This is a genomic window from Chitinophaga sp. MM2321 (assembly GCF_964033635.1).
In the GTDB taxonomy this organism is placed as follows: Bacteria; Bacteroidota; Bacteroidia; order Chitinophagales; family Chitinophagaceae; genus Chitinophaga.
In genome coordinates this window covers 2,479,866-2,537,536 of sequence record NZ_OZ035533.1, presented here as the reverse complement: position 1 = coordinate 2,537,536, position 57,671 = coordinate 2,479,866, and the positions used below count along the sequence as shown (strand labels likewise).

The 57,671-nt window shown below is 45.9% G+C and carries 49 protein-coding genes (2 of these 49 cut by a window edge); 19 read left to right on the top strand and 30 right to left on the bottom strand.

Going from position 1 to position 57,671, the window contains the following annotated elements; all coding sequences use genetic code 11:
• Window positions 1-1,351 carry the 3' portion of an ABC transporter transmembrane domain-containing protein gene (locus ABQ275_RS09930; protein ID WP_349318138.1) on the top strand. 425 nt of this gene lie to the left of the window's left edge, so only the last 1,351 of its 1,776 coding nucleotides appear in the window; its start codon lies beyond the left edge, outside the window; it ends in the stop codon at window positions 1,349-1,351.
• Between the two features lie 6 nt (window positions 1,352-1,357).
• On the opposite strand, the gene ABQ275_RS09925 is transcribed toward ABQ275_RS09930, so the two are convergent.
• Together ABQ275_RS09925 and ABQ275_RS09920 are read right to left on the bottom strand one after the other, a co-directional pair.
• The gene (locus ABQ275_RS09925) at window positions 1,358-1,831 is read right to left on the bottom strand and encodes an acyl-CoA thioesterase (protein ID WP_349318137.1); all 474 of its coding nucleotides are present in this window, start codon (window positions 1,829-1,831) and stop codon (window positions 1,358-1,360) included.
• Between the two features lie 125 nt (window positions 1,832-1,956).
• A complete protein-coding gene (locus ABQ275_RS09920; protein WP_349318136.1) occupies window positions 1,957-4,446 on the bottom strand; it encodes a TonB-dependent receptor domain-containing protein in 2,490 nt (829 codons plus the stop codon).
• Between the two features lie 358 nt (window positions 4,447-4,804).
• Between ABQ275_RS09920 and ABQ275_RS09915 the strand changes: the two genes are divergently transcribed.
• Window positions 4,805-5,578 carry a DUF695 domain-containing protein gene (locus tag ABQ275_RS09915; RefSeq protein ID WP_349318135.1) on the top strand — a complete coding sequence of 258 codons (774 nt, stop codon included), beginning with the start codon at window positions 4,805-4,807 and terminating at the stop codon, window positions 5,576-5,578.
• Window positions 5,579-5,685: 107 nt separating this feature from the next.
• Here ABQ275_RS09915 and ABQ275_RS09910 read toward each other — a convergent pair whose 3' ends face one another.
• Window positions 5,686-5,847 (bottom strand): DUF1328 domain-containing protein, encoded by a 162-nt coding sequence (locus ABQ275_RS09910; RefSeq protein ID WP_349318134.1) that lies wholly within the window; start codon window positions 5,845-5,847, stop codon window positions 5,686-5,688.
• 163 nt (window positions 5,848-6,010) lie between these two features.
• Between ABQ275_RS09910 and ABQ275_RS09905 the strand changes: the two genes are divergently transcribed.
• Window positions 6,011-7,924, top strand: a complete 1,914-nt coding sequence (locus ABQ275_RS09905) for a hypothetical protein (protein ID WP_349318133.1) — start codon at window positions 6,011-6,013, stop codon at window positions 7,922-7,924.
• 83 nt (window positions 7,925-8,007) lie between these two features.
• On the opposite strand, the gene ABQ275_RS09900 is transcribed toward ABQ275_RS09905, so the two are convergent.
• The 4 genes from ABQ275_RS09900 to ABQ275_RS09885 are packed head-to-tail and all read right to left on the bottom strand — an operon-like array spanning window position 8,008 to window position 12,738.
• Window positions 8,008-8,556: a putative glycolipid-binding domain-containing protein gene (locus tag ABQ275_RS09900; RefSeq protein WP_349318132.1), complete on the bottom strand. Its 549-nt coding sequence runs from the start codon at window positions 8,554-8,556 to the stop codon at window positions 8,008-8,010.
• A 3-nt stretch (window positions 8,557-8,559) separates the two neighbouring features.
• The gene (locus tag ABQ275_RS09895; RefSeq protein ID WP_349318131.1) at window positions 8,560-10,833 is read right to left on the bottom strand and encodes an FdhF/YdeP family oxidoreductase; all 2,274 of its coding nucleotides are present in this window, start codon (window positions 10,831-10,833) and stop codon (window positions 8,560-8,562) included.
• A gap of 58 nt (window positions 10,834-10,891) precedes the next feature.
• On the bottom strand, window positions 10,892-11,719 hold the full coding sequence (gene fdhD, locus ABQ275_RS09890) for a formate dehydrogenase accessory sulfurtransferase FdhD (protein ID WP_349318130.1): 828 nt from the start codon (window positions 11,717-11,719) through the stop codon (window positions 10,892-10,894).
• 8 nt (window positions 11,720-11,727) lie between these two features.
• Entirely contained in the window at window positions 11,728-12,738 is a 1,011-nt protein-coding gene (locus tag ABQ275_RS09885) for an NADP-dependent oxidoreductase (protein WP_349318129.1), read from the bottom strand.
• Window positions 12,739-12,902: 164 nt separating this feature from the next.
• Between ABQ275_RS09885 and ABQ275_RS09880 the strand changes: the two genes are divergently transcribed.
• On the top strand, window positions 12,903-13,757 hold the full coding sequence (locus tag ABQ275_RS09880) for a neutral zinc metallopeptidase (protein ID WP_349318128.1): 855 nt from the start codon (window positions 12,903-12,905) through the stop codon (window positions 13,755-13,757).
• A gap of 152 nt (window positions 13,758-13,909) precedes the next feature.
• Here the strand turns inward: ABQ275_RS09880 and pncB are convergent, their stop codons facing one another.
• Entirely contained in the window at window positions 13,910-15,079 is a 1,170-nt protein-coding gene (gene pncB / locus ABQ275_RS09875) for a nicotinate phosphoribosyltransferase (protein WP_349318127.1), read from the bottom strand.
• 62 nt (window positions 15,080-15,141) lie between these two features.
• Between pncB and ABQ275_RS09870 the strand changes: the two genes are divergently transcribed.
• A complete protein-coding gene (locus ABQ275_RS09870) occupies window positions 15,142-15,537 on the top strand; it encodes a GRAM domain-containing protein (protein WP_349318126.1) in 396 nt (131 codons plus the stop codon).
• 1 nt (window position 15,538) lies between these two features.
• On the opposite strand, the gene ABQ275_RS09865 is transcribed toward ABQ275_RS09870, so the two are convergent.
• Window positions 15,539-16,369 carry an ion transporter gene (locus ABQ275_RS09865; RefSeq protein ID WP_349318125.1) on the bottom strand — a complete coding sequence of 277 codons (831 nt, stop codon included), beginning with the start codon at window positions 16,367-16,369 and terminating at the stop codon, window positions 15,539-15,541.
• Between the two features lie 97 nt (window positions 16,370-16,466).
• Here ABQ275_RS09865 and ABQ275_RS09860 point away from each other — a divergent pair, with 97 nt between their 5' ends.
• Together ABQ275_RS09860 and ABQ275_RS09855 are read left to right on the top strand one after the other, a co-directional pair.
• Entirely contained in the window at window positions 16,467-16,913 is a 447-nt protein-coding gene (locus ABQ275_RS09860) for a DinB family protein (RefSeq protein WP_349318124.1), read from the top strand.
• 7 nt (window positions 16,914-16,920) lie between these two features.
• On the top strand, window positions 16,921-17,571 hold the full coding sequence (locus tag ABQ275_RS09855; protein WP_349318123.1) for a phosphatase PAP2 family protein: 651 nt from the start codon (window positions 16,921-16,923) through the stop codon (window positions 17,569-17,571).
• Here the strand turns inward: ABQ275_RS09855 and ABQ275_RS09850 are convergent.
• The 5 genes from ABQ275_RS09850 to ABQ275_RS09830 form a co-directional block, all read right to left on the bottom strand.
• Window positions 17,560-18,102 carry a hypothetical protein gene (locus ABQ275_RS09850; protein WP_349318122.1) on the bottom strand — a complete coding sequence of 181 codons (543 nt, stop codon included), beginning with the start codon at window positions 18,100-18,102 and terminating at the stop codon, window positions 17,560-17,562. The two genes, ABQ275_RS09855 and ABQ275_RS09850, sit on opposite strands and share 12 nt — an antisense overlap.
• A gap of 368 nt (window positions 18,103-18,470) precedes the next feature.
• Window positions 18,471-19,277 carry a phosphatase PAP2 family protein gene (locus ABQ275_RS09845; RefSeq protein WP_349318121.1) on the bottom strand — a complete coding sequence of 269 codons (807 nt, stop codon included), beginning with the start codon at window positions 19,275-19,277 and terminating at the stop codon, window positions 18,471-18,473.
• A 53-nt stretch (window positions 19,278-19,330) separates the two neighbouring features.
• Window positions 19,331-19,846: an FUSC family protein gene (locus tag ABQ275_RS09840; RefSeq protein WP_349318120.1), complete on the bottom strand. Its 516-nt coding sequence runs from the start codon at window positions 19,844-19,846 to the stop codon at window positions 19,331-19,333.
• 13 nt (window positions 19,847-19,859) lie between these two features.
• Window positions 19,860-21,395: a S10 family serine carboxypeptidase-like protein gene (locus ABQ275_RS09835; protein WP_349318119.1), complete on the bottom strand. Its 1,536-nt coding sequence runs from the start codon at window positions 21,393-21,395 to the stop codon at window positions 19,860-19,862.
• 93 nt (window positions 21,396-21,488) lie between these two features.
• Entirely contained in the window at window positions 21,489-22,277 is a 789-nt protein-coding gene (locus ABQ275_RS09830) for an AraC family transcriptional regulator (protein WP_349318118.1), read from the bottom strand.
• 86 nt (window positions 22,278-22,363) lie between these two features.
• On the opposite strand from ABQ275_RS09830, the gene ABQ275_RS09825 reads away from it, so the two are divergent.
• From ABQ275_RS09825 to ABQ275_RS09815, 3 genes are read left to right on the top strand one after another with little or no spacing between them, the layout of a single operon-like run.
• On the top strand, window positions 22,364-23,698 hold the full coding sequence (locus tag ABQ275_RS09825) for a TolC family protein (RefSeq protein WP_349318117.1): 1,335 nt from the start codon (window positions 22,364-22,366) through the stop codon (window positions 23,696-23,698).
• 3 nt (window positions 23,699-23,701) lie between these two features.
• Window positions 23,702-24,775: an HlyD family secretion protein gene (locus ABQ275_RS09820; RefSeq protein ID WP_349318116.1), complete on the top strand. Its 1,074-nt coding sequence runs from the start codon at window positions 23,702-23,704 to the stop codon at window positions 24,773-24,775.
• On the top strand, window positions 24,772-26,373 hold the full coding sequence (locus ABQ275_RS09815; protein WP_349318115.1) for an MFS transporter: 1,602 nt from the start codon (window positions 24,772-24,774) through the stop codon (window positions 26,371-26,373). The genes ABQ275_RS09820 and ABQ275_RS09815 overlap by 4 nt, the downstream gene beginning before the upstream one ends.
• Before the next feature lie 19 nt (window positions 26,374-26,392).
• On the opposite strand, the gene ABQ275_RS09810 is transcribed toward ABQ275_RS09815, so the two are convergent.
• From ABQ275_RS09810 to glk, 3 genes are all read right to left on the bottom strand, one after another.
• Complete coding sequence (locus tag ABQ275_RS09810; protein ID WP_349318114.1) at window positions 26,393-27,472, bottom strand: L-dopachrome tautomerase-related protein; 1,080 nt, start codon at window positions 27,470-27,472, stop codon at window positions 26,393-26,395.
• Between the two features lie 404 nt (window positions 27,473-27,876).
• A complete protein-coding gene (locus tag ABQ275_RS09805; protein WP_349318113.1) occupies window positions 27,877-29,172 on the bottom strand; it encodes a voltage-gated chloride channel family protein in 1,296 nt (431 codons plus the stop codon).
• 22 nt (window positions 29,173-29,194) lie between these two features.
• A complete protein-coding gene (glk, locus tag ABQ275_RS09800) occupies window positions 29,195-30,250 on the bottom strand; it encodes a glucokinase (protein WP_349318112.1) in 1,056 nt (351 codons plus the stop codon).
• A gap of 100 nt (window positions 30,251-30,350) precedes the next feature.
• On the opposite strand from glk, the gene ABQ275_RS09795 reads away from it, so the two are divergent.
• Window positions 30,351-32,132, top strand: a complete 1,782-nt coding sequence (locus ABQ275_RS09795) for a glycoside hydrolase family 15 protein (protein WP_349318111.1) — start codon at window positions 30,351-30,353, stop codon at window positions 32,130-32,132.
• A 132-nt stretch (window positions 32,133-32,264) separates the two neighbouring features.
• Here ABQ275_RS09795 and ABQ275_RS09790 read toward each other — a convergent pair whose 3' ends face one another.
• From ABQ275_RS09790 to ABQ275_RS09770, 5 genes are all read right to left on the bottom strand, one after another.
• Window positions 32,265-34,439 (bottom strand): bifunctional alpha,alpha-trehalose-phosphate synthase (UDP-forming)/trehalose-phosphatase, encoded by a 2,175-nt coding sequence (locus ABQ275_RS09790; RefSeq protein WP_349318110.1) that lies wholly within the window; start codon window positions 34,437-34,439, stop codon window positions 32,265-32,267.
• 256 nt (window positions 34,440-34,695) lie between these two features.
• Window positions 34,696-35,655: a Gfo/Idh/MocA family oxidoreductase gene (locus ABQ275_RS09785; RefSeq protein ID WP_349318109.1), complete on the bottom strand. Its 960-nt coding sequence runs from the start codon at window positions 35,653-35,655 to the stop codon at window positions 34,696-34,698.
• A 17-nt stretch (window positions 35,656-35,672) separates the two neighbouring features.
• Window positions 35,673-36,293, bottom strand: a complete 621-nt coding sequence (locus ABQ275_RS09780) for an ABATE domain-containing protein (RefSeq protein ID WP_349318108.1) — start codon at window positions 36,291-36,293, stop codon at window positions 35,673-35,675.
• Between the two features lie 227 nt (window positions 36,294-36,520).
• Window positions 36,521-37,726, bottom strand: a complete 1,206-nt coding sequence (locus ABQ275_RS09775; protein ID WP_349318107.1) for a glycosyltransferase family 87 protein — start codon at window positions 37,724-37,726, stop codon at window positions 36,521-36,523.
• A gap of 91 nt (window positions 37,727-37,817) precedes the next feature.
• A complete protein-coding gene (locus ABQ275_RS09770; RefSeq protein ID WP_349318106.1) occupies window positions 37,818-39,455 on the bottom strand; it encodes a hypothetical protein in 1,638 nt (545 codons plus the stop codon).
• A 105-nt stretch (window positions 39,456-39,560) separates the two neighbouring features.
• On the opposite strand from ABQ275_RS09770, the gene ABQ275_RS09765 reads away from it, so the two are divergent.
• From ABQ275_RS09765 to ABQ275_RS09750, 4 genes are read left to right on the top strand one after another with little or no spacing between them, the layout of a single operon-like run.
• Window positions 39,561-40,448: a decaprenyl-phosphate phosphoribosyltransferase gene (locus tag ABQ275_RS09765; RefSeq protein WP_349318105.1), complete on the top strand. Its 888-nt coding sequence runs from the start codon at window positions 39,561-39,563 to the stop codon at window positions 40,446-40,448.
• On the top strand, window positions 40,448-41,779 hold the full coding sequence (locus ABQ275_RS09760) for an FAD-binding oxidoreductase (RefSeq protein WP_349318104.1): 1,332 nt from the start codon (window positions 40,448-40,450) through the stop codon (window positions 41,777-41,779). Before ABQ275_RS09765 ends, ABQ275_RS09760 begins: the two co-directional genes overlap by 1 nt.
• A 29-nt stretch (window positions 41,780-41,808) precedes the next feature.
• Window positions 41,809-42,540 carry an SDR family oxidoreductase gene (locus tag ABQ275_RS09755; RefSeq protein WP_349318103.1) on the top strand — a complete coding sequence of 244 codons (732 nt, stop codon included), beginning with the start codon at window positions 41,809-41,811 and terminating at the stop codon, window positions 42,538-42,540.
• A complete protein-coding gene (locus ABQ275_RS09750) occupies window positions 42,537-43,127 on the top strand; it encodes an HAD family hydrolase (RefSeq protein ID WP_349318102.1) in 591 nt (196 codons plus the stop codon). Before ABQ275_RS09755 ends, ABQ275_RS09750 begins: the two co-directional genes overlap by 4 nt.
• A gap of 69 nt (window positions 43,128-43,196) precedes the next feature.
• Here the strand turns inward: ABQ275_RS09750 and ABQ275_RS09745 are convergent, their stop codons facing one another.
• Window positions 43,197-43,976, bottom strand: a complete 780-nt coding sequence (locus ABQ275_RS09745) for an acyl-CoA desaturase (protein ID WP_349318101.1) — start codon at window positions 43,974-43,976, stop codon at window positions 43,197-43,199.
• A gap of 111 nt (window positions 43,977-44,087) precedes the next feature.
• Window positions 44,088-45,731 (bottom strand): ABC transporter substrate-binding protein, encoded by a 1,644-nt coding sequence (locus tag ABQ275_RS09740; protein WP_349318100.1) that lies wholly within the window; start codon window positions 45,729-45,731, stop codon window positions 44,088-44,090.
• A 45-nt stretch (window positions 45,732-45,776) separates the two neighbouring features.
• On the opposite strand from ABQ275_RS09740, the gene ABQ275_RS09735 reads away from it, so the two are divergent.
• Window positions 45,777-47,411 carry a M1 family metallopeptidase gene (locus ABQ275_RS09735; RefSeq protein ID WP_349318099.1) on the top strand — a complete coding sequence of 545 codons (1,635 nt, stop codon included), beginning with the start codon at window positions 45,777-45,779 and terminating at the stop codon, window positions 47,409-47,411.
• An 80-nt stretch (window positions 47,412-47,491) separates the two neighbouring features.
• Here ABQ275_RS09735 and ABQ275_RS09730 read toward each other — a convergent pair whose 3' ends face one another.
• Window positions 47,492-48,151 (bottom strand): NAD(P)-binding domain-containing protein, encoded by a 660-nt coding sequence (locus ABQ275_RS09730; RefSeq protein ID WP_349318098.1) that lies wholly within the window; start codon window positions 48,149-48,151, stop codon window positions 47,492-47,494.
• Between the two features lie 101 nt (window positions 48,152-48,252).
• Window positions 48,253-48,999 (bottom strand): menaquinone biosynthesis protein, encoded by a 747-nt coding sequence (locus ABQ275_RS09725; protein WP_349318097.1) that lies wholly within the window; start codon window positions 48,997-48,999, stop codon window positions 48,253-48,255.
• 142 nt (window positions 49,000-49,141) lie between these two features.
• Between ABQ275_RS09725 and purB the strand changes: the two genes are divergently transcribed.
• A complete protein-coding gene (gene purB, locus ABQ275_RS09720) occupies window positions 49,142-50,485 on the top strand; it encodes an adenylosuccinate lyase (RefSeq protein WP_349318096.1) in 1,344 nt (447 codons plus the stop codon).
• Window positions 50,486-50,593: 108 nt separating this feature from the next.
• Here purB and ABQ275_RS09715 read toward each other — a convergent pair whose 3' ends face one another.
• On the bottom strand, window positions 50,594-50,920 hold the full coding sequence (locus ABQ275_RS09715) for a hypothetical protein (protein ID WP_349318095.1): 327 nt from the start codon (window positions 50,918-50,920) through the stop codon (window positions 50,594-50,596).
• Between the two features lie 209 nt (window positions 50,921-51,129).
• Window positions 51,130-51,480: a YraN family protein gene (locus ABQ275_RS09710; RefSeq protein WP_349318094.1), complete on the bottom strand. Its 351-nt coding sequence runs from the start codon at window positions 51,478-51,480 to the stop codon at window positions 51,130-51,132.
• Between the two features lie 156 nt (window positions 51,481-51,636).
• Between ABQ275_RS09710 and manA the strand changes: the two genes are divergently transcribed.
• On the top strand, window positions 51,637-52,842 hold the full coding sequence (gene manA / locus ABQ275_RS09705; RefSeq protein WP_349318093.1) for a mannose-6-phosphate isomerase, class I: 1,206 nt from the start codon (window positions 51,637-51,639) through the stop codon (window positions 52,840-52,842).
• A gap of 80 nt (window positions 52,843-52,922) precedes the next feature.
• On the opposite strand, the gene ABQ275_RS09700 is transcribed toward manA, so the two are convergent.
• The gene (locus ABQ275_RS09700) at window positions 52,923-53,873 is read right to left on the bottom strand and encodes an NADP-dependent oxidoreductase (protein WP_349318092.1); all 951 of its coding nucleotides are present in this window, start codon (window positions 53,871-53,873) and stop codon (window positions 52,923-52,925) included.
• A 227-nt stretch (window positions 53,874-54,100) separates the two neighbouring features.
• On the opposite strand from ABQ275_RS09700, the gene ABQ275_RS09695 reads away from it, so the two are divergent.
• Window positions 54,101-55,402: an O-acetylhomoserine aminocarboxypropyltransferase/cysteine synthase gene (locus tag ABQ275_RS09695; RefSeq protein WP_349318091.1), complete on the top strand. Its 1,302-nt coding sequence runs from the start codon at window positions 54,101-54,103 to the stop codon at window positions 55,400-55,402.
• Window positions 55,403-55,491: 89 nt separating this feature from the next.
• Here the strand turns inward: ABQ275_RS09695 and ABQ275_RS09690 are convergent, their stop codons facing one another.
• Window positions 55,492-57,671: the 3' portion of an AsmA-like C-terminal region-containing protein gene (locus tag ABQ275_RS09690; RefSeq protein WP_349318090.1), read on the bottom strand. It continues 247 nt past the right edge of the window; the window shows 2,180 of its 2,427 coding nt (coding positions 248-2,427); the start codon falls outside the window, past its right edge; the stop codon is at window positions 55,492-55,494.

The following is a 57,671-nucleotide window of genomic DNA, read 5'->3' as shown; positions in this document are numbered from 1 at the left end:
CCTGTTGCAGGAAACATTTACGACCACACTGGCAGAATTTATCCGACAGATGATCATCATTGTAGGGGGAATTGTGATTTTGCTGATCACTTCCTGGAAGCTCACAGCCTTTATGCTGGCCATTCTACCCATCATGATGGTAGCGGCTGTAGTTTTCGGAAAATTTATCCGCCGCTTTTCCAAACAGGTACAGGAACAGGTGGCCGCAGCCAATACAGTTGTGGAAGAAACATTACAGGGTATCATGAATGTAAAGGCTTTTGCCAACGAATATTTTGAGATAGCACGCTACCGTCAACGCACCAACGAAGCGGCGAGGATAGGCATGAAAGGGGGTAAGTACCGCGGTGCATTTTCTTCCTTTATTATCCTGGGTATTTTTGGCGCCCTGGTAGCGGTGATCTGGAGAGGCGTAGCGATGGGACTCAGCACACCGGAATTGTTATCATTTGTACTTTACTCCGTATTTATAGGCGGCTCCATTGCCGGCTTAGCAGAAGTATATACCAACCTGCAGAAAAGTATCGGCGCTACAGAACACCTGCTGGAAATCCTGGATGAACCTGAAGAAGATATTACGCCGGTAAAGATCATCCAGCCGGAAAATCAGCTGGGTGGACAAATCAGCTTCCGCGACATCTCTTTTCATTATCCATCCCGGCCGGATCTGACCATTATGAATGACGTATCCTTTGATGTGTATGCAGATCAGAAGGTAGCCCTGGTAGGTCCCAGCGGCGCCGGAAAGAGCACTATTGTGTCGTTGCTGCTAAGACTCTATGATCCGGTAAGTGGCAGCATTTCTTTCGATGGCAAACCAGGGAACACCATTCCTTTGTCGGAGTTGCGGGCACAGATGGCTGTTGTGCCGCAGGATGTCTTCCTCTTTGGGGGTACTATCCGCGAAAACATTGCCTATGGCAAACCAGACGCCACTGACGCCGAAATGGAAGCTGCCGCAAGACAAGCCAATGCCTGGGAATTTATACAGCGGTTTCCGCTGAAACTTGACACCGTGGTGGGAGAACGTGGCATCCAGTTATCAGGTGGGCAACGCCAGCGTATTGCCATAGCCCGCGCGGCGCTTAAAAACCCCAGGATACTCATCCTCGATGAAGCCACTTCCGCACTTGATTCCGAGTCGGAGAAACTGGTACAGGACGCATTGGACAAGTTGATGGAAGGACGTACGTCTATCGTCATTGCGCATCGTCTTGCCACGGTAAGACAAGCAGATAAAATCATCGTGCTGGACAAAGGCAGCATCGTAGAGGAAGGCACCCACGCAGAACTGATTGGCATGGATGGTGGATTGTACAAAACATTAAGTGAAATGCAGTTCACAGTCTAGTTGCCGTCACATATATGGTTTCATCTCTTCGTCAATATCTTTTCTTAAATCCATCAGCTTCCGGGCATAGCTTTCCATGCTGATTTCATTGGCCGTTTGGGGCGTCCATTTGGGTACCGGTACCGTTTTCCCGTTATCATCTACGGCGGCAAAAACCATGACGCAGTGAGTGGTCTTTTGTTTTTGTTGTTGCCGGGGATTGCCTGCCCATACATCAATAGAGATGTGCATGCTGGTATTTCCGGTATAAATGATAGAGGCATTGATCTCTACCAGGTCGCCAATGGAAATGGGCTTGAAGAAGCGGATCCCGCCCACATATACTGTAACCGCATATTGTCCGCTCCAGTTGGCCGCACAGGTGTAACCGGCAGAGTCAATCCATTTCATAACGGAACCTCCATGTACTTTGCCCCCGAAATTAATATCTGAAGGTTCTGCCAGGAAACGAAGTGTGATAGTATGATAGATAGAATCCATGAAGAGATAATTAGCCGTTACGAATTTATGCGAATTTATTATTAAAATGATGTAGGCTACATTAAAAGTAAAAACCCGTCTGGTATCATACCAAACGGGTTTTTACTTTTATTTTTTATTGGTTATTAATAATTATCTCCTCCTCCCATTTCTCCACCGCTATCATTACCGGATTTGTTGCTCTTGCGTTTGAAGAGGTTGGAGTCCAGTTTACCGAAGCGCCATACAGCGTTGAGGCGCACTTCGCGGGTGAGGCGTTTGCGGTAATTTTCCTGTTCGGAAAAATCGGTCGTCGTATAACTGAGGTTACGGTCTGTATTGAAAATATCATTGATGCCGAGAGAAATAGATAATGTCTTTTTCAGCAGGTCTTTTTTAATGCCTGCATCTACTGCCCATTTAGGCTCTCTTTCTCCCTGTGGCAATATCTGTTTGGATTCGTACTGACCCGATACCTGTAAGGTCAGGTCCCAGGGGAGCCTGGTGTTACTGTTCAGTTTACCGAACCATACAAAGCCCTGGTTAGAGAGGTTATCGCCCTTACTGCTCGCCTTGATCTTTGTTTGCGCCATGTTCACGTTGGTAGTCACGTCCCATATTTTGGTCAGCTGACTTCTTACGGTGAATTCGGCACCGTAGGAATTACGGGTGTCAGCATTGATAGGGTATGAGAGTAACACCCGCTGCGTTTGTCCGTTCAGGTTAAGGGTGGTATCTACATAAAAATCAGTAATGGCATTATTGGTATTACGATAGTACAGGGATACCAGTACATTATGTTTCTGTGCAAAATCCTTCAGGTAAGACAGCTCAAAGGAATTGGTGAATTCCGGCTTCAGGTCCGGGTTACCACGGTTGGCACTCTGTCCGCTGTACTCGATAGTAGGCAGCAGGTCTCTGAACCACGGGCGACGGATACGACGGCTGTAGTTCAATTGCAGCTCATGATCTCCCTTTAATTTCTGTGATAAAAATATACTGGGGAAAAGACTGATGGGATAATTGATCTTATACGAATCTTTTTGTCCCAGTTTTGTTTCTCCGCTATAGTAAGATTGTTCTGCTCTCAACCCAACCTGGTAGCCGAAGTTGTCTTTAGCGCCGGTATAGCTTACATATCCTGCGTTGATCTGCTCCTGGTAATGGTAGTTGTTGGAGAGCGCCGTATCCAGTTTATATTCACCGCTGGCGTAGTCTTGTCCGAAAGTATTGGTATAGTTATCAAACTTGCGGGTATTGCTGCGCAGTCCCATTTCTATTTTAGATTTTTCGGTGAGCGGGTTTACATAATCTATCTGGCCAGTGAGATAGTTCGTTTTCCCTTCACCAGTGCCATAGCGTTTTTCCGGCGTTTTGGGCGCATCAATAGCGTTGCCCTTCAGGTCGAAGTAGTTCAGTGAATACTCGGAACTGTTATCTCCCGTAGCACGGCTATAGGTAAGGTCGGCAGTTAGTTCATGGCCTTCTTTGGCGAAAGTATGTTTGTATCCAACCTGGGTGCTGTAATTCCTGAAACCGTTTCTCGTATTGTCGATACCGGTACCGTAGCGTACTTTCTCCTGGTTGACATCCATTTCGTTCAGTGTCTGATCGTTGTACCTGTTAAAGTTCCCACCGGTAATTGATTGCGAAATGGTGAGGGTGTTACGGTTGTCGAGGAACAGGTCAAAGCCCGCGCGTCCTGTCTGGAACTTGCGGTAAAAGTCGCCACTTTGTAATTGTTCGAGGTAAGTGGTGGTGTCTGCCCCGATGTTTTTCCGGAACAGGCGGTTGTTCATCGGAGAAATACGGTTACGGATATCATAATTGATGAAGAAGTTGAACTTTTCCTGGCGCAGGTTGAAATTCACACCGGCATTGGTACTTCCCTGGGTAGTAACACCGGCGCTGATTAGCCCGTGAATACCTGCCCGCTTGTTCTTCTTCAGTACAATATTGAGGATCCCGCTCATCCCTTCCGCATCATATTTAGCAGATGGGTTGGTAACCACTTCGATGGTGGCAATAGCATCTGCCGGGATCTGATCGAGGGTGAGGGTAGAGGGGCGGCCATCAATAAAGATGGTAGGTGCGCCATTGCGTACCGTAACGTTTCCATCAATGTCCACGTTTACGGAAGGTACCTGTTTCAGTACATCGGTGGCAGTTCCGCCGAGGCTGGCCAGGTTTTTATCTACGTTAAACACACGTTTATCAATAGCCATAGTAAAGGCTGGTTTTTCACCTACCACATCTACGGTTGCCAGTGATTTTACATTTGCTTTGAGCTTGATATTACCAACATCCAATGAGCTTGTTTTGCCTGTTAACGGAGCTGGTTTATAAAAAGTTTCATATCCGATAAAATTTATTTTAAGGAGATATTTACCATGTGCAACACTTTCGAAATTAAAGTCTCCGTTTGGCTTGGATAACATCCCGGTCAGAACGGATGAATCAGCACGTAACAGTGCCACAGAAGCGTATTCTACAGGTTTCCCTGTTTGTGCATCCAGTAATTTTCCGTAAATGGTACCCGTATTGGCAGCAGCGCCTTTTCCTCCCTGCTGTTGTGCCATTGCGGCGAGGTGAAATAATAGCATCCATCCAGTCAATAACAATACAATTTTTCTCATAATTTCATTTACTAGCGTCCAACAATTTATAGCACTGCAAAATTACTTTTAATGCATGAGGAATAACAGTTTTTTGGGATGAAAGGTGTGATGTAACCCTTGATAGTACCATGTTTCATCTACAGAATTGAACAGGATTGTTGCTGATGGCTGTTTTAGAAAAGACTGTTGTTTTAATACCCCAACTGTTAATTAGTGTTAATCACGTTGTGTAACGGCTCGCCTTGCAGTGTTGACAAGAAAATCATACGTTAAATTTTGGGGATAAAAAAACGTGGATAATAAGTTTATGATTTCAATGATAACGTATAGCTACGTATCTTTACAGCCAGCTGTTGCGTTATTTTAATTTTTTTATATGCATAAGGATTACCGACCGGACTGGGATATTTACACGTGTCACATTGAAGAAAGTCCAGCAGTAATAGGCCTTGACCTTGATCTGAGACGATTCGCACCATTAAAGGAAAAGCCGAATGCCATATATATCACAGTATACCTGAATCATCCACGGGAAGACGGGTTTCCGCAAAACGATGAGTTTGCCACTATGGGCGAAATAGAGGACAGCCTCGTAGAACAGCTACAGTCAAGGCTGAACGCGCATTTCGTAGGTCGTACTTTTTCAAACGGTGTACGTGATTTTTATTTTTATACAGGCACTACATTACTGCACGATAAATTCATTGCTGATGCCATGATCAATTTTCCGGATTACCGGTATGATTACGGTGTGAAAGAAGATAATAACTGGGAATTGTATTTCGATTACCTTTTTCCTGATGTATACGAATTTCAACGGATACAAAACAGGAAGGTATTACGCATGCTTCGTCAACATGGCGATCTCCCGGAAAGAGAACGCCCGATTGAACACTGGATACATTTCCGTACGGAAGAAGATAAAACAACTTATTGGGAACACATCAAAGAAAACGGCTTCACTATCGCCCACGATGTGGCAGCGGACAACCCGGAGTTTCCCTATAAATTATGTATCTCCCGGGCTGACAAAGCCACAGAGTCCCTCATAGACAGTGTAGTCATGAGCCTATGGGAACTCGCCCAGCAATTAAATGCGGAGTACGATGGTTGGGAAACAAGCATCGTCAAAAACCAGGACCAGGATTAAACGGAGAATAAGGATTTACAGGATGGGTGCAGGAGAATAATGCGAATATCTTCGCTCACATCTCCAGTACCCATCCTGTAAATCCTTATTCTCCGTTTAATCCTGGTCTATTTTTTCAGTATCCCTGCCAGTAAGGAAATGGCAAACAATACCAGGAAGATAAAGAACAGAATTTTTGCAATAGACGCCGCACCTGCCGCGATTCCACCGAAACCGAATACCGCCGCAATAATGGCTACTATAAAGAATATCAGTGCCCAACGTAACATAGTGTGAGGTTTTAAGATGAATGATAGAGAAGTTACAATTTTTTCAGAATCCCGCCAAAAGGAACGCAATTATCATTCCTGACCCATACACAATAACCGGAATTGAGGCAATCCCGTTTTTTTTCAATATAATTGTTATCAGCGGATAACCTTGAGGAGAGATTTGAAAATATTAACTACTATAACTGTTGTTTGCTGGCTGATTTGCCGGTCGCTTAGTGTGTTTGCCCATACAGCAGGGGAACAGCATGATCCTGTAGCGGATACTATTCCCAAAAAAGGTAGCCGGTTTATGAAAAGAGTCAACGATTACCGGGATTCTTTGCGGAACAGGGACTACCGGGATTCTTTTATAAAACGTATTACCCGGCAGGATGTAAAGGAGCCAACCAATGACAATGATAGCGTAATCATTAAAAGTGAGGCATATTTTACTCCCTTTGTGGGGAAAGTGATCAGGAATATCTACTATAGAAAAGTAAAGGTATTTGGACCCAGTAATATCAACGATACTACTTTTACCACCAGCATGAAACTCATTCATCTGGCTAACCGGATGCACTTCGATTCGAGGCAATGGGTGATCCGGCAATCCCTGTTTTTCCGGGAGAACCAGCGCCTGGACCCCTTTGAAATGGCGGATAATGAACGTTACCTGCGTAACCGTCCCTTCTTGCAGGATGCGCGTTTATACGTGATGAATGCAGATCCGGCCTCCGATTCCATAGATGTGGAAGTGGTGACGAAAGATGTGTTTGAATATGGCGCCGATCTTTCGCAATTCAGTGCCACAGATATTAAAGCCCGGGTATCCAATAACGATCTGCTGGGAGCAGGACAGGGCCTACAGGTGGGCTTTCAGTGGCGTACAGATTATACGCCTACCTGGAATACAGAAGTACGGTATACAAAATACAATCTGCTGGGCTCTTTCGTAGACGTGAGCATGGGATACACAACGCTCAACAACTACGCTCCCCTTGATACCAATGTATACGAAGGAACCGTCTTTATCAACTTCAACCGTCCGTTGTACAGAAATGCCGCCAAGCTCGTAGGCGGCCTCTCCATCGCCAACAGCTGGTCTATTAATATCCGCGGCGCGGAGCCGCAGGAAGAGGATAGCCTTTACCGCGACTACCGCTATTTAGTGGTAGACGGATGGATAGGTTATAACTTTATCAATAACTACAAACATGATGGCACCATTGGCCGCAAGCCCAATTTTGCGGTACTGGCCAGACACTACAACCTGTCGTTTCAGCGAACGCCGGAACAGCTCCGGTTCAAAGAAGACCCGGTATACAATGCCCACCGCTATTACCTGCTGGAATTACAGGCCTACCGGCTGGATTATTTCAAGGCGCATTACTTTTTCGGCTTCGGCAGAACAGAGGATATTCCGCTGGGATACAATATCAGCGCCACTACCGGCTGGGAAAGCTGGAAAGACCGGCGAAGATTGTACTCCGGCATGGAAGTGCAGAAGTTCTGGACTACCCGGAACCAGGGGCTTTTTAATACAACCGTTGGCGTTAGTACGTTCTGGCTCCGGAGAGCAGTAGAAGATGCCGTTATGCATGCCCGCCTCGAATACTACAGCAGGCTCATTACTTTTAAGAAGGCGCGCTTCCGCCAGTTTTTAAATATCGACTATCTCAATAATCCCAACAGCTTTTTCTATAAACCACTAAACATCAACATGGAATATGGGATCTGGGGATTCCGTGATACAAAGCTCAATGGGTATCAGCGGTTAAATATGGGATCAGAAACAGTGTATTACAGCCCCTTGAAAGTACTGGGTTTCAAATTCAATTTCTTTACTTCCCTGCAAGCCTCTATGATCACTGCCAAAAGTGATGATCTTTTGCAAAACCCGCTATACCTCGGTTTGGGCGGTGGTTTCAGGATACGCAATGAAAACCTTGCATTGAATACGATCAAGGTTTCCGGCTACTATTACCCCAATGCACCGGCGCCCATGAAAAAGTTGATGCTGGAAATTACTACCATCGTGGATTTCAGGTTTGATATTTCTGCACTGAGAGCGCCTAGCTTTTTGAGCTTCAGATAAAACGTACCATTTTCGAATTTTTTGATTTTTTTACCCGAAATCAAAAAATTCAAAAATCGAAAATAGTATATGGGTTTTTAAATTTAGCATATCCTGCTAAAGATCTCCGGATAGTCTTTCATAATACCATGTTTATCCATCGGTAGTTCCGCCTGGAAGCCTGTACTTGTATTTTCATAGAGATACAAGCCGCTTGGCAACAGCGTATAGTGTTGTTGTACTTTCTGCAATTCAAATTCAGGTAGCTGGATATACAGCATATCCAGTGCTTTTCGCTCTCCGGTTTCAAATTGTAACCTGCGTATGGGTAAAGTGTTGGTGAAGGGAGTGAGGGAGATGTCGATGTCTATACAGTCATCAAAGGCATCTACATGGTTGCCTTCCTTATCAAACCAGTGGCCGTTCAGATCAGAAGTGAGCTTCAATGCGGCGGGCTGCGGCCCTTCCAGCTGAATTAAAAAGGAGGATACTTTCCACTCGGGTGTGATCTCAATCTCATAGCGGATGCAAAAGGGCTGTTCGCGCAGGTAGCCGTTGATATTACCAGTTGCCAGTTTGTGATGATCTTTATCCTGTAACGTGAAATATTCGGTCGCCGGCCACTTCAGGGCCTGCCATATGATTGGCTCCATGCACTATTTTTTTACGGTGGATGATTTTATTTTGATGATCACCAGTTTTGATGTAGGGGTATTGCTTTTATCGGCCACGCTATTTACAGGTACCAGCACATTGGTTTCAGGAAAATAGGTGGCGGTACATTTTTCCGGTATGGGGAAAGCTACGATAATAAAGCCACGTGCCACGCGCTCCGTTTGTCCGTAATAGTTATACAGGTCTACCAGGTCACCGGGCTGGAAGCCGGCAGCCGTAATGTCTCCGGGGTGCATGAAGATCACGCGGCGCTCATTATATACGCCCCTGTAGCGGTCATCCAATCCGTAAATGGTGGTATTAAACTGGTCGTGACTGCGCACCGTCATCATCATGTATTCATCTGGCTGCAATGGCGTTGTGAGGACATCCGCTACATGGAAATGCGCTTTTCCGCTGTTGGTATCAAACTGTCCTTCGCGGGTACAGTTGGGCAGATAGAAACCACCCGGATGACGGACACGTTTGTTGTAAGCGTCAAAGCCGGGTATCACCTTTTCAATATCGTTGCGGATATGATCATAGTGCTGCGCGTATTGTTCCCATGGCGTGCGGGAGCCACTGCCGAGCAACACAAGGGCCAGTTCACAGATGATCACGGGTTCACTCTTCAGTTGATCGGACACCGGATGCAGGTTGCCTTTTGACATCTGAACAACCCCCATAGAGTTTTCACAGGTTACAAATTGTACTTCTCCCTGTTGCACATCTTTATCGCTGCGGCCAAAGCAGGGGAGGATCAGTGCTTCCTTTCCGTGTACAATATGGCTCCTGTTTAATTTCGTAGATACGTGTACGGTAAGGTCGCAGTTGCGCAGCGCCTGCGCGGTGTATTCCGTATCCGGCGTAGCGGAGAGGAAGTTGCCGCCCATTGCCATAAACACTTTGGCATCGCCACGGTACATAGCAAGGATCGCCTTCACCACATCATAACCATGTTCCTGTGGTGGAGTAAAACCGTATACTTCCTGTAGTTTATTTAACAACGATGCCGACGGTTGTTCATAGATCCCCATCGTTCTGTCACCTTGCACATTACTGTGTCCACGAACAGGACAGGTACCGGCGCCGGGCTTACCGATACTGCCTTTCAGCAGCAGGAGGTTCACCACTTCGCGGATGGTATCCACGGCATTTTTATGTTGTGTAAGTCCCATAGCCCAGCAGGCAATGATCTTCTTTTTATGGAGGAGGGCATTGGCTGCCTCCTGGATCATTTCCAGCGGCACACCGGCATCAGCGGCCAGTTGAGGGAGCTGATGCTGCCGGAGATGTTGGATGTAAGCAGCATAGTCCAGGGTATGGGTGGCGATGAAATCCTGATCGAATACTGTTCCGGGATTTTTTTCTTCTTCCTGTAAAAGCAACAGGGCAATGGCTTTCAGCAATGCCATGTCGCCATTGATCTTTACCTGTAGAAAAATATCGGTGAGCTTTGTTTGTATATTAAGTACGCCTTTCACCGTTTGCGGGTTCAGGAAATTAAGCAGCCCCGTTTCCGGTAGCGGGTTTACAGCGATGATAGTAGCGCCGTTGGCCTTGGCTCTCTGCAAAGCACTAAGCATCCGGGGATGATTGGTACCGGGATTTTGTCCGAGGATAATGATGACTTCTGCTTCATACATATCTTCCAGGGTAACAGAGCCTTTGCCGATCCCCAATGCTTCACCAAGGGCTACACCACTGGATTCGTGACACATATTGGAGCAATCCGGCAGGTTGTTGGTACCATATTCCCGCACCAGGAGCTGGTATAAAAAAGCAGCTTCATTACTGGTTCTGCCGGAAGTATAAAATACTGCTTCATTGGGCGATTTTAATTTACGGAGATGACCGGCAATTTTTTCATAAGCGGCTTCCCAGGACACTGGGGTATAGTGCGTGGCGCCAGCAGCCAGGAACATGGGTTGTGCTACCCGTCCTTTTTTGCCTATTTCATAATCGGTGAGTAATGCCAGTTCCGCAATGCTATGTTGTGCAAAAAAATCTGGTGTCAGTTTTTTGGTGGTGGCCTCTTCTGCAACGGCTTTTGCGCCGTTCTCACAATATTCCGCAATAGATGAACGCTCATCATCCGGATCAGGCCAGGCACAACCCGGACAGTCAAATCCATCTTTCTGATTAAGTTTTAGCAAAGCCTGCATGCCGCGGAAGGCATTCATTTCCTGCAGGATATGCCGCATACTGGACACAACTGCCGGAAACCCAGCCGCTACTGTCTTGGGTTTGCTGAGTTTAAGCCCAGTAAATCTCACTGGATTTTCTGCACCATCCATATTATTCCCCATTTAAATAATCAAATAATCAAATGAATTACAAAGTAATTCTTTCTGCTGCTGTATAAATATTAAAACGTTGCTCACGTAAGAAGCCTACCAATGTAATATTCCATGCTGCCGCTGTTTTTACCGCCATGCTGGAAGGAGCGCCTACGGCTGCTATTATTGGAATGCCAGCCATAGCTGCTTTCTGTATCAACTCAAACCCTGCACGACCACTTAACAAAAGGAGGGTGGATTGTAATGGCATCATTTGTTGTGCCATCGCTGCACCGATCAGTTTATCCACTGCATTATGGCGACCAATATCTTCCCGTAAAATTAACAGCTTACCTGTAAGATCAAAGAGGGCAGCGGCATGTAAACCGCCGGTAGTGTCAAATACCGGTTGCTCGCCACGGAGTATTCCGGGCAGCTGGTATAACAGGCTGGCAGGAAAAGAAACAGGATGGGAGCTGCTAACGTTAACGCCTGTATGAATACCTGAAAGCTCTGTTTTGCCGCAAACACCACATGAAGCGGTAGATTGGAAATTCCGGCTGGTATTACCCAACTCAGGAAGAATGTTTTCTTTTAACGCCACGGTAGCAATACTGCCATCCGGGGTGGAGGATAAGGTGATATTTGCAATGGCATCGTATTGCCCGATAATACCTTCGGTAAATAAAAAGCCGGCGGCCAGTTCTTCATCCTGACCGGGCGTACGCATGGTCACTGAAATATTCTGTTGCCGGCGGTTGTGCGACGGACCATGTATCAATCTTATTTCCAATGGTTCTTCCGCAGCCAGCACATCATGTGTATCTATGATGCCGGTTGTTTCCACTTTTTTTATATGGGCATGTACCACAGCGTTTGTCATACCTAAAATTACACTTTCACAATCATCTTACCACTGTTTCTACCGGAAAATAATCCCAGTAAGGCATCGGGGAGTTGATCGAAACCTTCTTCTATGGTCTCATTGTATTTCAATTTACCGGATTTAACCAGTTCCACCAGGTATTTAATGCCTTCGGGAAAACGGCTGGCATAGTTACCTACAATAAAGCCCTGCATTAAAAGGCTGTATGTAACCATTTTCGGCTGTACACGCGGACCTATAGGCACCTCCGTGCTATTGTAAAGGGATATTTGTCCGCATAAAGGCACCCGGCCAAAGAAGTTCATCTGCTGGATCACTGCGTCGGATATTTCTCCCCCGACATTATCAAAATAGATGTCCACCCCGTTAGGGCAGGCGGCTGCTATGGCGCCAGACATATTCCGGTTGCCTTTGTAATCAACGGCGGCATCGAAGTCGAAAATATCTGTCAGCAGCTTTACTTTTTCGGCACCACCGGCAATCCCCACTACGCGGCACCCTGCGATTTTTGCGAGCTGTCCTACTACGATACCAACGGCGCCGGCAGCGCCTGAAATCACCACCGTTTCACCTGGCTTGGGCTTGCCGATATCCATCAAACCGAAATAGGCGGTAAGCCCCGGCATGCCCAGAATGCCCAGGTAATAGCTGGGAGGTACGCTGCTGTCTACCTTGCGGAGACTCCCCGCGGGAAAGATGCTGGCAGTAGCCCAGGGGAGAAAAGGCCGGGTATTGGTACTCATCACAAGGTCGCCGGGCTTGAACTGATCGGCTTTACTTTCCACTACTTCCCCCACGCCACCACTTTCTATCGGTTCATTCACCTGGAAAGGGGGAATGTAGGATTTGGCATCGTTCATACGCCCCCGCATATAAGGGTCTACAGACAAATAAATTGGTTTAACCAGTACTTCTCCAGTATTCAGTGCGGGTAACGTTGCCGTTGTTGTCTTGAAGTTATCCAGGGTAGGCAATCCTTTCGGACGGGAGGCGAGCAGAATCTGTTTTATCTTCATAATAATTGTTTTCTGTTGAATGGGAAACGAACCATACTACTACTCATTAACGGGTAAAAAAATCTTTTGTTTAACAAATGGATGGAATCATTGAAATGAGCAGAATTATCGGGTAATATTGTAATTTGCGGCTAACGAATTTATTCACTAAACCTACCACAATTATGCGTCTGGATGATGAAAGAATGAGCGATAACGTCGAAAAGAGATCTGGCGGCGGTATGCGCAAACTCGGTATCGGCGGCGGTATTGGCGGCATTATTATTATAGTGCTGGCCTTATTTTTGAAACAGGACCCCGCACAACTCATGCAGGCCGTACAACAGGTCCAGGGGCCTGGTGGTGAGGAGCAATCAGAACAGCTTACTGCCACAAACGCCAGCGCCATCGAAAAGTTTTCTTCCAAAGTGCTGGCCAGTACAGAAGATGTATGGGATCAGCAGTTCAGGAGCATGAACATGACCTATGAAAAACCAAAGATGGTGTTATTTACAGATGGCACTACCTCCGGTTGTGGTTCCGCAGAATCTGCAATGGGTCCTTTTTATTGTCCGGCAGACAACAAAGTATACCTGGATGTTGCTTTTTTTGATGAACTGGAGCAACGTTTCGGGGTAAAAGGCGAGTTTGCCAAAGCCTATGTAATTGCGCATGAGGTAGGACATCATGTACAAAATCTGTTGGGTATCAGCAGGAAAGTGCAGGCAATGCGTTCCCGGTTAAGTGAAAAAGAATACAATAAACTTTCTGTAAAACTCGAACTACAGGCCGATTTCCTGGCCGGGTTCTGGGCCAACCACGCCGATAAAATGCGCAACATCCTGGTAGCAGGTGATATTGAATCCGGTTTGAACGCCGCCAGCGCCGTAGGCGATGATAAGCTCCAGCAAGCCGGTACCGGCCACGTAGTACCGGATGCATTTACCCATGGTACCTCCGAACAGCGGATGTACTGGTTCAAGAAAGGATATGATTCCGGTGACCTGTCGCAGGGAGACACAGGACTTGGACTGAAATAAAATGGATTTACGGATTTATTGATTTACGAATTTTGGGGATTTAAAATGCAGCGAAGATTGTCTGACTTCCGGGGATTAAAACCTCGGGGTACCAATATATCTTCACTACATTTTAAATCCCCAAAATTCGTAAATCAATAAATTCATAAATCTCAAAATATCTCCAGCATTTCTTTTGCCAGTTCTATCATTTTTTCATCACCGGTATATTTTCCTTTTTCATCTGATAGCTTTACTACGGGTGTCCAGCGGGGAGCATCTTCCGGACGGGCTTCATACATTTTTACAACAATATTCAGGGCCGTTAATCCTACATCATTGGTGAAGTTAGTGCCCACACCGAAAGACATACCGATCTTACCACGGCAATGTGCAGCGATGGCAGCCACTTTTTCATAATCCAGTCCGTCGGAGAAAATAATTGTTTTTGTGAGCGGATCTACTCCTTTTTCTTTGTAATGGGCGATGGTGCTGTCGGCAAACAATAACGGATCGCCGCTATCGTGCCGCACCCCATCAAATAGTTTGGCGAATTTTTTATCAAACTGTTCAAAGAAAACAGGGGTGGTGTAGGTATCCGATAAAGCGATCCCCAGGTCGCCGCGATATACCTGTACCCAATGTTCCAGTCCCAGCATATTGGCCATTTTAAAACCGTATTTGGCACTGTGGAACATAAACCATTCATGGGCATGTGTGCCTACGGGCTTCACCCCGTTGCGCATAGCCAGGTGTACATTGCTGCTGCCAATAAAACAGCTTTCGCCATACTGCCGGAGTGTTTGTACCACCAACCGGTGCACCGCCAGTGAATGCCGGCGTCGTGTACCGAAATCTGCAATGGTGATCCCCAGTTCTTTATAATGCTCAATTTTCTCCCGGGTAATACGGATCACTTCTTCATCAGGCACCCGTTGCTGGCCTGTCTGCTCGTAATACAATTCGCAGATGAGCGACATCAGGGGAACCTCCCACAGGATAGTACGATACCAGTAGCCATCCACATGTACTTCCACCTCTTCTCCATGTTGTGCAATATGTATTTCATCAGGGTTGTAACGATAGCCCTGCAGGAAATCCAGGTAGGTAGGGTCGAGATAGGGACAGGTAACAGCAAGGAATTCTTTTTCTTCAGGGGTGAGCCGGAGGTGTTGCATATTATTTACCGCCTCCCGTAAAACAGCCGCAAAACCCGGTGGGAATGCATGTTTACCCCGATTAATAAACTTATAACGGGCACGCGCCTCCGGAAACAATTTTATCACGCAGTGTTGCATGGTAAATTTGTAAAAATCATTATCGAGGATAGATGTTAAAATCATAGCAGGCTGTTTTGTCTAACAATAATACCATATTTTTGCGCACGAATCATATCAATACATGTATGCAAACCATCAAAGTTAAATTCCCACTTAACCCGGAAGAAACCGTATTATACAAATCCAGTGCTACTTATATGAAGAACAAGTGGCAGGGCCAGCAAGGCGCCATGTACATCACCAGTGAACGTATTGTATTTGAAGCAAAGCCCATGTTGATGTTCCTGTTATTTGGCGTTATTGGCTGGCTGTTGGCCAGGAGTAAAAAAGCCAAAGAATTTGCATTGACAGACATTACTAATTTTTCCCGCGGAAAACAAGGTTTCAATAAGAAAATAGCCGTGTTTGAACTGCTGGATGGTACAACAGCCCGTTTCGCGCTGCATAGCAAATTTGAACCTTTCGATGTGGCTTATCAGAAAGCCATGCTGGATGTACAACCTCTTTTCAGCGTTAAATAATTTATAATTTACTCCCACAATATTTGCAATAGTCCGCATTTGCATCGTGCCCTTCGCGCATGCAATGCGGACAAATGCGCTGATCTACGTCTTCCTCATTTCTTAATCTGCTCATTTCTACAGTAACAATACCGGTGGGTACTGCAATGATAGCATACCCCATGATCATAATAAGTGCTGAAAATGCTTGTCCTATAGGCGTTACAGGTGCAATATCTCCATAGCCTACTGTTGTTAATGTTACCACTGCCCAGTATACACTAACGGGGATACTGGTGAAGCCGGAATTATAATCCGATTCAATCACGTACATGATGGAACCTAATACAACAGTGAGTAAAAGAATGAAGAAAAGAAATACCATTATTTTCCGTTTGCTATGCTCCAGGGCGAGGGCCAGCTGCTTGCTTTCATTCAGGAAAGGAACGAGTTTAAAGATCCTGAAGATCCGCATCAGCCGCAGGATGCGGATGGTAAGCAGGAAATGGGCGCCGCCAAAGAAAAATTCTACATAAGTAGGTAAAATACATAGAAGGTCTATCAGTCCGTAGAAGCTGCCCACGTATGCTTTGGGGCGATAACTGCACCATACCCGGAAAATATATTCAATGGTAAAGATGATTGTAAAGACCCATTCCAGGACCCTGAAAAGATGATCATATTTTACTTTGAAGCCTGTTACGCTCTCCATCATCACAATGGCAACGCTGATGAGAATAACGATCAGTAAAATAATGTCAAACACTTTACCGGCAGGCGTATCAGCCTCAAATATAATACTATGCCATCGCTGCTGGAAAGGGCTAAGCTCTCTTTGTGTACGGGTATTCATCCTGTTAGATTATATGCATTAAAAACAAAGCACGGTTAGGAATGTTTAGGGTGAAGGTACGCGCTAAAAACTTCGCAGGTTTTCCTATCTTTAGGTTATGTTGGTAAATATACTGATCAATTTGTTTGAACGCGATCTGAGCAAACTGGAAGAAGAGATCGCTGCGTATGACTCAGAAGAAGCACTGTGGCGTGTTCCGACTGGTATCAAAAACTCCGCCGGCACGCTGACCCTGCATCTTTGCGGCAACCTGCAACACTTTATAGGTGCTGTACTTGGACAAACGGGTTATGTGCGTAACAGGGAGTTGGAATTCAGTGCCAGGAATATTCCAAAGGAGGAGCTGCTGCTCCAGATAGGCGCTACCCGTCGTATAGTGCTCACCGTTATACTTGCATTAAGCCCGGAAGATCTCGAAAAAATTTATACAGAACGGGTGCTTGCAGGAGAGCTGACAACTACCGGTCATTTCCTGGTACACTTGCTTGCCCATTTAGGTTATCACCTGGGACAAATTAATTATCATCGCCGGTTAACCCAGTAGTATCTGCATGGAGCATCGTTCTTTTCTGCAACAATTCAGGCAGGTATATCAGCAGCTGAAATGGCTGATATGGCCGTTTACCGTAGTATTGACGGCTATCCTCATAACCCGTTATCTATACACGCGGGAGGAGGTGTATTTCTATATCAATAGTCTGCATACCGCATGGGGAGATCTGTTATTTCCTTACATCACGGAATTGGGTAGCGTTGGGGCTTGTATCGTATTGTCGGTGTTATTGTTTGTTATCAACAAGCGTATGGGATTTGTGCTGGCAACAGCATATTGTTTCACGGCAGTCATCAACTTCACTCTGAAGTTTTTAGTAGCTTTTCCCCGTCCGCACCGTTATTTTGAGCAACGCCTGCACGATATTTATTTTATACCGGGGGTAGCCGTCCTGGATAATTTCCGGAGTTTCCCTTCGGGTCATAGTGTATGTGCTTTTACCGCAGCCACCATATTATCTTACTATACTAAAAATAAATACTGGTCAGTACTGTACCTGTTGCTGGCCATGCTGGTAGCTTACTCGCGCATGTACCTGAGTCAGCACTTCCTGGAAGATGTAACCGCCGGTGCAACGGTGGGTATCATACTTACCATGACCTGGCTAAGTTATATTGCAGGAAAAGGATACGGCGCATCAAGACCATAATTCCTGCTGTTCATCTTCTCTGTTTGCTTGTTGCTCCATTTCTGCGAGCAGGGCAGGGTGATAATGTTTTAAGATCTGGCAATACAGTTCCGGTGAAAGAGGACATAACATCATCTTGTCTGTATACCATTTAGGGGTAGGTATATACCTTGCCCACAACACTTCGTAGCCGATAAATATCTGACGTTTACCATCCGTTACATTGTCTGAATGCCCCAACCGGCGCTCTTCCCCGGGAGCGAGGCTTTCTATGAGTCTAGCCTGCCGGGTAGTGCCCATCGTTGTTTTAATGATCTGTATAATGGCCAGGGTCATAAAGCGATGGTCGGATGTATTCTTTACAGAGCGCATATACTTTGATACCGTAAATGCGCTGTTGTCAACGCCCGTAATTTTAGCTGCCGCTATAGCATCTTCTCCCGGAATAGGTTTGTACCTGTTTTCTTTTAAGGAGGCTTCACGGATGGTCCGTATTCTGAAAATGATATACCAGGAAATAAAAGCAATAAAGATGATCAATGGAATGTACATAAGGGGTAAGTATTGGATAACTGTTACTTTGATGGGATTAAAAATAAGAAGCGTAAACAGGAGTTCTGTGAATCAGATGTTAAAAATTTGTGCATTATGAAGCTGCAATTATTAGGCATAAAGCAAGCTCATCGGTGGAATAACCGGCTAACAGGGGCGTAGTGCAATAATTCCGGCATGAATGAAATCCGGCTGGTGGTTATCAATTATATTATCGGGGAACAGTTAAATGCTAAAGTGGCGTAGGTTATAAACACCTTTTTAAATAGATAAGCAAATTTGCGGTTTTCCTGTCAGATATTTTGTGATTTAATTGTTAATGTAGAAAAAATGGGTAAGAAAATCAGCTGCCGGAGGAAGGTGGCTGATCATTTCTGTAAGAGCACAATACTAAGGCCGGCACTGTGCCATTGGGCATCATAATACGGCAGGAGTACAGTCGCCATTTTGGTATGTTGGTCTTTAAACAGTGTTTGCCGGATCCAGGGATATACCCAGTAAGCCGCTTTGGTGCTTAGTATTCCAAAACCAGCGCCAGCTACCACATCACTGAGCCAGTGCTTGTTATTATACATGCGCAAGGCGCCGGTAGCAGCGGCAGCGGCGTAACCGCCCACGCCATACCACGGCGATACATCTTTGTATTCCTGTCGCAGGAACTCCGCGGACGCAAAGGCGGTGGCGGTATGCCCCGAAGGAAAGGAGAGATCATCACTGCCATCAGGACGAACTTCATGCGTAAGGTGTTTCACCCCTTCAACAGAACCTGCTGTCAGCAATGCAGAGATTCCCAGGATAATAGTGCGGTCACGAAAATTATGCTTCCCGTGTACACCGGAAGCGTTCAGTATATATACTGCGGCCACGGGTGAGTATTGGAGGTAATTATCTATATGCGTCCTGAAGTTGGGATGATCCTCTTTTAATTCAGCCCCGGTTGTGTGGTTCAGGTCTCTCAGTGAATGATTGTTCAGCGCCAGAAACCCGTATCCCACCATCGCTGCAGGGATAATAATCCCGGTGAGAGAGCTGTGGAATGCGGGAGTACTGCTGACTGGCGGGGGGACAGAATCTACAGGGATGGTAAAGGAAGTGGCCTGCACTTGTGCATTTACATTACCGGAGCCGATAAGGGCGTCCAGGGCCAATCCTGCGAATAAAATCGTCTTTTTCATGCATCACTCCTTGAATTTTCAAAAATAAGGAGCGATTCTGTATCAATTCTGTATTATTCACCCCCGCGATCTGTTTTGGATAAGATGTATTCCGCCGTATGCTGGGTATACCTGTTGTGAAAAAGGAATGTGATCAGGAGTCCCAACAAGCATCCTGCCAATACAGAGATAACACGTCCTACTGCAGTATCCCACAAGTGCTGACCAGCTTCATGTGTCATTACAATAATGGTGGCGGCAAGCGCAGTGCGGGTAGCGGCTTCCAGGCTCAATATATTACACAGGATCACCGTGATAAACACGGCTATACACATCATCAGCAGCATATTGGGATGTACGAGCAGCAGGAGGAAGCCGGCGGCGGCGCCTACTATATTTGCCTTGATTCGTGTAACCGCCAACGTTACTGCATCCGAACCATCCGGCGAAAGTACCAGCATCACGGAAATCAATACCCAGATCACATCCTGGTAATCCAGTAACCAGGAAAGTAAAAACACGATCAGTACACCGCTCACACATTTGGCAGCATAGATCAGGAGTCGCTTCAGTCTTTCTTTATTGATCATGTAGCAATGATTACTAATATTTTGCTGCTTTGCCTGCCTTAGGCAGGGAGTTGCGGATAAATGTCCGTATATCTTCATTGCCGGTGGCCAGATCATCTTTGCGCAGGTACATCATATGTCCGCTGCGATAGCCTTTCCAGGACAACCGGTCCTTTAATTTTCCGCCAGGGTCCATTTGCCACATGCTGTATTTTGCATTGAAATAATCACAGGCGCCATCATAGTAACCCGATTGAATCATTACATGGAGGTAAGGATTGGCAGCCATAGCCTGGCGTAAGTTTTCGCCGGTATTATCATCGCTGCGATCCCATGGATGTACGGGGCCAAACATCATATATTTCAGGTCTGTTTTGAATTGCAGCTCTTCCCGCAGGTAGATATTAATGGCGGGTGTAAATGCATGCAGCCAGGAAGTAAGTTCTGCATTGTAATCGGGGTTGTCGCCCGCATCTTCTTTATCCTGGCCCAGGTAGCGGGAATCCAGCCGCCCGATGGTAAAGCCTTTATCTCTCAGTAGTTCTTTCCAGAAGAAACCGGGGGGCACATCGAGGTTGTGCTGCAGGATCACTTTCTCCGATAAACCGGAGTAGCGGGCCATTTTGGCGGCCATATCCTTTCGCTTCTGCTCATCCAGGAAACCGCCCTGGCTGATAGCCGGGATCAGTTCATTGATCGTAAATTGTTCTACTTCGGGTAATAATGCGGTGAGATCTTTTTGCTGTAAATCACTTGACAGGGCTTTGTGGTACCAGGCAGCGGCAGCAAAATAGGGGAGCCTCAAAGCTGCGTCCACCGGGCCATTGCGGGAAATACCCAACTCAGTAGGGGATACCAGTATCACGCCATTGAAGTACATCCATTGTGCATTTTGCAGCTCCAGCGCAAGACCGGATACCCGGGTAGTACCATAGCTTTCGCCGATGAGATATTTGGGAGATGCCCACCGGTTATGACGCGATACGAAAGTGCTGATCCATTCTGCCAGGTATTTGATATCTGCATTCACACCAAAGAATTTTTCACGGGGCACGTCTTTGTCGGCTAACCGTGAAAAGCCGGTATTAGCGGGATCTATATAAAGGATATCGGCGATATCCAGGATTGACTGGGAATTTTCGTGCAGGCCATAGGGTTGTACCGGGTATCCCTCATCGTCAATGTTTAGCAGGCGGGGCCCGGTGTAAGCAATCTGCATCCATACGGAAGGTGTGCCCGGTCCGCCATTGAAGGAGATCACCAAAGGCCGGGAACTGCGGTCTTTTATATCTGTCCGCTCATAATAGGTGTAGAAGAGGCCGGCTATCACTTTGCCATCCTGGTCCCAGACAGGCTGGGTGCCGGCAATAGTTTTGTAGGGTACTTTCTGTCCTTTTATGGTTACCTCATGCGTGCTGGTGACCGTGGTGTCCGGAGACAGACTTATTGCAGCATTGTGCTGGGTATCTGCCTTTTCAGGAGGAGCGGGTTTGTTTTTTTGTTGTGCCTGCAATGGCTGCAAGCCTATGGAGCAGGCTAATAAAAGCGGTAGCAGCACTTGTTTTCTCATGGCATTCATATAATAGATCCTGGTTTAGATGGTTGTAATTAAAATGCTGTTATATCCCGGTTATATATTCAAGATGTCAAAATAGGAAAACATTTATTGAAAATCCGATGGTCGTTTACCCACCAGTTTATAAAACGTATTGCTGAAAGCGGAAACACTGTTGTAGCCGGTATCCCAGGCTATTTCACTGATAGTTTTATCTGTTTCCAGCAGGTAGCCCATGGCCCTGATCATCCGCGCCAGCTTCAGGTACTGGAAAAAGGAGATGTCCATGGTGGAGCGGAACAGGCGTATGAGTGTACGTTCGCTGTAGTTAAATTCCTGTCCCACGCTTTCGAGTGTAAGTGACTCCGCCAGGTTTTCCTGGATAAATTTCAGTACGGGTTTGAGCCTGGTATTTTCTGTAGTGGGTAAAGTTATTGGCAACGGTTGTTCGCTGATATCCGGCAGGATATTCTTGATCGCTTTTACAAACCGGTAGCCTTTGGTGCCAGGTAATACATTCCCGTCCCATTTGCTTGTGTAGAGGATCATTTCCAGCAGGAGATTATTCACCGGGTAGATCCCCGTCCTGGTATAGAATGGGTCTGACGTATCATCTTCATCAGTAAAAAAATAAATCGTCCGTACATAATTCGCAGGATAACGATGCTGGAAGTAATGTTCTACACCCGGTGGTACCCACATGTAATGTCTTGCGGGCAGGAAATAGGTTTTATCCCGGGTATACAAAAAAGCAGCGCCCCCTTCAACATAGGTGAGTTGTCCTTTGTTATGTTTATGAAATGGGAAGTGATGTTCCGTTTTCCAATGCCATATGTAGGCGGATTCCGGAATTTCATCCACACTCTCCAGGATCAATGCTGGTTTAAAAGCTGTCATTTGGCCGGATCTAACAATTTAATGGCAATTTATAGAAAATTATTTAACCGGGATAGATGGAACTTTGCATCTTCATCAGATTAAATATGTCTTCAATAAGTAATAAGTGGCTTGCAGGAGTTTTGCTGATTGCACTATTCAACTGTAAACCGGCTACTGGTCAACCCCCTGAACACGATACCCTCACATTATCCGAAGTTTGGAAAAAGGCAGCCATCTACAACAAAATGTTGCAGATGGAATATTTGCGCGTACAGGGAATGCAGGAAAAAGTAAAAACAGCAAAAGACGAACGGTTACCCGAAATAAAGGCGGATGGCGTATATGCACGGGTATCTAACCTGGCTATTTATGAAGATGGCCTGTTAAAAGCCCCTTCGCAATTTCCTGTAGTACACGGGTACTATAAAGTAGGAGCAGACGCCTATCTCAATGTATATAACGGGGGAAAAACATCCCGCGAAATAATAACCCGGCAAACAGAAAGTGACCTGGCAAAAGAACAACAAAATCTATCTGCCTCAGAGATCCGCTATAAGGCAGCGTCCTATTACCTGGATATCTACCGGTACCGGACGTACGAAAAAGTAATGTTGCAGGATATTTCAGAAAGAGAAAAAGAACTGGAAGAGATCAGGGAGTTATTTAAAAACGGCGTGGTACTCAAAAGTGATATACTCCGCGCAGAGCTCAAATTGTCCAAACAACGAATGACCTTACTGGAAATCAGGAATGGCATTAAGATCGCTAACCAACGGCTGAATATTATGATTGGTCAGCCTGACAGTACTTACAACTTCATCGCATCGGATAGCCTGGCATTGTCATCCATACGTGAACGAACCTACGAAAATTATCTCGCAGATGCTTACGAACACGCTTTTGCATTTAAAATTTCAGAGAAAGAAACCACCCTGAGTGAGCTAAAACTGAAGGATGTAAAGTCCGCCGTGCTGCCTAAAGTAGGGCTTTATGCCGAATACGCATACGCCTATCCGCAGATCCTGTTTTATCCGTATGCTATCAGTCTATACGGCCTCGGACAAGTAGGCGTGAAAGCTGGTGTACCTATCTCTGCTTTTTATCAGAACCGGCACCGGAAACAGGAAGCCACCATCAACCTGCAGCGGCAGGAGATAGAACATGCCGATACCAAAGACAAGGTACGCCAGGATGTAAACGAAGCGTATATACGTTATACAGAGGCGCTCACCCGGATCCAGGTAGCAAATGATAACATCATACAAGCCAAAGAAAATTTCCGCATCGTTAATAATACTTACTTCAATCAGCTGTCGCTGCTGACCGATCTGCTGGACGCAGAAACACAATTGCTGCAATCCAGGTTTGATCTTACCACTGCACAAGTAACCGCTCAATTACTTTACTATCAATTATTGAAAGCAACAGGCAACCTTTAATATATGAACAACGCAAACACCAACACTACATCAAACAAAACTGACAGATTTATTTCACGGATCACAACCATCGTTGCTTCCATTGTAGTGGTATGCCTTGCCATCTGGGGAGTGAAAACACTGATTTATCAATGGAGAAACGAAGAAACAAATGACGCACAGATAGATGAATATATAAACCCGGTGGTAGCGAAGGTTACAGGCTATGTGGAAGAGATCCGTTATGAAGAAAACCAGGAAGTAAAAAAAGGAGATACGCTTGTTATAATAGATAACAGCGAGTACGCAGCACAACAGCAGGAAGCCGAAGCAGCCTTGTTAAATGCCCGCGCACAGGTAGCCGTAGTATCCAGCAGTGTGAATAGTTCCAGTCAGGCTGCCAAAGTGTATGAGTCGCAGATAGCAGCCGCCAAAGCAAGACTAAAGAACCAGGAACAGGAATATGACCGTTATAAGAAGTTATATGACGTGGAATCCGCTACCAGGCAACAACTGGACCGTGTAGAAGCAGCACTGGAAGTTGCCCGCTCAGATTATAACACTGCACTTGGCGCTTACCAGGCATCGTTGGCAAAGATCAATGATGCCAAGGTACAGCAAAGTACGCTGGATGCAGAAATCAAGAGGAGGGAAGCCGTTGTGACCAATAAAGACCTCACGGTTTCTTATACCGTAATCACTGCACCTTACAACGGAAAGATGGGTCGTCGTACGATTCAGCCCAAACAGTTGGTACAAGCGGGTCAGACACTGGCCTATATTGTTGACTGGGAATCGGGTAAGTGGGTAGTTGCCAACTTCAAGGAAACACAGATCCGGCATATGTTTGTAGGCGAAACAGCCAGGATAATAGTAGATGCCTTTCCTGGACAACACTTTACCGGGAAAATAGAATCACTGTCGGCCGCCACAGGCTCCAGGTTTTCCCTGCTACCACCGGATAATGCCACCGGTAACTTCGTAAAAATAGCGCAAAGGATTCCCGTACGTATACGACTAAACGGAACGCCGGAAACACTGAAGATGTTATCCGCAGGTATGAGTGTAAATGTATCTGTATCTAAAGCGCACAAATGATGATGGATAAAGGAAATCCTATATTCAGATCATGGGTACCGGAATGGCTCATCAGGCTCACCATTTTCCTGGTGCTGATTCCAACTGTGATGCTGTTTGCATTGTCAACCGCCAATGTGAATGCTGCCACCGGGTTCTATGGTGCGGAACCAGCAGATATGCAGTTCTCCATGCTTATTTTTTATGCATCGATTGTGAGTTTTACACCCCTGGAAAGGCGTTTCTTCAGCCGCATCTCTACCAAAGAATATTTCCTGTTATGCCTGGTATTCCAGGTACTGGTTACCTGGTGTTGTTATCATACAAGAGTTTTGCCCATATTATTTATGTGTCGCTTTTTACAGGGATTATTTAACTGTGGGATCACCAGCATTTGTTTGACCTTACTTTTCGGGAGATTACAATCGGAGCATGCGCGTGAAACCGGTTATGCTATTTTTTACGGCATGATCTTGTGCTCATCTTCCATTACATCACTTGTAGCAGCACCGGTGATAGATAACTTCGAGTATAATGTGCTGTACAAGCTGATGATCTATACTTTTATACCAGGAGCTATACTGTTGTTGTTACTGATGAACAAAGTACACCTGGTTCGTAAAACACCCTTGTATCAACTGGACTGGAGCAGCTACTTTTTATACTGCCCGATGCTCGTTCTGTTGGGATATGTATTGATCTACGGACAGCAGTATTACTGGTTACAGGACAACACTATCATATGGTCATTGATGACGGTTGTATTGCTCGCCATTTTTTTTGTATTAAGACAGGTAACGAGAAAACGTCCTTTTATTCACCTGGAAGTATTTAAGTCAAAAGCGTTTGGCTTTGGCTTGTTACTCCTGGGAGGTCTTTACCTGATCAGGGGATCGTTTAGTATAACTACCAGCTACTTTTCCACGGTACTGGGCATGGATCCTATCAATCTTTATGAGCTGCTGCTATATAATATCCTCGGTATTGCGACGGGGGCGGTTATATCTGCACGGCTGGTGATTAAAAAAAGGCCGTTGCAGTTTATCTGGCTGGCGGGCTTCTTCCTGTTATTGGTTTTTCATACCACTATGTTCTTCCTGTTCACTACAGAGGCAGATATGCGCACCTTTATCTTTCCATTGATCATACAGGGATTGGGAGCAGGGATGGTGATGACGCCGATCATCCTGTTTATTATTTCTTCCGTGCCTGATGCTATCAGTCAATCAGCTTCGGCAGTGGGTGTATTTATAAGGTATACTTTTTTTGGTCTGAGTACGGCGCTCATGAATTTCTTCTTTCTGTATTATTCAAAGATCCATGCCATGCGGCTCAGTGATCGTATTTCCCGCGCGGACAACGGGTTACAGGAGCGTCTGAATACTTACCAGGCCGCCTTACAGGCAAGGGGAATGATGCCGGATCAGGCGGCAAAGCTGGCCACAGGGCTATTGGATAAAGCCATTCAGAAACAAGCCTTCCTTAAATATGCGATGGATTATTACCAGCTGATGGGCATCCTTATTATGGTGATGATGCTGCTGATCATTATGGCGCCGTTTATTAACCGCACCAGTATTAATGTGAAAGCCAAACAACCGGCTGCGGCAACGTTCTAGCATTCAAATAAATCAGAAATTATTCCTTCGGCAGTTTTACTTTATAAACCCGGTAGGGATATTCAACCATATCCACACCATTATTAAAGTTGGGTCCACGATGTATCTGGGCACAACTGACATATAAATATCCATCATTACCGATGCCGAAAGAGTCCGGCCAAAGAAGCCTGCTATCCTGCACCAATATGTTTACTTTCCCTTCAGGCGTTACATACTGAATAGCATGGTTAGGAGAGTTACTCAGGTAAATATTTCCCTTATCATCTGCAACCATTCCATGACAGATACCAGTGACCGCCACCATTTCTACTTTAGCGGACAAGTCGGCTGCGTTGAGCGTTTCATCCGCCAGGAAGCGGGTTTCGATGCGGTATAATTTATTTTGATTGATAGCCCGGAAGTAAAAATATTTATTGTCTTTGGTGAGTGCCACACCGTTTACATTAGATACAAAGGGCATACCGTTGGCGTCTTCCACATCTTTTCCATCGAGGTGTAATTTCAGGCCGGGAGTGGCCAAAGTAGAAACGTCGTCCTGTAATACAACGCGGCTTTTAGCCGTTGTCAGATCCAGTACCACGATGGCATGCTGACCAGGATCAGAAAGATAGGCCAGCTTTTTATCATTGTCAACGCACACATCATTCAAGGCACTTTTTTCTTTAGGGAGATCGTCGAATGTATAGATCCTTTTTATTTTATTGTCTGACAGATCAATCTGAAGCAGTTTAAATTTCCCTTGCCTGGAATCCAGTACCCATAAGCAGTTCCGGTCATCTGCATACAAGTCCTGCACACTTACAAAATGTTTGTCCGGTGCATCAGGCACAAATTTATTCCAGGCTGCATTCGGAAAGGGAATACGTTTGCCGCGTACAATTTCCGTCAGTCCGTACAAAAAAGGTTCCTTGTGCGGAAAAGAAACAAACAACCTGTTAGACGATGGCGCAACAGCTACACCAATAGGTTGATTTTTTCCAAAGGCGGCCACCTCAATCAAACCTTCAGACGGGGAGTTGTTTTGTTGCGCGGTGGCTATCGATGTGACGCCGATAAAAACGATCGACAGCCAGATGTTTTTAGGGATCGTGTTCATAGTGAGTGGAATGTATCCCTAAGTTAATCAAATTGGAGGAACCATTGTGGTGGAAGTGGCTCAGTTGATTTTGCACAGCGGAAAGTATAATAGGAGAACGGTAGAGACTTTTATACAATCTTTTATGGCCTTAATCTATTTAACATAATATAAATTATAAGAAAAATAGAACGATACAAAATACATGTATTAGTATCTAATACACTGGGGTAAATATGGAATGCTGATACTGAAAAAGCAATCTTATTCGCATGGAATAAAGCCGCTGTGGCTCGTTTATATGAGATTAACCCGACCATTCATACGGATATGAAACCCACAGGCCGTTGTGGAACGGTCAACTAATTACTGGTGGAGGAATATTTCTATGTGAATGACTACGGGGGATTTTTAGCAATGCGGATTTAATCCACGGCATTAAACTTGGGAACACCCATGCGCTGTGCGCCATAAATACCGGAGTGTCCACTAAAATAGTAAGCCGTAAAACACGCCACGGCAAAATATAAAACGTGATCGGTACCAAATAATTCTACGCCCATCAGCGTACAAGCAATGGGGGTATTCGTAGCACCGGCGAAAACGGCTATAAATCCAAGTCCGGCGAACAGGTCAACAGGTGCGCCGAGTAACAATGCCAGCGTATGTCCTAAAGTGGCGCCCATAAAAAAAAGTGGGGTCACCTCCCCTCCTTTAAACCCCATCGCCAGCGTTACAGCGGTGAAGATCAGCTTCCAGAGCCAACTCCAGCTGGTTATCTGGTTGCTGCTGCTATCAAATGCGTGGAGAATACTGATGCCATCGGAAGATTTACTGGAAACACCCAGTCCCAGGTAATCATAGGTGCCGGTAATATAACAAAGTGCTATAATGATCATACCACCAACCACCGGAATCAGCCAGGGGATTTTAATATAGGTATGGGCGTTATGCTTAATGACGTGCATCAATTTGGAAAAAAGAAAACTGGTGAGTCCGAAGGCTACACCGCCCAGGATTACTTTTACCAATAGCAACAGGTCTATATGTACAAACGGCAGACCTGCAAAAAGGGCATCGTTTTTATAAAGAATATGATATTGTGTATGTTGAATACCCCAGGCGCTGCAAACTACATCTGCCAGCACGGCGGCTATCAGGCAAGGTACCAGCGCATCGTAACGCATCACGCCAATAGCCAGTACTTCGAGTGCAAAAACAGCTCCGGTGAGTGGTGTGCCAAATACAGCACCAAAACCTGCTGCAATCCCGGTCATTAATAATATACGTAGGTCCTTTGGCGTTAGTCCCATTTTCTTTCCCAGCCACCCGGCTACGCTGCCGCCTATCTGTACCGCTGTTCCTTCCCGGCCTGCTGAACCGCCAAAAAGATGCGTGATAATAGTGGTCAGCAATACCAACGGCGCCATCCGCGCAGGAACGCCACCACCGGGTTGATGGATTTCCTCCATAATAAGGTTGTTACCTTTCTCCGCATTTTTGCCGCTCAGCTGGTACAACCAATAGATCAGTACCCCGGCCAATGGCAGTCCATATAATAACCATTCGTATTCCCAACGTATATGTGTGACCACCTCCAGCAACCATAAAAAGAGTGCTACCAATGACCCTACCAGTATAGCCATCGGCATTACCAGTAACGTCCAGCGAAGCAGCTCATAAGCCACTGTGACTTGTTCCAGCGTTTTTTTGGTTCCCATTCCCTCTCGGATATAAATAAAATTAATCTGCCAATAAACCGGCGTAATACGCCGCACCCCATAAAGCCGACTTGTCGTTGTTTACAATATGAATAGGTACACCCGCCAGCAATTCTGCCATACGATCTCCTTGCAGATAATGATGATAAAATTCACCTGTTTCCAGCAGTTGCGCTATTTTGGGAGGAATGCCGCCACCCAGGAACAGTCCGCCTGTAGCTTTCATTTTGAGTACCAGGTTGCAGGATTCACGGGCTAGATAACGTACAAATAACTCCATCGTTTTTACACAGATAGATGTTTTGCCTGTCAATGCAGCCTTACTGATCACAGCAGCCGGATCTCCTTCCTCCATCGCATCACGAAGTTCAGCCGTTTCCTCCATACCTTTCACATCCCGCAGAAATTGGTAAATAGCCAGTATGCCCGGACCAGAGATCACACGTTCCCAGCTGGCGATCTCATATTTTTCCTGTAAATAACGAAGTAATAAAATATCCAGGTCTGTTCGTGGTGCAAAATCCGAATGCCCGCCTTCTGTAGGAAACGGATGATGATTTTTTCCATCCCAGTACAAACCAGCCATTCCCAAACCGGTACCAGGCGCAATAATAGCCATGTTACCAATATTGTTCACAGCACCCCGGTGCAGTGTAGTCAGTTGTTCCGGCGATAAAGTGGCCAGCCCGTAAGCGGTTGCTTCCAGGTCATTGATCAATGCCACTGCTTTAATACCCGTACTGTGCCTGATCTCATCTTCACTTAATTCCCGCGAAAGATTTGTCAGTTCCACTTTTCCATTTACCACCGGGCCGGCTACGCCAATGCATATACGCTTGGGAAGCGGATCATTACCCTGACTGATAAAATGTTGAATCATCTCAGAAAAACTGGCATAATCCCGGGAGGCATACGTATCTTCCCGTATCACATCCAGTTCACCTTCAGATGAACGGAATAAAGCCAGGTTGGTTTTGGTACCACCCAGGTCACCGGCCAGTAAATATGTTACTTCCTCCCCATTATTCACGGGGGAAACGAACCGGGGTAAATAGTGCTGCTTTTTCAATGTTTGCATCGTTGTGGGACTTATCCTTAAAAATAGTCAAATTGGAACAGCATTTGCCCCTATTGAACAATTTTATAAAAAAAATGTAAACCAATAAACGGATCATATAATGGAAAGACACACCTATCAGACTGGACTTATTGGCAATTGCTCCTTCCTGGCGCATGTCAATAAAGATACAAATATAGATTGGCTCTGCTGGCCCAGAATGGACAGTTCGTTTGTTTTTGGCGGGCTGCTGGACAAAAAAAACGGGGGTGAATTTTCCATACTACCGGAGGGCGATTATTCGTCTCATCAGTACTACATGGATAATACCAACGTGCTTCGCACAGAGATCACCACCAATGAAGGCAGCTACCGCATCACCGATTTTGCGCCCCGCTTCCTGCAATATGAGCGTTTTTTCAAACCGCTGATGCTGGTCCGCAAGCTGGAACCCCTGGAAGGTTCTCCCCGCATCCGTGTAAAATGCTCACCGGTATACGATTATGGCGCGGTTAAATTACATCCGCTCCGTGGCAGTAGTCATATTGAGTTTACCGGCAGTGATGAAAACATCCGCCTTACCACAAATATTGCGGTCAGCTACCTGGTGGAAGAAGAATTTTTTGTGCTGAATGATACCCGCTACCTGATCCTCACTTACGGTCATCCGTTGGAAGCACCACTGGCCACTACGGCCGAACGGTTTCTCCGGGATACCGTTACCTACTGGCGTACATGGATCAAACATTCTTCTATCGCCAATTACTTTCAGACATATGTAATCCGCGCTGCCCTGGTACTTAAAATACACCAGTACGAAGATACGGGCGCTATCATAGCCGCCAGTACTACCAGTTTACCCGAATTTCCGGACAGTGGCCGCAACTGGGATTACCGCTATTGCTGGATGCGTGATACCTATTATGTGATCATGGCATTGAACCATATCGGGCATTTTGAGGAAATGGAACGCTACTTCGGATATATTACCGATATCTCCTTCTCCGGCGACTTCCGCTACCAGCCGCTATATGGGATCACCGGCCAAAAAACCTTATCGGAAACCGTACTCCCGCATCTCAACGGTTACATGGGAAATAAACCGGTGCGCGTAGGCAACCAGGCATATGAGCATATACAAAATGATATTTACGGACAGGTACTTATATCCATGCTTCCCTTGTATACCGACCACCGGTTTATTTTTTCCGAGAGAAAAGATTCAGACAGATGGATCAACCTTTTGTTGAAAAAGATAGAACGGACCATCGATGAAAAAGATGCAGGCATATGGGAATTCCGTAACATGGCCAACATCCATTGCTACACCAACCTCTTTCAGTGGGCCGGCTGCAATGCAGCGGAGAAAATGGCCCGCACCATCGGCAACGAAGCACTCACACAAAAAGCGATTGAACTGAAAGAACGTGCAGCAGCACATATTGAAAGCTGTTATGATCCGGTTAGAAAAGTATATACCAACGCCGCCGGTAGTCAACACCTGGATGCCAGCACCTTACAGCTGATCATGATGAACTACCTGGACCCCGCCTCTGAACGTGCGCGCGATCACCTGGCTGGTCTGGAACGGGAACTGAAAACACCCGAAGGGCTTTTCTACCGGTATCTTCATTCCGATGATTTTGGCAAACCGAAAACTACTTTTCTCGTTTGTGCCTTCTGGTACGTGGAAGCCCTCGCCTGTGTAGGCCGTTTGGATGATGCGCAACGTGAATTTGAAAAACTGCTGCAATATTCAAACCACCTCCTTTTATTTAGTGAAGACGTGGAAGCTGCTACCGGCAGCCAGTGGGGTAATTTCCCCCAGGCGTATAGCCATGTAGGTTTGATGAACGCAGCGTACCGGATTTCTATGAAATTAGATACACCTATATTCCTCTGACCAGGATTAGATAGAAATAAAAAGGATTAGCCGGATTGAACTGGTAGATATGAAAGAAGAAAAATTATTGATCTTCTATTATGTCTACCAGTTCAATCCGGCTAATCCTTTTTATTTCCTTATAATCCTGGTCTATTTTTTAAGTGTTCTCAACAAGTGCCTCACTTCATGATGACTCCTTAAATAATACCGGGCTGCAGATACCTGACTGCCCACCTTGATCGTAATGGCTTTGGCAGGAAGTGCCTTGAAGATATCTTCATCTGTCACATCGTCTCCCATAGCCATAATGAAATCATATTTTTTATGGTGCAACCAGCTGAGCGCGGCTTTCCCTTTATTGATCTCTATATTCTTTACTTCTATTACTTTATCGCCGGGTAATACCTGCAATGCTTTTTCCACCGTGTAGTAGCGTAAAGTATTCATGAGCTCATTGGCTCTCAGCTCGCCGAGCCCGGATTCCACTTTCCGGTAATGCCATGCAAGGGAATAACTTTTCTCTTCTATAAATGAGCCCGGCGTACGATCCGTGCATTGTTCCATCATCATGATGATTTCTTCTTTCCATTTATCGGTAAGACCCGGAAGCTGGTACCATTCTCCTTCTTTCGTTTTTTGCCAGGCGCCGTGTTCTGCTATCAGATCCAGCGGAAGATGACCAAACCACTCCCCCAGTGTTTCATGCTTTCTGCCGCTGATCATCACCACATCACTGCCGGGTACGGCTGCCAGCTCACGCAAGAGATGATAGAGATCAGCATCCGGCGCGGCCTGGTCAATGTCGGGTTGGAACCCTACCAGCGTACCGTCGTAGTCCAGGAATATAATCCGCCGCTTGCTTTGTTTGTATTGCTGACGGATCAACACGGCTGTTTCCTGGTTTACCCGACGGGCCAGCATATTCTGCTGCATGATATTCACTTCATCGAGGCGTGTCATGAACAGCTTCACCCAGTGATTAATATTAAACTTGGACACCACCTGCCGCATCTGTTTCATGCGGCGCTCCTGTTCTTCCAGTGGCATATTCAGCGCGTCTACAATAGCTCGTGTGATGGCGCCGATATTGTTCGGATTAACGATGATCGCATCAATCAATTCTTTAGATGCACCGGCCATCTCGCTCAGAATCAATACTCCATCATTATTATTACGACTCGCTACATATTCCTTGCTGACGAGATTCATTCCATCGCGCATAGGTGTAACAAGACAAATATCCGCGTAATTATAAAGTGCCGACAACACTTCTACAGGAAAAGAACGGTAGAAATACTGCACCGGATGCCAGCTGAGCGTACGGAAACGGGCATTGATATTTCCCACCTGTTTATCTATCTCATCCCGTAATTCTTTGTATTGTGGCACGGTATCCCGGGAAGGAACAACAATCATATATAATACTACCTTCCCGATATATTCCGGGTGCATTTGTAGCAGCAGTTCAAAAGCCTGGAGACGTTGCAGGATTCCCTTGCTGTAATCCAGGCGGTCTATAGAGAGTATCAGCCGGTCCTGCTGAAAGTTTTCTTTCAGGTTTTGCAGCTGTTCCAATACTTCCGGATCACTCCCCAGCGATGCATATTTATTATAGTCAATGCCCATGGGGAAAGTTTCCACAACAATGGCCCGGTCGTTATACGATACCACGTTGGCGGTAGTTGTTACCGGTAACAGGCGACTGGCGGCATTGAGGAAGTGACGGGTATCATCAAAAGTATGGAAGCCCATCAGATCGGCGCCCAGCATCCCTTCCAGGATTTCAGTGCGCCAGGGGATCAACCGGAACAATTCGTATGATGGAAATGGAATGTGCTGGAAAAAGCCGACAGATATTTCGGGCATTTCCGCACGGATCATTCCCGGCAATAATAAAAGCTGGTAGTCATGGATCCAGATAATGTCTCCCGGTTCTGCAACCTGTAAAATAATATCCCTGAATTTCCTGTTTACCTGTTCATATGCATCCCAATAAGTTTGTTCATAGTGGGCATACACCGCCATATAGTGGAATACCGGCCACAGTGTTTCATTGGAGAACCCTTCGTAAAAGTTATTGATCTCTTCCTGGGTCAGGTAAACAGGCATCAGATTCATCTGCTTTAACTGCTTCATTACCTTTTCCTGTTGCTTCGGATCGCCTATATCTTGTCCGGGCCATCCGATCCAGATATTGTTCCCTTCTCTGTAAATAGACCCCAAACCCGTTGCCAATCCGCCTTCGCTGGCTTGTAAGGAAAATTCACCGTCTTTCTCTGTAATCTTAACCGGAAGCCTGTTCGATACAATAATGGTTTTGCGCATAGTCGTTTATATATCTATTATCAAATTACTTTCTCAATAGGGAAAGCACCAACAAAACAAATAATGCACCCAAAAGAGCGGAACCTATATATCATATATATAAATAAATACAATGCTGCTAAAGCGGCTGTGGTTCATCAACAGGGCTTATCCAGAGTTGGATAACGGGCTATTCCTGTAAAGTGTGAACTTGCAATATAACATTTCTCATGGGTAAAAGGAAAGGAAATCTCTCCCCTTTCCGTAGATTTCAGGACTAATGCCGTAAAAATTGTTCCATCAATTCCAGGCCAGTGGCGGCTTCTGCAACGGAGCAGGGATTGGACCCTTCACCACGAAAATAGCTAACTACGTCGGCAATCAGGTGCTGTTGGATGTGCTTCGGATTCTCAAAACGGAACGTTTCCGTATGATCGGCTGTTTTTAAAGTGACCTGGTCAAAATCGGTAAAAAAATGAAACCTGATACTTCCTTTGCTTCCACTAATGATACATTCATCTGTAATTTCATTTTCGGGAGAGATAAAATTCCAGCTGCCATTAAACAGGATATTATCTTCAAACAAGATCTGTCCGCTGACGATATCGGCAACACGGGGATCGCTGCCGGCACTTAAACCATTGCACTGTAGTGGCTTACCGAAATAATACAGCATGATATCCAGCTGATGTGGCGCCAGGTCGTGAAAATATCCGCCACCCGATAAGCCGGGGTCCAGGCGCCAGCCGGCGTTTTCTTTGGCGGCAGCTTTCCAAAACCGCAGGTCCACAGCAACTACTTCTCCGATCGCTTTTTGTTCCAGCAGTTGTTTTACACAGATGAAAGCCGGCAATCTGCGGCGATAATGTGCTACGCTGGCAAGCCCATTTTTACTTGCCACGGCGGCGGCTATACGATTGGCGGCAGCGGCATCCAGTCCTACCGGCTTTTCGATATACACCGGGTATCCCCGATCTATGGCAGCCATGGCATATTCCTCGTGACTGGCCGGCGGGGTAGCAATATAAATGGCATTCACTTCCGGATCATCCAGGAGCGCGTAAGCATCATTATACCAGGCAGCAATGCCATGTCTGGCTGCATAATCTTTTGCCAGTGCCGCATCTCTGCGCATAACGGCATGTACTGAGCTGTTGCTGGCCAATTTGAAAGCAGGCCCACTTTTTACTTCTGTCACATTTCCGCAGCCGATGATTCCCCAGGTGATTGTATTCATATATATGAAATTACGAATTATGCTTTCTTCTTTTTCTTCCGCTCATAGTTTTGTTTCACTTTGCTTACATCACCGCAGGTACTCATGCTACACCACTTACGGGAGCCGTTCCGGCTTTTATCGAGAAACAGCCAGCCGCAGGCCGGACATTGCCGCACCTGTGCGAGCTTTCCCGAACTGTATAATTCCACGGCCGATTTTACCAGCCACCAGTTCACCTGTTCCAGTGCGGGCGCATTAAACTGCAGTTCCCCTTGCCGGGTAGCGGAGCGCCAGGCCATTTCAATATTGGCGTAGGCATCTGCCATATAAGTATTGAAAAGTTGCAGGTCAGATGCGGCAGGTGGTTTATGTGCGATGACGGCAGTAAACAACCGCAGCAATAATTCCCGCAGCTGGATGCTCTTGTCAAAAATGACTGCCGCCTTTTGAGGATACCCCTTCGCCAGGCGTTCCAATGTCTGGATAGTTTTGGCAGATAATGCTCCCGTGTGCGCATACCATTGAAGCAATTCCCGGAAGTTGGGAAGGTAATCATGAGTAGTTGAGCGCCGCCGGTTACTGACCGTATTCACGAAATCCAGGCAAAGTATACCACCATCCAGGCGGAGTGAAGCAAGCGTTTTTTGAGCAGACATAAGTAAACTTTTATGGTCTATCCTACAAAGCTAAAACATATTATTAACCGGTAAAATTAATTTTGATGGTTAGTAAAAAAGAGGGGTAAATACCGGTTTTTGTCTCTTTACCATCTTACTTTAATAAAAATGATATAAACAACTATAAATCATTAGCTTGTAAACATAAAAACAGCCCTTTAAAGGGCTGTTTTTATGTCAGAATGATAGTATTTTAATGCGCGTAGTTATAATAACTGGGGCGTTTTCCGGAGAGCAGGCGCCCACCCGGCCAACATTGGATCAATTATTATTTTCAGCCATACGATAGAACAAAAAACAGCCTTCACCGCGTAGGGTTCAACATATGTTCTGGCGATCCAGTATGGTGTGATGAGGTCGGTTGAAGAGAAGGAAGTAAATACTAAAGTGAGTACTGCCAGGATCGAATTTATCCGGGTTGGCTGCTGCGTAAAATACCAGATGGCCACTCCCATCAGCGCAATAATATAGGTGGGCGACTCGCCTTTATGGTTAAAAATAACCACCCATATCAGGATCGAAGACAACATATGCAACCGGAACAAGGGCTCCTTATAATATTGAAAACGGGTAAACGGCACCATAAACAAGGCCGCCGCCGTTAGTATAAATGTCTGCTTCGAGATCTCCATATTAAACCAGGTATGCCACCAACCCATTACGGATACGCCGTAGGAAGCCGAGAAATCATTGGTCAACAGGTGCGCCCAGCTTTTATACAGGAACAGCAGCTGGGCCGGAGAAACCACCAGCAACGGCATTAACCCCAGCACTACGATCCAGAAAACCGTGTAAAAGGCGGCCTTCCATCTTTCGGGATACAGGATAAACAGCGACAACGCCACAATCCCAAAGATCTTTATATAGATAGTGATCACCACACATAAGGCCGCTGCCCACACTTTCTTATTCTCCATAAAATGCCAGGAGAGGATAAAAGCGCCGGCGATAGCAACATTAATCTGTGAGCTGGTGAGTGCAATCATCATTTCAATAGCCAGGAAAAGGAACATGGCCGGCATATGCGCTTTGCACACGGGCAGGGTTCGCATAGCCCATATAAATACCACCACATTCAGGATATTCCAGCATATCAGGGCCGGTACATCCGGCATCCAGGCGAATACGCCCATCCACATGGCAAAAGAAGGACTGTATTTATAGAGGTCATAATATTCCGCCTCGTACAATACATACAGGTCCTGGTAATGTATGAGATGTGACCATGCCTGCTTGAAAATCAGGAAATTGTTGTAGCGGGTCCATCTCTCCATATCCTGCGATGAATACCAGGAGTGAAAGGAAATTGCGATCGCCATCGCCAGAAAGAATGAATACAGGTAGATCATCGGAATACGGCTGACAGCACGGCATATCCCTTCCCAACGCCCTCTGATGGCAGAAGTTTGCATAATTGTTAATTCAATGTGACAGTTGTAGTTATCCTCTAAAAGGCTTTCACGGGTAAAATTACATGAAAAATTTACTAAATACGAATTGGGTTTATTTTCTGATATACACTTCTATAGTAGCGTTGGCTGGCCTTCTGGGCGCCAGGAAAGTATCTACCTGCTGGTAGTGCGCTTTCAGGTCGTCCCGCAATGCCCAGGGGAAGAAATTGTTCAGCGTAGGGGCATACTCATACAACACCAGGTCATAATGCTGCTGCGCTACCTTTTCCTTGAAAGTGGCCAGCTGCCGGTTAAACATCCCCACACCCAAATGATACCATAACGGGAAATCGGGACCGGTTTCCTCTTTATAAGGCATGGCTGCCGCCAGCGGCGTAAGCTCGGTCATATTCAGCACCTTAATCGCCTCCTTCTTTTCTTTTACTACCGGTAACGCCAGTACGCGATTAATACCATCTACCGTAGATGACGGCATATATATACCATGAAATACTTTGAGATCGGAAAACACCCAGGTAGAAACCGGCACGTCTGTGGTATCCAGGTTCACCATAAAATTCCGGCGGGAAACCACATTTTCATGCTGCCCGTTATCTGTTGCCACTTCTTCTTTAACAGGAAACAAGCGATCGGTATAACGGCCTATATATTTCCACCAGGAGCCGGACCACCAGAACAGTACCAGTACGGTTGCCAGTAACAATGGCTTGCCGCTGTTGATCTGCACCTTCAGCAAATCGCATAAACCTGCGGCAATGAAAGCAAAAGCAAAGCTGTGAAAGAAGATGTTATTATCCGGCGGGGTGTAACTCGTAACCTGGAAGATAGCCGCTTCCCCCAGGATACCCAGGGTAACCAGCGCAAACAATACCTCCCGGCGCTGATGAATCCAACTGCCCCAATTTTTCACCTGTGCTACCAGGCAAAGCACAACCAGTATTACATAGGCTTTGATCCAATTGGAATTACCCATGATCTCATCTGTAAAATCGTTTAGGGCTAACCGTGAGTTATGCGGTGCCTGTCCGTGGTTAAACCAGTAGGCGAAGCCCGGCATGAGCGGTACAATAAAGATAGCCGCAATCACTGCGAACATACCCAGGAATACCGGCACATCCCACCAGCGGCGGGTTTCCAGGCTATTATAGGCGAGCAGCGCCAGGCACAGCATCAGGGCCAGTCCTCCGCCATCCTGTTTCGTAAATACCGACAGGAACACAAATAATGCGGCGGCAGCCATGTGAATATATTGATACAGCCGCTTTTCCGCGAAAAAGGATTTCAGCAGAAAGCTCAGGGCTACCAGTTCATATACAATAACAGTATGGTTATACCAGGGCCAGAAATTGGAAAAAGAATACGACAACACAAATACCAATACCGATAACAGCCGTACACCGGGTGCAACACCCAGGCTTTTCATGATGGAACGGAAAGATAACCCAGCGATAATATTAATAAATACCTGCGCCTTCACGAGGGTAATCATCTGCGGTCCCAGCAGTTTGAAAAAGAGGGCCGGAATGATCCAGTAACCATACCCCAGCGGAGTACCAAAATCTTTGTAGGGAACTTGTCCGGAGGACAAGCGGTAAGCACCCTCCCAGGATAAAAAAATATTTACGCGGTAAGGGAATGTCGCAAATAGCGGCACCAGGGCCAGTGCTATAATAATAACTAATTCTAAAACGGCCCATTTACGGGAACGTAGGGATACTGTTGACATCATACTGATTGGGATTCGCAGCTAAGATCTAAATTTGCAATACCTTTAATGTCGCCAAAAGTAATCGAATAAATTGTAACTTGTCGCGTCAAGTTTCCGGATGCCCCCATGAAATATATAAAACTATTACGTCCCAAGCATTGGGCAAAAAATGCATTTCTTTTCATTCCTTTGTTCTTCGCAGGAGAAATCTTCAATGGAGACAAGTTCCTTCAATTGTTGCTGGCATTCATTGCCTTCAGCATTACCGCCAGTAGTATCTATATAATAAATGACTACCAGGATATAGAAGCCGACCGGAACCATCCGGAAAAATGCAAGCGGCCTTTGGCTTCCGGCGAGATATCCAAACCGGTTGCGTTGGTCCTCTTCGCGTTATGTGTTATTATAGGAATGGGATTGGCCTTATATGTCCGGCAGAAATTTGCTTTTGTACTGGGGATCTATTTTGTGTTGAACCTTTTTTACTGCTTTGGATTAAAGAATATTTCCATCCTGGATGTGATGATCCTTGCCACCGGATTTGTACTCCGGGTAAAGGCAGGCGGTATCGCCGCCGAAGTGGCCACTTCCGAATGGCTGATCGTAATGGTGTTTCTGCTGGCATTGTTTATGGCGATTGCCAAGCGCCGGGACGATGTACTTATCAAGCTGCAGTCCGGCCAGGAAATGCGCAAGGCTGCCAAGGGGTATAACCTCGACTTTATGAACGTAATGTTGTCGCTCGTGTCGGCGGTGATCATTGTAGCCTATCTCATGTATACAATGGCGCCGGAAACACAGGAACGTCTTCATACCTACCGCTTGTATTATACCGCTCTTTTTGTAATTGGCGGATTATTACGATATTTGCAAATAACCTACGTGGAGAACAATACAGGCTCTCCCACAAAGATCCTATATAAAGACCGTTTTATTCAATTAACCATACTTCTTTGGGTCCTGAGTTTTTATGTTTTAATTTATTTACCCAGCAATAAAAGTTTTTTTGAATAATGCAAAAGCGGCTATCAAATTGGGGCAACTACCCTTCCGTCATGTCTGAAGAAAGTGCGTTTACGCAGGAAGATCAACTCCGGCAATTTGTGGGTACCCATACCCATCTGATTGCGCGGGGCAACGGTCGCTGTTACGGTGATGCCTCTCTGGGTACGCATAGTATTTCTATGCTTAAATATGATAAGGTACTGTCTTTCGATATAGAAAAAGGTGTCCTGGAAGCACAGGCGGGCGTTACGCTCGACCAGGTACTGGATATTATAGTTCCCAAAGGTTGGTTCCTGCCTGTTACCCCCGGTACCAAATTCATTACTATCGGCGGCGCAGTAGCGTCTGATGTACATGGAAAGAACCATCACGTGGATGGCGCTTTTTCCGGCCATATCATAGATATGGATGTCATTACAGGAGACGGAGCAACCACTTCCTGTTCACCCACCAACAATACCGATCTATTCTGGGCTACTTGTGGGGGTATGGGGCTGACTGGTGTGATCACCCGGGTAAAATTCCATCTCAAAAAAATCAGTACCGCTTATATCAAACAAAAGCAGCTCAAAGCCAGGAACCTGGAAGAAGTGATCCGCCTGTTTGATGAATATAAACACTATACCTACTCTATGGCTTGGATTGACTGCCTGCAAAAAGGGGATTCATTCGGCCGGAGTATCCTGATCGTAGGCGAGCATGCCACCCCGGAAGAATTAAGTGCCGGGCGGCAAGCAGACCCACTAAAGTTGCCGGCTAAACGAAAACTGGCCGTACCCTTCAACCTGCCGTCCTTTGTACTGAATACTTTTACGGTAAAGGCGTTTAACTGGTTGTATTACGGGAAGAATCTCAAAAAAGAAATCAGTAACGTAGTGCCCTACGAACCTTTCTTCTATCCGCTGGATGCCATCCTTCACTGGAACCGTGGTTATGGCAAAGAGGGGTTCATACAATACCAGTTTGTATTGCCGCTGGAGCAAAAAGAAGGACTGGTGGCTATTCTGAAACGAATCAGCGATAAAGGCTGGGGATCCTTCCTCGCCGTATTGAAGGTGTTCGGTAACCAGGATACCCTGATCTCTTTTCCAATGGAAGGCTACACGCTGGCGCTGGATTTCCCGGTTCGTAAAGGACTCTTTGCTTTCCTCGATGAGCTGGATGAAATTGTATTGCAATATGGCGGCCGTTTATACCTATCCAAAGATGCCCGTATGAAACAGGAAGTCTTCTGGAAAAGTTATCCGCATGCAGCGCGCTTTGCCGACATCGTAAAAAGATACAACACCAACGACCGGTTTGTATCCCTTCAATCTGAAAGATTATTATTGACAAAATAGTTTACCCTGTTTTAACCAAACACCTCCCGATGCCAACAGTTTTAATACTAGGCGCTGGTTCTGACATGGCTGTAGCCATCGCCAGAAAATTTGCAGCTGAAAAATATGATATTCAACTTGCCGCCCGCAACGCAGCTGCTTTACAGCCCTTGCAACAGGATTTGCAGGTACGCTATAGTGTAACCGCTACCCTTCATGATTTTGACGCCAATGCCTTCGACACGCATGCTTCATTTTATGCTGGGCTGCCGGTACCTCCCGATACCACCATTTGCGTGTTCGGTTACCTGGGCGACCAGGAAAAGGCGCAAAGCAACTGGCAGGAAGCGGTCCACATCATCAACACGAATTATACCGGTGCCGTCTCTATTTTAAATATTGTAGCAGAAAGCTATGAAGCGAAAAAGCAGGGTACTATTGTGGGTATCAGCTCAGTAGCCGGTGAAAGAGGCCGGCAGAGCAACTACATGTATGGTAGTGCCAAAGCTGGATTCACTGCTTATCTCAGCGGTCTGCGTAACCGTTTATTTCGTAGTGGCGTTCACGTGATGAGCGTGCAACCCGGCTTTGTAAACACCCGCATGACGGCGCACCTCACCCTGCCCCCGTTACTGACCGCCGAACCGGAAGCTGTAGCTGCCGCTGTTTTCAGCGCCGTGCAAAAGAAAAAAAATGTACTGTATGTTAAATGGTTCTGGCGCTACATCATGCTGATCATTAAATTAATACCGGAAGGTGTTTTCAAAAAGCTGAAACTGTGACCATTGCATTTTTTGATTTTGACGGCACCATCACCCGCAAGGATACTTTGTGGGAGATTATCCGTTTTCATAAAGGCCGCGCTGCCATGTACACCGGTATGGCGCGGTTGCTGCCTGCCCTGCTGTTATTCAAAATGAAACAGATCCCCGCACAGGAAATGAAAGAGCGGGTATTGAAATATTATTTTGGGGAGATGACCGAACAGGAATTTATCAGCGGTTGTGAAAAATTCTGCCAACAGCGATTACCGGTACTGATCCGTGAACAAGCGTTAACGGCTATACGAAATCATCAGCAACAGGGTCACCGGGTTGTAGTGGTTACTGCTTCCGCCCAACATTGGGTAGCTCCCTGGTGTAATACCGAAAACATCGGCTGCATCGGTTCCCGGATGGAAGTAAAAGATCAGTACATCACCGGTAACCTCGTGGGAATCAACTGTAATGGTGAAGAAAAAGTGGCCCGCATAAAACAGGAATTTGACCTCACCCAATTCAATGAGATCTTCGCCTACGGAGATAGTAAAGGCGATAAACCCATGTTGGCGCTCGCACAACACGCCGCGTATAAACCGTTCAGGAGTTAACTAAATAAAAAATGTCCCACCATTACGGTGAGACACTTTCTATTATTGTAACAGATTGATTGTACTTAATTAAGCTGCTTTCGCATTCTTCAACTGTCCTGCTGTAACCATCGCGGGCTTCAGTTTAATGATGCCTATGAAGTTCAACAGTTTCATTACCTGGTAGCTGGGATCCAGTTCGTACCACTTCTTAGCGAAGTTAGGACTGTCTTTAAACTTGTGGTGGTTATTCTGGAACAGTTCGCCCATCAGGATGATACCCCATGGAGAAGTGTTTTTAGATTGATCACCATTGTCGAAATTGCTGTAACCATATTTGTGACCACACCAGTTAACGATAGCACCCTGTACAGGTCCCATCAGGAAATGGATAGGTAACAGGAGATACAGGTACCACATACCGGTAGGAACGAAAGCCACATAGAAAGCTACATAAGCTACCATCCAGGCAATACGGGTAATATTGCTATCACCTACCCTGTCCATGGCTTCCCATTCCGGTAAAGGCTCCGCAGTAAATTTAGGATCTACGGTGCTCGTACGGGTTACAAAACCATTGTAAATAGAACGTGTTTGTACCATCATTCCCCAAACATCTTTAAAGAAGTGCGGAGAATGCGGATCATGTTCAGTATCGCTAAACTCATGGTGCATGCGGTGCATAACGCCATAAGCGCGTGGTATCAGATATGATGAACCCTGGAAAAACCAGGTGCTGAAATAAAAGAATCGTTCCCAGAATTTACTGGTAGTATACATCTGATGGGATGCATAGCGGTGTAAATAGAATGTGTGAAAAAAGAGTGAAAAAAACCAGTGCACACCGAAAAATATCAGAATCGCCGTCATTAATTATGCTTTGAAAAGGTGACAAATAATCTCCAAAGGTAAGCTAAATCGTCCGAACCCGAACAATTTTATGGCTTTTCATGTCAAGGAAATGTTAAATAACTACCCCTTTTATTTTTTCTTTACCCGTCTTAACTCCAAGAGGTTCAACCCGTTACCATACAACCCGGTCACATTGGGTTGCACCAGCCGGATCACCTCATCGTAGAACAATGGCACCACCGGCGCGTCTGCCATCACCATCCTATCCATCTCCCGGTATTGCTCATACCGGATGCTATCATTATTCTCTTCCAGCGATTGCTCATATAATTTATCGAATGCCGCATTGCTGTAACGGGTATAGTTGGGAGGCGCCGGATTTTTACCATAAAAAACAGCCAGGTAGTTTTCTGCATCGGGATAATCGGCCAGCCAGCTACCCCGGAAAAACAGCGCCTGCGACTTGGCCGTTTGTTCCAGCAGCAGGCTTTTCTGAATCACTTCTACCTGCACGCGGATACCGACCTCCTGCAGTTGGTTGGCTACATAGTTGGCCAGATCAGCATAAATGGGGATGGACAATAATCTTATCTCCGGTATGCCCTTCCCTTCCGGGTAGCCGGCTTCCCGCAGGAGTTGCCGCGACTTCGCCGGATTGTACGTATAGCCGTTCACTTTAGTAGCGTCAAAAGAAGGCAGCCCCGATGGTACGAATCCTGCTTCCGCAGCCGTACCGATGCCATTGCGCAGGTATGTCATCATTTTCGTACGGTCGAAACCGTAGTTTATCGCCTGCCGGATCTTCCTGAGCCGCACCGGCGATTGTTTCACTGCCGCAATAGTGCTATCAGTAAGGAACCCAAGATATTCCACATTGAGATAAGGGTGCTTGTTGAGGACCATTTTCCCCTCCCACTCCTGCTTCAGTTTCCCCTGTTTGGTTAGCACCTCATCTTTAAAAGACGCGTCAATATCGTTCATGAAGTCCAGCTGCCCCTGCCGGAACAGCAGGAACTCAGATGCTTTGCTGTCCAGGAAGCTGACCTGTACCGCTTCCAGATAAGGCAGCCGCTGACCGGCGCTGTCCTTTTCGAAATAACGGGGATTGCGGTGTAGCACCAACCCCTGGCCTTCATCCCAGAAAAAGAACTGGAAAGGGCCGGTACCACAGGGATGATTGCGGAAGTCCTTTCCATATCGTGCGATTGCCTCCTGAGGAACTACCGAACAATACTGCATACTGAGGATACCCAGGATCGGATGGAAAGGACGAATAAGTGTCAACTCAAAAGTGGAATCGTTGGGAGCCCTGAACCCGGTTTCCGGATTGATCCGGCCGTTAAAGATCCAGGCGCCGGGTGAAGCGGTAGCGGGGTCCATGATCCGCCGCAGGCTGTAAACAACATCCTGCGCGGTCAGCCGCCGTCCTTTCCCACCGGGGAAAATAGCATTATCATGAAAGAAAACATCTGTTCTTAAATCAAATGTATAGGTAAGATGATCGGTTGATACCCGCCACTGCTTTGCAAGAGAGGGTTTTATCACCAGGTCGTTATCCGGCTCTACCAACGTACTGTAAAGCTGTCTTACCGCCCATATTACAGCCTGACTTTTGGCAAATGCCGGGTCCAGACTACTGATGCCTTCTGTTTGATTATAACGGAATACCTGTTGATGCTGGTTCTTCGGACTTCCGCAGGAAAACAACACCATGCTGAGCAGCCCGGTATAGCAGACCCGGAGTATAACCGCCTGACAATAACAACTTTTCATTTGGCAGTAAATTAATATCTTTCCAGCTAAAATATACGAATAAATATGCGCGGCATACCTATGCTTTGTATGGCGCTGCTGGCAACTTTAACAGCCGGAGCGCAACAACACTTCACGCGTGCAGACACGCTCAGAGGTTCCATCACTCCCCAGCGCGCCTGGTGGGATGTAATCTCTTACGACCTGCACGTGGCAGTGAATCCCTCAGATAGTACATTTAGTGGGTTCAATACCATCACCTACAAGGTTTTAAAAACCGATTCCACCATGCAGATAGATCTGCAGGTGCCTATGGTCATCGACAGCGTGGTGCAGGATAAGAAATCACTGGAATTTACCCGTGATGGCAATGCCTGGTTTGTGAAAATGAAAGCACCACAGGTGAAAAACAAGTCGAAAAAAATAACGGTATTCTATAGCGGCAAGCCGAGACGAGCAGTCAATGCCCCCTGGGATGGCGGCGTGGTATGGGCAAAAGATAGCCTGAACCGCCCATGGATAGCCACTGCCTGTCAGGGTTTGGGTGCCAGCATATGGTGGCCCAATAAAGACCACCTGAGTGATGAACCGGAAAACATGACCATCAACGTTACCGTACCTGCTGAACTGACCGATGTATCCAACGGCCGGCTGAAAAACAAAACAGAGAACGGCGATGGAACAACCACCTACACCTGGTACGTGAGTAGTCCGATCAATAACTACAATGTGGCCGTCAACATCGGTCACTATACGGAAATAAAAGATACCTACTCCGGTGAAGGCGGCAAACTGGATCTCGACTACTGGGTACTCGACTATAATAAAGATAAAGCGAAAGAACATTTCCAGGTGGTAAAGCCCATGATGAAATGTTATGAATACTGGTTTGGTAAATATCCTTTTTATAAAGACAGTTATAAGCTGGTGGAAGCGCCTTACCTGGGTATGGAGCATCAGAGTGCCGTGGCCTATGGTAATAAATATATGATGGGCTACAATGGCCAGGACCTTTCCGGCAGCGGATGGGGATTGAAATGGGACTTTCTCATCATCCATGAAAGCGGGCATGAATGGTTTGGTAACAATATTTCCAGCAGGGATGAAGCAGATATGTGGATCCATGAGTCATTTACCAACTATGCCGAAACCCTTTTTACAGAATGCCAGTATGGCGCAAAAGCAGCGAAGGAATACGTGACGGGCATCCGCAAAAAAATACAGAATGATGTGCCGATCATTGCTCCCTATGGCGTAAATGCAGAAGGTAGTGGCGACCGGTATTACAAAGGTGCTAACATGATCCATAATATCCGGCAGATCATGAATAACGATGAGGCTTTCCGGCAAATGCTGCGGGGAATGAATAAAACCTTCTATCATAAAACCGTGACTGCACAGGAAATAGAACGTTATATGAGCATGGCGGCAGGAATGGACCTGAGCAAAGTATTCGATCAGTACCTGCGTCATACTTCTATCCCTACCCTGGAATACCGTATCAACGGACAACAGCTGCAATACCGCTGGGTAACAGATGTGAAGGATTTCAATATGCCGGTGAAAGTAAAATTGAGCGAAACTGGTTTTAAAATGATCTACCCTGGCACCTCCTGGCGTACAGCAAATATCAGCTTACGGGATGTGAAAGATTTTGAGGTAGATAATAACTTCTATATTAATGTGCGCCGGGTACAGTGATGAAACGATTACAACGATGATCCAACTGATGAGCGGAGATAAATGTGGCATTTAAAATCTGCTCATCAGTTGTGTCGTCTTTATTTTTTTAATAGCTTAAACGCATGCGCGCTGCTGTTATTCATAAAGCCGTAGGCAGTCCATAAAATAGAGAGGGGTTCTATACTCCGGCTCATTTCTATATTTCCCATGTCGGCTACATCATGCCAGCCTATCTGGTGTAGCAGGTTTATGACCAGCCTTTTGGCGTCTGCATTATTTCCTGCGATAAACATAGTGGGCGGTCCTTCCTTAAAATCAGGTAGTAGCATGTGCTGATGGCCGATACAGCTCAGCGCCTTTACCACGTTGGCATCGGGAGGAAGCCAGGCCTGAATTTGTTCTCCGGCTGAATTAGTATGACCGATAACCAGCGTAAGCCGGCCATTTTCGTCCGGCCCTTTACCATCCACCGGATTGGTAACGTCTACAATAGTTTTACGTTTGAAATTCCAGATGCCGGCAGCTTCAATTGCTTTTTTAGTACCTATCCAGCTGGTGCAGATCAGTATAACCTCCCCGAATTCAGCTGCCTGCCGGAATGTACCGGCAGCCGCTTGCTTACCTTGCTTCTTTACCCATTGTTGTAAGGATTCTTTAGAAGGATTACGGGTACCAATGGTAATCTGGTGCCCTGTTTGAATAAGCCCCTTTCCAAGAGTTAGTCCAACCGGACCACTGCCAAGGATGCCAATTTTCATGACCGCATTTTATTTTGATGATTTCGATCGACGTGTGAAACATGAAGATACTTAATCATTGCATAATTGCCGCATGAGAATTGGATTGTCTTCCCCCCTGCTTATTTATCCTCCTGCAGATAACCCAGGAACTTTTGCATACCCTGACGTTTCGCAGGTGTGAGCGGGTAACTGATGTTATGGATATAATAAGTGGTCAGGTCGTACAGATCATATGGGTTTTCCGCGACTACAGCGGGAATGTTCTGTGTACCGATACCGGTAGCTTCATTAAATTCCTTTACAAAGGCGGCTGGCAGCGATTTATTGCTGATCCATGCAGCAAAAACAAAAGGCAGACTGGTAAAACGCATCCAGTTTTCTGCGAGATCATATATAAAAGGAGATACTTTACGCTGGGCTAATGCGCGGTCGCCTATAACCAGGCCGGCATCCGTACCTTTTATTTTATCCTGGTAATCGCCGGTAGTAGGCACCAGTTCCACATCCAGTTTCCAGTATTCACGTACCAGCAACTTGAGCAGGGCAACAGAAGTACGGCTTTGATAATCCAGGTAGATCCGTTTAATATCATTCAGCGGTACATCGCTGTATAAACATACGGAGGCCACAGGACCTTCAGCGCCGATACAATAATCTGCGATAATATGATATTCTTTTAATTTGGGGATAATAGCTACCGGCACCAACGCCACATCTACCTCTCCATCTATAAGCTGCTGGGCTATTTTAGCGGGATAATCCATTGATAATTCCATCATCTCCATCACAGGGTGATTCCTGAATCCATACAATAAAGGCTTCGTATTCAAATAACTTACAGCCGCAACTTTTACTTTCCGTTCCAATTTCAGTAATTTTGAAGCTGCAAAAGTAACTAAATCCCGGATAACAAGTTCCAAATAGAAAATCCCCTTCCTTTCGGGCAGGGGTAAAAAAGGACTTGTTTCCATCAAACTTGTTAATTGTAATTACTGGAATTCATACATTATGCAACTACAACCATTAACTGCCATTTCCCCGCTGGACGGGCGCTATCGCAAGCAACTGGAAGAACTGGCCAATTATTTTTCTGAATTTGCGTTGATCCGTTACCGTGTGATGGTAGAGGTGGAATATTTCATCGCGCTGTCCGGGCAGAAGCTGTTTTCATTGCCCAAAGCCAAGGTACCGGCGCTGCGTAAAATATACCAGGAATTCACTATTGAACACGCCCAACTGATCAAAGAGACAGAAAAAATCACCAATCACGACGTAAAAGCCGTAGAATATTTTCTGAAAAATGAAATGAAGAACCTGGGCCTGGAAGATAAACTGGAGTGGGTGCATTTTGGCCTGACCTCACAGGACGTAAACAATACCGCTACGCCCCTGTTCTGGAAAGACGCCGTAGAACATGTGTATATGCCCGCCCTGGCCAACCTGGTGCTGGAACTGAAAAAAATGGGACTGTCATGGATGAAGATCCCGATGCTGGCCCGTACACACGGACAACCCGCCTCTCCTACCATCCTGGGAAAAGAGATCCTGGTTTTTGTAGAAAGACTGGAAGGTCAGATCAACCTGCTGGGCGATATTCCTTTTGCAGCAAAATTTGGTGGCGCTACCGGCAACTTCAATGCGCATTATGTTGCTTTCCCTAAAATCAACTGGGAAAAATTTGGCGAGAAGTTCGTGAATACCACGCTGGGGCTGCAACGTATGAAATATACCACGCAGATTGAACACTACGATAATATCGCCGCACAATTTGACGCCCTGAAAAGGATCAATAATATCCTGCTTGATTTCTGCCGGGATATATGGACTTATATCTCCATGGATTATTTCAAGCAAAAGATCAAGAAGAATGAAGTAGGCTCCTCAGCCATGCCGCATAAAGTGAATCCGATCGATTTCGAAAACGCGGAAGGTAATCTCGGCCTCGCAAATGCCCTGTTTGAGCACCTGAGCGCCAAACTGCCGGTATCCCGCCTGCAGCGCGACCTCACCGATTCAACGGTATTGCGCAACCTCGGTGTTCCATTTGGTCATACCCTGCTCGCCACCAAATCTATTCATAAGGGCTTGGAAAAACTGATCCTGAATGAAGCGAAGTTAAAAGAAGACCTGGAAAAAAACTGGGCAGTAGTAGCGGAAGCGATTCAGACAGTGCTGCGTCGTGAAAACTATCCGCAGCCCTATGAAGCCCTGAAAGAGCTGACCCGTGGCGGCGAACAGATCACACAAAAAAGCATGCACAAATTCATTGATGGCCTGAAAATAAGCGCCGCCCTGAAGAAAGAGCTGAAAGCAATCACCCCACACAACTATACCGGTATCTGGGGATTATAAGCAAATAATAAAATAAGTAAATAGATAAATAAAAAGGCGCCGGTAGTTCCCGGCGCCTTTTACTTGTAATAATTTTTAAACTGACTCCCGAAAGCATCGCGACAGGTACTACTGTCGTATTACGAATTGCTCTTCAGCGGCCCTATCGGCCATGGTTATACGAACAATATATTTACCGGAAGAAAGTCCGGCCAAACATACCAGTTGTCCTGCTGCTATGCTGTTTGGCGCAAAAGGGATGATGCGCAAAGGAATGTATTGACTGTTTAATATAGTTACCTGCAAATTTCCGGTAATCTCTTTCTCTTCTATCTTCACAAAAATATTCGCACTGTATGCCTCCTCCTGCTGCATGCTATAATGCAACGTTGTATTAGTACCGGTGATCAGTCCCGCCGAATGATGAATAAATAATACTAAGCTCCATAAGTTCATAATAATAATTTTATGAATGAACAATACCTTACAGGTTTTGTACGGAGTTTTTCCCGGGAGATGATTAGGCTGAATTAAGCCACAGTGTTGGTGATCAATTACAACTAAGGGTTAACTTTCATGTGCATTGCAAAGATAGAACAAAGGTTTTTATTAAACATAATTTACAGGTGTTTATTTTGTTAAGCGTTAGTTAAGGCTTACAAGCCTCAGAAAACGTCCCGCAGGTGCATCAGTTCATAATCATCTCCGGTAAATGTGATCGCGATAATATCAAACCGGATAGCGGGAGGATGTAAATCGAACCGTTCCAGGTAGGCAGCTGCTACCAGCTGAATATGTTCCTGCTTCTTATAATTGACTGCTGTTTCCGGCCAACCAAAACGCGCACTGCTACGTGTTTTAACTTCAATAAAATATACAACACCTTTTTGTACGGCGATAATATCTAATTCTTTTCTGCCGGCTTTCCAGTTAGTATGTAATATTGTACAATGTTTCCGTACATACGCCTGTGCTATTTCTTCGCCGCGGCGGCCAATAGAGAGATGATCGGACATACCGTCATTATTTGTGGGTTAATCAAACTGCAGGTTATTTATGAATTTATTATTTGCGAATTTAGTTATTTACTAGTTTAGCGGTTTACCAGTATTTTTGCTGACGACTATTAATATCAATTCAGTACTTTTTGTAAATAAACACATTAACTATATATGAAACTATTCAGACTGGAGGGAAAAGTACAAAACTATGCGTGGGGTGGTTATCAATATATTCCCAAACTGCTGGGTATTCCACCATCAGACATCCCAAGTGCAGAATACTGGATGGGCGCGCATGTAAGTGCTCCTTCCACCATTGCTACGGCTAACGGGCCTGTTCCGCTCAATCAACTGATCGGGGAAGATCCCGCAGAGATGGTTGGTCCGCAGGTATGGCGACAGTTTAAAGAACTGCCTTATCTTCTTAAAATACTGGATGTAAAAGATATGTTGTCTATACAGGTACATCCTACTAAAGAAGAAGCGGAGAAAGGATTTGCCAGGGAAAATGAAGCAGGCATTCCCTTAGGCGCCCCAAACCGTAATTATAAAGACGACAATCATAAACCGGAGATCATGGTCGCGCTAAGCGAATTCTGGCTCCTGCATGGTTTTCTCCCGGAAGAAAAATTAAAAGAGGTCTTAATATCTATCCCCGAGTTTACATCCCTGGTCAGCATCTTCAATTCAGAAGGCTACTACGGCTTATACAAAAGCGTGATGGAAATGCCCCAGGGATTAGTAAATATAATTCTGCGACCGCTTACAGACCGTATGATACGGGCGTATAAAGGCAATAACCTGCTGAAATCCGAACCGGGTTTCTGGGCTGCCCGTGCGGTACTGAACGATCCTTCCAGTAACGATAAACTGGACAGAGGCATCTTCTCTATCTACTTCTTTAATATCATGCACGTGCATCCCGGACAGGCCGTGTTCCAGGACGCCGGTATTCCGCATGCCTATCTCGAAGGACAGAATGTAGAGCTGATGGCCAATTCAGACAATGTGTTGCGTGGCGGGCTTACGCCCAAACATGTAGACGTTCCTGAGCTGCTAAAACATACCCGCTTTGAAGCCGTGCATCCGCACGTCCTTGCCGGCGACAGTATTGCCAACGGTATGGAAAAAATATATCCAACACCGGCGCCGGATTTCGTGGTAAGTAAAATTACCCTGCAACCAGGACAGGTATATGAATATACCGCCAAAGCTGCCGAAATAATGATCGTCATGAACGGTTCCGCTACCATTAAAGGTTCTGATACCATCGCCCTGCATAAAGGGCAATCGGTGCTGGCTGCATACGGAGAAACGTATCAGTTAACTACAGATCATAGTGTGGAGATTTTTAAAGCCACCGTACCAAATATTTAGAGATTTACGGATTTTTTGATTTTGAGATTTCGCGACTTAAACAAATCGCAAAATCTCAAAATCAAAAAATCCGTAAATCTCTAAATTATTATCACCGTTTTCCCCTTCCCTTTCCCCTGCCTGCTAAGTGCAATAGCGGCGGGTACTTCTTCCAGTGATATTTTATTTTCAACAGGGATGGTAATTGTTCCGTTGTCGATGACCTGCGAAATTTTATCCAGGGATGCAGCAGAGCCTTTGGTTTCAAAGTTGCCTCCCCTGATATTGAGGGCTTTCAATGCGTTGTCGTCCGCCACAAAAAGCGTGGTGAGTGCGGCGCCGCCGGCTTTCAGCAAATTAAGGTTGGCACTGAACCCGGCGGCATCGCTCACCAGGTCAATCAGCCCGTCGATACCTTCCGGGAATTGTTCTCTCATTTGTTGTATCAATGGCGCCTGTTTATAATTGATCGTTACGGCGGCGCCCAGTTGCTGCATTCGTTTGGCTCCTTCCTCATCACTGACGGTGGCGATTACCTGTAAGCCTCTGGCGTCAGCGAGTTGCGTAGCAAAGGAACCTACGCCACCGGTGGAACCGTTGATCAGCAATATATTTCCTTTTTGCAGATCCAGTTTATCCAGTAGTTGCTGCGCCGTCATGCCCGCTGTAGGCACTGCCGCCGCTTCCACCGCACTGATACTTACCGGTGCATGCGTAATGCCGGCCTTTTCCGGTACAATGGCGTATTCTGCAAAAGCGCCTTCCCCTACCGGTGCATGAATAAATTGACCGTAGATCTTGTCCCCTTTTTTAAAACGGGTTACGCCTTCTCCTACTTCTTCCACGATACCGGCGCCATCTACACCCATGATGAGTGGGAACTGGTGTGGCATTTTACCATCATTCATAATGCCGTCAATCATTTTCCAGTCGAATGGATTGATGCCGGCAGCTGTTACCTTCACCAATACCATCCCTGCTCTGGGAGAAGGTTTGGGAAGATCCATCACAACAGGAATGTCTTTAAATTTAGATACGGCAACTGCTTTCATGCTATAATAATTTTAGATGAATATTTTATCTGTCTATTACTCCGTAACTTGCCACCACAATTCACGTGCCTGTACTAAAATACTGCATACACGTTGATGTATTTATTATTAATTTGGGTAACTGAAGATTGTAGCAACATAATTGTTAAATAATTTTATTATCTCATTTAGTCTACTATATTTGTAGACTTTCATTAATTTATATTTCCACATTTAAATTTCGCCTTATGTCTAAAAAGCCTTTACATTATGACACCCTGCAGGTACACGCCGGCTACCAACCAGAAGCAACTACCAAGGCAGCAGCAGTGCCCATTTATCAGACTACTTCCTTTACATTCGACAGTGCGGAACATGCTGCAGATCTTTTTGAGCTGAAACAGTTCGGGAACATCTATACCCGGATTATGAATCCTACCACAGATGTATTTGAAAAGAGAGTAGCTGCACTGGAAGGTGGTGTAGCGGCGCTGGCAGTAGCTTCCGGCCAGGCGGCACAATTCATTGCATTGCATAATATTTTGTTACCCGGAGATAATTTTGTGACCTCCTCTTATCTCTATGGAGGCACTTATAACCAATTTAAAGTAAGCTTTAAAAGGATTGGCGTAGAAGCACGTTTTGCTGACCTGGACAACCCGGAAAGCTTTGAACCTTTGATAGACGAAAATACCAAAGCAATTTACGCAGAATCGATCGGAAACCCAGGCTTCTCCATTCCTGATTTTGAAAAACTCGCTGCCATTGCGCGCAAACACGATATTCCTTTTATAGTAGATAATACTTTTGGTGCTGCCGGTTATTTATGCCGTCCACTGGAACATGGCGCCAACGTGGTAGTGCAGGCCGCTACCAAATGGATTGGTGGTCATGGCAACAGCATTGGCGGTGTGATCGTTGATGGCGGTAACTATAACTGGGGCAACGGTAAGTTCAAACAATTCAGCGAAGCGGATGAAGCTTACCATGGCATGAAATTCTGGGACGTATTCGGCGCCGACAGCCCATTTGGCAACATCGCCTTTATCATCCGCGCACGTGTTGCCGGCTTACGTACCTGGGGACCTGCGCTGGCACCACAGAATTCATTCTACTTCATCCAGGGACTGGAAACCCTCTCCCTCCGTGTACAGCGCACAGTAGACAATGCCATGAGCCTGGCACTATGGCTGCAAAAACAACCACAGGTTATCTCTGTAAATTATCCTGGTCTGCCGGAAAACAAATACCATGCGTTGGGTAAAAAATACCTGCAAAACGGATTTGGTGGTGTACTGAGCTTTAAAATAAAAGGCGGTACCGAAGCAGCAGATAAATTCGTACAGTCGTTACAGTTAATCTACCACCTGGCAAATGTGGGTGATGCTAAAACGCTGATCATTCATCCGGCTACTACCACGCACTCCCAGTTAAGCCTGGAAGAGCAAAAAGCAGCCGGTGTAGAACCAGGACTGTTGCGCATTTCATTGGGAATAGAACATATTGATGATATCACGGGAGATCTGGAGCAGGCGTTTGCTGCTTTGTAAGAACCCTCACAAATCATTTACGGATTTTTTGATTTTGATATTTCTGGATTTAAATCCAGAAATATCAAAATCAAAAAATCCGTAAATATTTATTCTCCTTCTCCTTTCCCTAGCTTGATCTTCACTTTTCCATCGCTGCCAGACACGGCATGCAGGTGTACAACAATTCCTTTTTTGCTGCGGCGGCGTTTCTCCGCTTTATCTGTGACAGCTGAATCTTTTGCAGGATTACGCAAAGGAATGGTCATGTTGATATTTGTACCACCCGTCAATCCGTATACGCCATTGAGGTCAATATTAACGGCACTTGAAGCAATGCGCATCGGTGGGATACTGATCTTGTTTCCCTGGATATTTAACGTGTTACTGAGGTTTTCAAAGGTGATACTATCCAGTCTGCGCCGGCGGAATACAAAGTTCCCGATATCTTCCAATGGCCCGAAGTTGATCAGGGCGCCATCTTTCAGGTTGAAGCTCACATTACCAAATAAGGAATGTTTTGCCAATGTGCCATTGTCCAGCACATTGCCTTTGATATCGGCTTTAGCAGAAACAATACCGCGCAGGTTATCAGATTTGAGGGAAGCAAGACCGAAGTTATCAAAGGCATAAAACAACTGCGCAATCCGGACGTTGCTGATCGTAGCATTCATTTTAAAGGTATTGTTATTCCCCTGCGGATGCACACTGCCTGTTACCTGTGCGCTGCCGCCTGCATGTTGCAGCGAGAGCTTATTCAGCAACAGATCCGTTTGTGTGAGCGCGATGGATGCTTTCACTTGCTGCGCACTGAAATGCTGGAAGATCACTTTATCCAGCTGCACCTGCATATTTACATTGCTGGCATCCAGCACCACCTCCAGTTGCCGGGAAACACGGCTGATATTAGATTTCTTTTTGCTGGCGGTATGCTTTCCTTTTTTACGCGGGGCCAGGAAACTTTTAAACTCATTCAGGTCTACCAACGGACTCCTGATATTCCATTCCAGCTCTATCTTCTCCGGTGCTGTAAAATATAAATTGAGCATATTTTTCACCTTACCATCCATCTGCAAAGCACTTTTCACCGATTGAATCCGGACGTTTTCAAGGTACAGATCCTGTCCGGTGAAACGCAGCGTAGCACTGCAATCATGGAAGGATAAATTACGCGGCATATAGGTAAGATCTCCTTTCTGTACCTGCACAATACCATCCATGGAAGAAGGGGTGTTGTCATTTTTCAGGATAGGGCCCGTATAATAGAGATCGGCAGTAGCCGTACCTGCTTTGAACTGGATCGGTGCTTCTTCCGCAGGATTGTTCAGGTTGACCAGCGGAAATTCAGACTGGAAATGTCCACGAAGCAAAGGCTGTTTCAGGTTCATTACCCGGATGGTATCTGCTTTCAGCGGCACCCCGCCCAGTTCTGCACGAAGCTGAAAAATATTCACCGCGGAGTTCTCATCTGTATGTCCTTCTCCCGGACTGACTTCATTATTATATCTCCCGGTGAAACTACAGTTGGTCCATTCGCCCATGGTGGTTACCAGCACATTGTTGGTCGTTTTCCAGGTGACCACTACATGCGGTGTATCCCTGAATTGCATATGCCCTTGCAGACTGGCTTCAGCATCCAGCGGTGTTTTGAGATTGATGTTACTTAATTTGGTAGCGATATTGGGTAAGAGCCAGGTGGCTGCATCCTGCAACAGTACCTGGTTTGCGTTGATCTTTAAAAAGAATGGCGGCGGTTTCTCCGAAAAAGTAAACTGGCCTCCTATCTGCACGGGATGTTTATCAATCTTAATTTCCTGCTGCGGGATGATGAGTTGTTTTGTTTTTTTATTATAGAACAAAGACAGGTTCAATCCCAACATTTTATTTTTCAGGTAACTGCCTTTCGCTATATTAAAAGCAAAATCCTTCGCCAGGATTTCTGAGCGCACTATCAGGTGCATACCGGTGTCTGTTGCATTCAGCCTGCCTTCCAGGTATTGTACATCAAGGTTAAAGCGTTTCTGTTTCTGTTCGTTCTCGATCTGAAAGGTGATATGCTCCATCGAGATCTGTTTGATATTTACACTCCTGGTACTCTTCTTCGCAGTAGTGTCGGCCTGCCGCTGGAATACATAGGTATTGGAATAACCGCTGGTATCGGTGTACATGTAAACAGTACCGTTTTGCAGCGTCACTTCCCGCACATCTACGTGTTTGCGTAACAGTGATAACGTGTTCACCCGTACGAAAATATAGTCTACATCCAGTAAAGTGTGATGATGCTGTTGCC

What these genes read in the sequence shown, in the direction of transcription:
- ABQ275_RS09695 (WP_349318091.1), top strand. Translation starts at nt 54,101, where the DNA reads ATGTCTAAAAAGCCTTTACATTATGACACCCTGCAGGTACACGCCGGC.
- ABQ275_RS09765 (WP_349318105.1), top strand. Translation starts at nt 39,561, where the DNA reads ATGAAATATATAAAACTATTACGTCCCAAGCATTGGGCAAAAAATGCA.
- ABQ275_RS09745 (WP_349318101.1), bottom strand. Translation starts at nt 43,976, where the DNA reads ATGACGGCGATTCTGATATTTTTCGGTGTGCACTGGTTTTTTTCACTC.
- ABQ275_RS09755 (WP_349318103.1), top strand. Translation starts at nt 41,809, where the DNA reads ATGCCAACAGTTTTAATACTAGGCGCTGGTTCTGACATGGCTGTAGCC.
- manA (WP_349318093.1), top strand. Translation starts at nt 51,637, where the DNA reads ATGAAACTATTCAGACTGGAGGGAAAAGTACAAAACTATGCGTGGGGT.
- ABQ275_RS09920 (WP_349318136.1), bottom strand. Translation starts at nt 4,446, where the DNA reads ATGAGAAAAATTGTATTGTTATTGACTGGATGGATGCTATTATTTCAC.
- ABQ275_RS09805 (WP_349318113.1), bottom strand. Translation starts at nt 29,172, where the DNA reads ATGGGAACCAAAAAAACGCTGGAACAAGTCACAGTGGCTTATGAGCTG.
- ABQ275_RS09700 (WP_349318092.1), bottom strand. Translation starts at nt 53,873, where the DNA reads ATGAAAGCAGTTGCCGTATCTAAATTTAAAGACATTCCTGTTGTGATG.
- ABQ275_RS09775 (WP_349318107.1), bottom strand. Translation starts at nt 37,726, where the DNA reads ATGCAAACTTCTGCCATCAGAGGGCGTTGGGAAGGGATATGCCGTGCT.
- ABQ275_RS09760 (WP_349318104.1), top strand. Translation starts at nt 40,448, where the DNA reads ATGCAAAAGCGGCTATCAAATTGGGGCAACTACCCTTCCGTCATGTCT.
- ABQ275_RS09855 (WP_349318123.1), top strand. Translation starts at nt 16,921, where the DNA reads ATGGAGCATCGTTCTTTTCTGCAACAATTCAGGCAGGTATATCAGCAG.
- ABQ275_RS09840 (WP_349318120.1), bottom strand. Translation starts at nt 19,846, where the DNA reads ATGATCAATAAAGAAAGACTGAAGCGACTCCTGATCTATGCTGCCAAA.
- ABQ275_RS09835 (WP_349318119.1), bottom strand. Translation starts at nt 21,395, where the DNA reads ATGAGAAAACAAGTGCTGCTACCGCTTTTATTAGCCTGCTCCATAGGC.
- ABQ275_RS09795 (WP_349318111.1), top strand. Translation starts at nt 30,351, where the DNA reads ATGGAAAGACACACCTATCAGACTGGACTTATTGGCAATTGCTCCTTC.
- ABQ275_RS09710 (WP_349318094.1), bottom strand. Translation starts at nt 51,480, where the DNA reads ATGTCCGATCATCTCTCTATTGGCCGCCGCGGCGAAGAAATAGCACAG.
- ABQ275_RS09780 (WP_349318108.1), bottom strand. Translation starts at nt 36,293, where the DNA reads ATGTCTGCTCAAAAAACGCTTGCTTCACTCCGCCTGGATGGTGGTATA.
- fdhD (WP_349318130.1), bottom strand. Translation starts at nt 11,719, where the DNA reads ATGACAAACGCTGTGGTACATGCCCATATAAAAAAAGTGGAAACAACC.
- ABQ275_RS09825 (WP_349318117.1), top strand. Translation starts at nt 22,364, where the DNA reads ATGTCTTCAATAAGTAATAAGTGGCTTGCAGGAGTTTTGCTGATTGCA.
- ABQ275_RS09830 (WP_349318118.1), bottom strand. Translation starts at nt 22,277, where the DNA reads ATGACAGCTTTTAAACCAGCATTGATCCTGGAGAGTGTGGATGAAATT.
- pncB (WP_349318127.1), bottom strand. Translation starts at nt 15,079, where the DNA reads ATGATTTTAACATCTATCCTCGATAATGATTTTTACAAATTTACCATG.
- ABQ275_RS09845 (WP_349318121.1), bottom strand. Translation starts at nt 19,277, where the DNA reads ATGAAAAAGACGATTTTATTCGCAGGATTGGCCCTGGACGCCCTTATC.
- ABQ275_RS09850 (WP_349318122.1), bottom strand. Translation starts at nt 18,102, where the DNA reads ATGTACATTCCATTGATCATCTTTATTGCTTTTATTTCCTGGTATATC.
- ABQ275_RS09910 (WP_349318134.1), bottom strand. Translation starts at nt 5,847, where the DNA reads ATGTTACGTTGGGCACTGATATTCTTTATAGTAGCCATTATTGCGGCG.
- ABQ275_RS09785 (WP_349318109.1), bottom strand. Translation starts at nt 35,655, where the DNA reads ATGAATACAATCACCTGGGGAATCATCGGCTGCGGAAATGTGACAGAA.
- ABQ275_RS09715 (WP_349318095.1), bottom strand. Translation starts at nt 50,920, where the DNA reads ATGAACTTATGGAGCTTAGTATTATTTATTCATCATTCGGCGGGACTG.
- ABQ275_RS09810 (WP_349318114.1), bottom strand. Translation starts at nt 27,472, where the DNA reads ATGAACACGATCCCTAAAAACATCTGGCTGTCGATCGTTTTTATCGGC.
- ABQ275_RS09815 (WP_349318115.1), top strand. Translation starts at nt 24,772, where the DNA reads ATGATGATGGATAAAGGAAATCCTATATTCAGATCATGGGTACCGGAA.
- ABQ275_RS09735 (WP_349318099.1), top strand. Translation starts at nt 45,777, where the DNA reads ATGCGCGGCATACCTATGCTTTGTATGGCGCTGCTGGCAACTTTAACA.
- ABQ275_RS09730 (WP_349318098.1), bottom strand. Translation starts at nt 48,151, where the DNA reads ATGAAAATTGGCATCCTTGGCAGTGGTCCGGTTGGACTAACTCTTGGA.
- ABQ275_RS09770 (WP_349318106.1), bottom strand. Translation starts at nt 39,455, where the DNA reads ATGATGTCAACAGTATCCCTACGTTCCCGTAAATGGGCCGTTTTAGAA.
- purB (WP_349318096.1), top strand. Translation starts at nt 49,142, where the DNA reads ATGCAACTACAACCATTAACTGCCATTTCCCCGCTGGACGGGCGCTAT.
- ABQ275_RS09900 (WP_349318132.1), bottom strand. Translation starts at nt 8,556, where the DNA reads ATGGAGCCAATCATATGGCAGGCCCTGAAGTGGCCGGCGACCGAATAT.
- ABQ275_RS09870 (WP_349318126.1), top strand. Translation starts at nt 15,142, where the DNA reads ATGCAAACCATCAAAGTTAAATTCCCACTTAACCCGGAAGAAACCGTA.
- glk (WP_349318112.1), bottom strand. Translation starts at nt 30,250, where the DNA reads ATGCAAACATTGAAAAAGCAGCACTATTTACCCCGGTTCGTTTCCCCC.
- ABQ275_RS09865 (WP_349318125.1), bottom strand. Translation starts at nt 16,369, where the DNA reads ATGAATACCCGTACACAAAGAGAGCTTAGCCCTTTCCAGCAGCGATGG.
- ABQ275_RS09820 (WP_349318116.1), top strand. Translation starts at nt 23,702, where the DNA reads ATGAACAACGCAAACACCAACACTACATCAAACAAAACTGACAGATTT.
- ABQ275_RS09915 (WP_349318135.1), top strand. Translation starts at nt 4,805, where the DNA reads ATGCATAAGGATTACCGACCGGACTGGGATATTTACACGTGTCACATT.
- ABQ275_RS09790 (WP_349318110.1), bottom strand. Translation starts at nt 34,439, where the DNA reads ATGCGCAAAACCATTATTGTATCGAACAGGCTTCCGGTTAAGATTACA.
- ABQ275_RS09880 (WP_349318128.1), top strand. Translation starts at nt 12,903, where the DNA reads ATGCGTCTGGATGATGAAAGAATGAGCGATAACGTCGAAAAGAGATCT.
- ABQ275_RS09925 (WP_349318137.1), bottom strand. Translation starts at nt 1,831, where the DNA reads ATGGATTCTATCTATCATACTATCACACTTCGTTTCCTGGCAGAACCT.
- ABQ275_RS09860 (WP_349318124.1), top strand. Translation starts at nt 16,467, where the DNA reads ATGTTGGTAAATATACTGATCAATTTGTTTGAACGCGATCTGAGCAAA.
- ABQ275_RS09885 (WP_349318129.1), bottom strand. Translation starts at nt 12,738, where the DNA reads ATGAAGATAAAACAGATTCTGCTCGCCTCCCGTCCGAAAGGATTGCCT.
- ABQ275_RS09740 (WP_349318100.1), bottom strand. Translation starts at nt 45,731, where the DNA reads ATGAAAAGTTGTTATTGTCAGGCGGTTATACTCCGGGTCTGCTATACC.